Origin of the sequence: Arthrobacter antibioticus (assembly GCF_030063205.1) — a bacterium.
Classification (GTDB): domain Bacteria; phylum Actinomycetota; class Actinomycetes; order Actinomycetales; family Micrococcaceae; genus Specibacter.
Window position 1 is genome coordinate 1 of the sequence record NZ_JASISQ010000007.1, and the last position, 57,671, is coordinate 57,671.

General features: G+C 57.3%; 49 protein-coding genes and 1 riboswitch (1 of these 50 running past the window's edge). Of the genes, 28 read left to right on the forward strand and 21 right to left on the reverse strand.

What is annotated here, in order from left to right; translation table 11 throughout:
- Nucleotides 1-252: 252 nt before the first annotated feature.
- The gene (locus QMG40_RS13820; RefSeq protein WP_283531680.1) at nucleotides 253-1,704 is read right to left on the reverse strand and encodes an MFS transporter; all 1,452 of its coding nucleotides are present in this window, start codon (nucleotides 1,702-1,704) and stop codon (nucleotides 253-255) included.
- 137 nt (nucleotides 1,705-1,841) lie between these two features.
- Here QMG40_RS13820 and QMG40_RS13825 point away from each other — a divergent pair, with 137 nt between their 5' ends.
- The 3 genes from QMG40_RS13825 to QMG40_RS13835 all read left to right on the forward strand — a co-directional run bounded on the left by QMG40_RS13825 (nucleotide 1,842) and on the right by QMG40_RS13835 (nucleotide 3,882).
- Nucleotides 1,842-2,303, forward strand: coding sequence for a MarR family winged helix-turn-helix transcriptional regulator (locus QMG40_RS13825; RefSeq protein ID WP_283531681.1), 462 nt, complete (start codon nucleotides 1,842-1,844; stop codon nucleotides 2,301-2,303).
- Nucleotides 2,304-2,364: 61 nt separating this feature from the next.
- Nucleotides 2,365-2,868, forward strand: a complete 504-nt coding sequence (locus QMG40_RS13830; RefSeq protein ID WP_283531682.1) for a MarR family winged helix-turn-helix transcriptional regulator — start codon at nucleotides 2,365-2,367, stop codon at nucleotides 2,866-2,868.
- A gap of 36 nt (nucleotides 2,869-2,904) precedes the next feature.
- Nucleotides 2,905-3,882 (forward strand): zinc-binding dehydrogenase, encoded by a 978-nt coding sequence (locus QMG40_RS13835; RefSeq protein ID WP_283531683.1) that lies wholly within the window; start codon nucleotides 2,905-2,907, stop codon nucleotides 3,880-3,882.
- Between the two features lie 85 nt (nucleotides 3,883-3,967).
- Here QMG40_RS13835 and QMG40_RS13840 read toward each other — a convergent pair whose 3' ends face one another.
- Complete coding sequence (locus QMG40_RS13840; RefSeq protein ID WP_283531684.1) at nucleotides 3,968-5,302, reverse strand: LLM class flavin-dependent oxidoreductase; 1,335 nt, start codon at nucleotides 5,300-5,302, stop codon at nucleotides 3,968-3,970.
- 16 nt (nucleotides 5,303-5,318) lie between these two features.
- Complete coding sequence (locus QMG40_RS13845) at nucleotides 5,319-6,083, reverse strand: 3-oxoacyl-ACP reductase (RefSeq protein ID WP_283531685.1); 765 nt, start codon at nucleotides 6,081-6,083, stop codon at nucleotides 5,319-5,321.
- A gap of 71 nt (nucleotides 6,084-6,154) precedes the next feature.
- Nucleotides 6,155-6,248, reverse strand: a riboswitch (TPP riboswitch).
- 224 nt (nucleotides 6,249-6,472) lie between these two features.
- Here QMG40_RS13845 and nrdI point away from each other — a divergent pair.
- From nrdI to QMG40_RS13880, 7 genes are all read left to right on the forward strand, one after another.
- On the forward strand, nucleotides 6,473-6,955 hold the full coding sequence (nrdI, locus tag QMG40_RS13850) for a class Ib ribonucleoside-diphosphate reductase assembly flavoprotein NrdI (RefSeq protein WP_283531686.1): 483 nt from the start codon (nucleotides 6,473-6,475) through the stop codon (nucleotides 6,953-6,955).
- On the forward strand, nucleotides 6,952-9,114 hold the full coding sequence (nrdE, locus tag QMG40_RS13855; RefSeq protein ID WP_283531687.1) for a class 1b ribonucleoside-diphosphate reductase subunit alpha: 2,163 nt from the start codon (nucleotides 6,952-6,954) through the stop codon (nucleotides 9,112-9,114). Before nrdI ends, nrdE begins: the two co-directional genes overlap by 4 nt.
- Before the next feature lie 26 nt (nucleotides 9,115-9,140).
- The gene (nrdF, locus tag QMG40_RS13860; protein ID WP_283531688.1) at nucleotides 9,141-10,166 is read left to right on the forward strand and encodes a class 1b ribonucleoside-diphosphate reductase subunit beta; all 1,026 of its coding nucleotides are present in this window, start codon (nucleotides 9,141-9,143) and stop codon (nucleotides 10,164-10,166) included.
- Nucleotides 10,167-10,312: 146 nt separating this feature from the next.
- Complete coding sequence (locus QMG40_RS13865) at nucleotides 10,313-11,155, forward strand: pyruvate, water dikinase regulatory protein (protein WP_283531689.1); 843 nt, start codon at nucleotides 10,313-10,315, stop codon at nucleotides 11,153-11,155.
- Between the two features lie 60 nt (nucleotides 11,156-11,215).
- Nucleotides 11,216-13,630 (forward strand): phosphoenolpyruvate synthase, encoded by a 2,415-nt coding sequence (ppsA, locus tag QMG40_RS13870; protein WP_283531690.1) that lies wholly within the window; start codon nucleotides 11,216-11,218, stop codon nucleotides 13,628-13,630.
- Nucleotides 13,631-13,877: 247 nt separating this feature from the next.
- Entirely contained in the window at nucleotides 13,878-15,275 is a 1,398-nt protein-coding gene (locus tag QMG40_RS13875; protein WP_283531691.1) for an MBL fold metallo-hydrolase, read from the forward strand.
- A gap of 80 nt (nucleotides 15,276-15,355) precedes the next feature.
- On the forward strand, nucleotides 15,356-16,291 hold the full coding sequence (locus QMG40_RS13880) for a sulfite exporter TauE/SafE family protein (protein WP_283531692.1): 936 nt from the start codon (nucleotides 15,356-15,358) through the stop codon (nucleotides 16,289-16,291).
- Nucleotides 16,292-16,508: 217 nt separating this feature from the next.
- On the opposite strand, the gene QMG40_RS13885 is transcribed toward QMG40_RS13880, so the two are convergent.
- Together QMG40_RS13885 and QMG40_RS13890 are read right to left on the reverse strand one after the other, a co-directional pair.
- A complete protein-coding gene (locus QMG40_RS13885) occupies nucleotides 16,509-19,484 on the reverse strand; it encodes a glycoside hydrolase family 2 TIM barrel-domain containing protein (protein WP_283531693.1) in 2,976 nt (991 codons plus the stop codon).
- Between the two features lie 19 nt (nucleotides 19,485-19,503).
- A complete protein-coding gene (locus QMG40_RS13890) occupies nucleotides 19,504-19,866 on the reverse strand; it encodes a hypothetical protein (protein WP_283531694.1) in 363 nt (120 codons plus the stop codon).
- A 163-nt stretch (nucleotides 19,867-20,029) separates the two neighbouring features.
- Here QMG40_RS13890 and QMG40_RS13895 point away from each other — a divergent pair, with 163 nt between their 5' ends.
- A complete protein-coding gene (locus tag QMG40_RS13895) occupies nucleotides 20,030-20,413 on the forward strand; it encodes a hypothetical protein (protein WP_283531696.1) in 384 nt (127 codons plus the stop codon).
- 546 nt (nucleotides 20,414-20,959) lie between these two features.
- Here the strand turns inward: QMG40_RS13895 and QMG40_RS13900 are convergent.
- Nucleotides 20,960-22,114, reverse strand: coding sequence for an ROK family protein (locus tag QMG40_RS13900; RefSeq protein ID WP_283531697.1), 1,155 nt, complete (start codon nucleotides 22,112-22,114; stop codon nucleotides 20,960-20,962).
- 235 nt (nucleotides 22,115-22,349) lie between these two features.
- Here QMG40_RS13900 and QMG40_RS13905 point away from each other — a divergent pair, with 235 nt between their 5' ends.
- The 5 genes from QMG40_RS13905 (at nucleotide 22,350) to ppgK (ending at nucleotide 28,116) form a co-directional block, all read left to right on the forward strand.
- Complete coding sequence (locus QMG40_RS13905; RefSeq protein WP_283531698.1) at nucleotides 22,350-23,615, forward strand: ABC transporter substrate-binding protein; 1,266 nt, start codon at nucleotides 22,350-22,352, stop codon at nucleotides 23,613-23,615.
- 16 nt (nucleotides 23,616-23,631) lie between these two features.
- Nucleotides 23,632-24,573, forward strand: a complete 942-nt coding sequence (locus QMG40_RS13910; protein ID WP_283531699.1) for a carbohydrate ABC transporter permease — start codon at nucleotides 23,632-23,634, stop codon at nucleotides 24,571-24,573.
- Nucleotides 24,573-25,487, forward strand: a complete 915-nt coding sequence (locus QMG40_RS13915) for a carbohydrate ABC transporter permease (RefSeq protein ID WP_283531700.1) — start codon at nucleotides 24,573-24,575, stop codon at nucleotides 25,485-25,487. The genes QMG40_RS13910 and QMG40_RS13915 overlap by 1 nt, the downstream gene beginning before the upstream one ends.
- A 52-nt stretch (nucleotides 25,488-25,539) precedes the next feature.
- Nucleotides 25,540-27,213, forward strand: coding sequence for a glycoside hydrolase family 13 protein (locus QMG40_RS13920; protein ID WP_283531701.1), 1,674 nt, complete (start codon nucleotides 25,540-25,542; stop codon nucleotides 27,211-27,213).
- 102 nt (nucleotides 27,214-27,315) lie between these two features.
- Complete coding sequence (gene ppgK / locus QMG40_RS13925; protein ID WP_283531702.1) at nucleotides 27,316-28,116, forward strand: polyphosphate--glucose phosphotransferase; 801 nt, start codon at nucleotides 27,316-27,318, stop codon at nucleotides 28,114-28,116.
- 33 nt (nucleotides 28,117-28,149) lie between these two features.
- Here ppgK and QMG40_RS13930 read toward each other — a convergent pair whose 3' ends face one another.
- Both QMG40_RS13930 and QMG40_RS13935 read right to left on the reverse strand, forming a co-directional pair.
- The gene (locus QMG40_RS13930; RefSeq protein WP_283531703.1) at nucleotides 28,150-29,022 is read right to left on the reverse strand and encodes a sugar phosphate isomerase/epimerase family protein; all 873 of its coding nucleotides are present in this window, start codon (nucleotides 29,020-29,022) and stop codon (nucleotides 28,150-28,152) included.
- Nucleotides 29,023-29,040: 18 nt separating this feature from the next.
- Nucleotides 29,041-30,063, reverse strand: a complete 1,023-nt coding sequence (locus QMG40_RS13935) for a Gfo/Idh/MocA family protein (protein WP_283531704.1) — start codon at nucleotides 30,061-30,063, stop codon at nucleotides 29,041-29,043.
- Between the two features lie 150 nt (nucleotides 30,064-30,213).
- On the opposite strand from QMG40_RS13935, the gene QMG40_RS13940 reads away from it, so the two are divergent.
- The gene (locus QMG40_RS13940; RefSeq protein ID WP_283531705.1) at nucleotides 30,214-31,260 is read left to right on the forward strand and encodes a LacI family DNA-binding transcriptional regulator; all 1,047 of its coding nucleotides are present in this window, start codon (nucleotides 30,214-30,216) and stop codon (nucleotides 31,258-31,260) included.
- On the opposite strand, the gene QMG40_RS13945 is transcribed toward QMG40_RS13940, so the two are convergent.
- From QMG40_RS13945 to QMG40_RS13955, 3 genes are read right to left on the reverse strand one after another with little or no spacing between them, the layout of a single operon-like run.
- Nucleotides 31,257-32,156: an ATP-binding cassette domain-containing protein gene (locus QMG40_RS13945; RefSeq protein WP_283531706.1), complete on the reverse strand. Its 900-nt coding sequence runs from the start codon at nucleotides 32,154-32,156 to the stop codon at nucleotides 31,257-31,259. The genes QMG40_RS13940 and QMG40_RS13945 overlap by 4 nt on opposite strands.
- A gap of 13 nt (nucleotides 32,157-32,169) precedes the next feature.
- Complete coding sequence (locus QMG40_RS13950; RefSeq protein WP_283531707.1) at nucleotides 32,170-33,213, reverse strand: ABC transporter permease; 1,044 nt, start codon at nucleotides 33,211-33,213, stop codon at nucleotides 32,170-32,172.
- Nucleotides 33,214-33,271: 58 nt separating this feature from the next.
- A complete protein-coding gene (locus QMG40_RS13955; protein ID WP_283531708.1) occupies nucleotides 33,272-34,267 on the reverse strand; it encodes a substrate-binding domain-containing protein in 996 nt (331 codons plus the stop codon).
- A gap of 272 nt (nucleotides 34,268-34,539) precedes the next feature.
- Here QMG40_RS13955 and QMG40_RS13960 point away from each other — a divergent pair, with 272 nt between their 5' ends.
- The 3 genes from QMG40_RS13960 to QMG40_RS13970 are packed head-to-tail and all read left to right on the forward strand — an operon-like array spanning nucleotide 34,540 to nucleotide 37,283.
- Nucleotides 34,540-35,280, forward strand: a complete 741-nt coding sequence (locus QMG40_RS13960) for a GntR family transcriptional regulator (protein WP_283531845.1) — start codon at nucleotides 34,540-34,542, stop codon at nucleotides 35,278-35,280.
- A gap of 17 nt (nucleotides 35,281-35,297) precedes the next feature.
- Nucleotides 35,298-36,191 carry a 5-deoxy-glucuronate isomerase gene (gene iolB / locus QMG40_RS13965; protein ID WP_283531709.1) on the forward strand — a complete coding sequence of 298 codons (894 nt, stop codon included), beginning with the start codon at nucleotides 35,298-35,300 and terminating at the stop codon, nucleotides 36,189-36,191.
- Nucleotides 36,192-36,230: 39 nt separating this feature from the next.
- Nucleotides 36,231-37,283 (forward strand): ROK family glucokinase, encoded by a 1,053-nt coding sequence (locus tag QMG40_RS13970; RefSeq protein WP_283531710.1) that lies wholly within the window; start codon nucleotides 36,231-36,233, stop codon nucleotides 37,281-37,283.
- Nucleotides 37,284-37,316: 33 nt separating this feature from the next.
- Here the strand turns inward: QMG40_RS13970 and QMG40_RS13975 are convergent, their stop codons facing one another.
- From QMG40_RS13975 to QMG40_RS14005, 7 genes are all read right to left on the reverse strand, one after another.
- Complete coding sequence (locus tag QMG40_RS13975) at nucleotides 37,317-38,744, reverse strand: sugar porter family MFS transporter (RefSeq protein ID WP_283531711.1); 1,428 nt, start codon at nucleotides 38,742-38,744, stop codon at nucleotides 37,317-37,319.
- 145 nt (nucleotides 38,745-38,889) lie between these two features.
- Nucleotides 38,890-39,903 carry a Gfo/Idh/MocA family protein gene (locus QMG40_RS13980; protein ID WP_283531713.1) on the reverse strand — a complete coding sequence of 338 codons (1,014 nt, stop codon included), beginning with the start codon at nucleotides 39,901-39,903 and terminating at the stop codon, nucleotides 38,890-38,892.
- Between the two features lie 79 nt (nucleotides 39,904-39,982).
- On the reverse strand, nucleotides 39,983-41,479 hold the full coding sequence (locus tag QMG40_RS13985) for a CoA-acylating methylmalonate-semialdehyde dehydrogenase (RefSeq protein WP_283531714.1): 1,497 nt from the start codon (nucleotides 41,477-41,479) through the stop codon (nucleotides 39,983-39,985).
- Nucleotides 41,480-41,497: 18 nt separating this feature from the next.
- Complete coding sequence (gene iolD, locus QMG40_RS13990) at nucleotides 41,498-43,414, reverse strand: 3D-(3,5/4)-trihydroxycyclohexane-1,2-dione acylhydrolase (decyclizing) (RefSeq protein ID WP_283531846.1); 1,917 nt, start codon at nucleotides 43,412-43,414, stop codon at nucleotides 41,498-41,500.
- Between the two features lie 18 nt (nucleotides 43,415-43,432).
- Entirely contained in the window at nucleotides 43,433-44,341 is a 909-nt protein-coding gene (locus QMG40_RS13995; RefSeq protein WP_283531715.1) for a Cgl0159 family (beta/alpha)8-fold protein, read from the reverse strand.
- On the reverse strand, nucleotides 44,341-45,327 hold the full coding sequence (iolC, locus tag QMG40_RS14000; protein ID WP_283531716.1) for a 5-dehydro-2-deoxygluconokinase: 987 nt from the start codon (nucleotides 45,325-45,327) through the stop codon (nucleotides 44,341-44,343). The genes QMG40_RS13995 and iolC overlap by 1 nt, the downstream gene beginning before the upstream one ends.
- Nucleotides 45,328-45,576: 249 nt before the next feature.
- Nucleotides 45,577-45,981 (reverse strand): tautomerase family protein, encoded by a 405-nt coding sequence (locus QMG40_RS14005; protein WP_283531717.1) that lies wholly within the window; start codon nucleotides 45,979-45,981, stop codon nucleotides 45,577-45,579.
- 180 nt (nucleotides 45,982-46,161) lie between these two features.
- Between QMG40_RS14005 and QMG40_RS14010 the strand changes: the two genes are divergently transcribed.
- The 8 genes from QMG40_RS14010 (at nucleotide 46,162) to QMG40_RS14045 (ending at nucleotide 55,946) form a co-directional block, all read left to right on the forward strand.
- On the forward strand, nucleotides 46,162-47,316 hold the full coding sequence (locus tag QMG40_RS14010) for an ROK family transcriptional regulator (RefSeq protein WP_283531718.1): 1,155 nt from the start codon (nucleotides 46,162-46,164) through the stop codon (nucleotides 47,314-47,316).
- A gap of 63 nt (nucleotides 47,317-47,379) precedes the next feature.
- A complete protein-coding gene (locus QMG40_RS14015) occupies nucleotides 47,380-48,450 on the forward strand; it encodes an extracellular solute-binding protein (RefSeq protein ID WP_283531719.1) in 1,071 nt (356 codons plus the stop codon).
- A gap of 75 nt (nucleotides 48,451-48,525) precedes the next feature.
- Nucleotides 48,526-49,611, forward strand: coding sequence for an ABC transporter ATP-binding protein (locus QMG40_RS14020; RefSeq protein ID WP_283531721.1), 1,086 nt, complete (start codon nucleotides 48,526-48,528; stop codon nucleotides 49,609-49,611).
- Entirely contained in the window at nucleotides 49,608-51,431 is a 1,824-nt protein-coding gene (locus tag QMG40_RS14025; protein WP_283531722.1) for an ABC transporter permease, read from the forward strand. The genes QMG40_RS14020 and QMG40_RS14025 overlap by 4 nt, the downstream gene beginning before the upstream one ends.
- Complete coding sequence (locus QMG40_RS14030; RefSeq protein ID WP_283531723.1) at nucleotides 51,412-52,905, forward strand: lyase family protein; 1,494 nt, start codon at nucleotides 51,412-51,414, stop codon at nucleotides 52,903-52,905. Before QMG40_RS14025 ends, QMG40_RS14030 begins: the two co-directional genes overlap by 20 nt.
- Complete coding sequence (locus QMG40_RS14035; RefSeq protein ID WP_283531725.1) at nucleotides 52,902-53,840, forward strand: carbohydrate kinase family protein; 939 nt, start codon at nucleotides 52,902-52,904, stop codon at nucleotides 53,838-53,840. The genes QMG40_RS14030 and QMG40_RS14035 overlap by 4 nt, the downstream gene beginning before the upstream one ends.
- Before the next feature lies 1 nt (nucleotide 53,841).
- A complete protein-coding gene (locus QMG40_RS14040; RefSeq protein ID WP_283531726.1) occupies nucleotides 53,842-54,888 on the forward strand; it encodes an amidohydrolase family protein in 1,047 nt (348 codons plus the stop codon).
- A 50-nt stretch (nucleotides 54,889-54,938) separates the two neighbouring features.
- Nucleotides 54,939-55,946, forward strand: a complete 1,008-nt coding sequence (locus QMG40_RS14045) for an MDR family NADP-dependent oxidoreductase (protein WP_283531727.1) — start codon at nucleotides 54,939-54,941, stop codon at nucleotides 55,944-55,946.
- A 21-nt stretch (nucleotides 55,947-55,967) separates the two neighbouring features.
- Here QMG40_RS14045 and QMG40_RS14050 read toward each other — a convergent pair whose 3' ends face one another.
- The 3 genes in view from QMG40_RS14050 to QMG40_RS14060 are tightly spaced (at most 20 nt apart) and all read right to left on the reverse strand, a layout consistent with a single transcriptional unit that may run on beyond the window.
- Nucleotides 55,968-56,504, reverse strand: a complete 537-nt coding sequence (locus QMG40_RS14050) for a histidine phosphatase family protein (protein ID WP_283531728.1) — start codon at nucleotides 56,502-56,504, stop codon at nucleotides 55,968-55,970.
- Nucleotides 56,501-57,628, reverse strand: a complete 1,128-nt coding sequence (locus QMG40_RS14055; protein WP_283531729.1) for an ABC transporter ATP-binding protein — start codon at nucleotides 57,626-57,628, stop codon at nucleotides 56,501-56,503. The genes QMG40_RS14050 and QMG40_RS14055 overlap by 4 nt, the downstream gene beginning before the upstream one ends.
- Before the next feature lie 20 nt (nucleotides 57,629-57,648).
- A protein-coding gene (locus QMG40_RS14060) for an ABC transporter permease (protein WP_283531731.1) crosses the window boundary here: on the reverse strand, nucleotides 57,649-57,671 show its end. 1,708 nt of this gene lie beyond the right edge of the window; the window shows 23 of its 1,731 coding nt (coding positions 1,709-1,731); its start codon lies beyond the right edge, outside the window; the stop codon is at nucleotides 57,649-57,651.

Sequence of the window (57,671 nt, forward strand, 5' to 3'; positions counted from 1 at the left end):
CCCTCCGTCTTCGCCGCCGGAACAGACCGACTCATCCCCGCCGAAATAGCCCACTGCCTCCAACACGGAGACCACTGGGACAACGGCAAACTCCTCGACGCCAACAACCAAGAAATACCCATCACCGGGGAACAACCACTCACACCCCAACAGACCTAAGTAAAAGAACTAAACACAAGGCGCCGCCGTCGGGCACTAAAAAAGCAGGCTTCAGGGATCTCACCCTGAAGCCTGCTTTGTGTTCAGATTAATTTAAACCCTGGCAGGCTCACTACTGGCGTGAACATCGACCGGTACAGCCTTCCGGTGGCGCGGGATCAGCGATGCCAAAACGATGGCTGCCGCTGCGGCACCGGCCGCAGCAACGAATGTCAGCTGGAACCCTTCCATGGTGGGCACCGCGAGATCTCCCACAGTCATTGTCATGTTCGCCAGAATGACTCCCATAACAGCGGCTGAGGTGGAGGTGCCTACGGCACGCATCAGGGAGTTGAGCCCGTTGGCCGCACCAGTTTCCGTCTGTGGCACAGCACTCATGATCAGCGCAGGCATAGCCGCGTATGAGAGTCCGATTCCGGCGCCGATCACCATCGACGCAGTTACTACCTGCCAAACATTTGTGGTGAGAAAGAACGCCAGAACGTAACCTGCCCCAATGACCACTCCACCTATCAGCAGGGTTGTTTTTGGGCCTCGCCAGGTTGTTATGCGAGCGGATACCGGCGAGAGCGCCATCATGACAATGCCGCCGGGGGCCAGTGCCAAGCCGGCCTGCACCATGGACAGGCCGAGCCCGTATCCGGTTGAGGAAGGCGCCATGAGCAACTGCGGGAAGGACAACGTCATGGCGTACATGGCGAAACCCACTGCAATTGAGGCGAGGTTTGTGAACAGCACGCGGGGACGCGCCGAGACGCGCAGGTCCACCAGTGGTTCCTTTACACGGAGCTCAAAAACTCCCCATAGGACCAGAATAACAACGGAAGCTCCAAAGAAGCCCAGCGTCAGCAGGCTGCTCCAGCCCCAGTCCGCACCCTTGGTAATGGGAAGAAGCAGGGCCATCAAACCCGCAGCGAGGCCGGCTGCTCCGACCCCGTCAAAGCGTGCAGGTGTGCGCATTGTGGACTCGGGCAACACTACGAAGACCATGACTATAGCGATGATGCCAAGTCCGGCGGAGGCCCAGAACAGGGCATGCCAATCTGCGCTTTGGGCTATGACCGCAGCAACGGGAAGCCCAATTGCTCCGCCCACCCCCATGGTGGCGCTCATCGTCGCAACTGCGCCACCAATCTTTTCCCGCGGCAGTTCATCACGAAGGATGCTGATACCCAACGGAATGGCACCCATCGCCAGCCCCTGCAGTACTCGTCCCACGAGCATCAAACCCATGGAATCTGTCAACGCGCAAAGCACGGAGCCCACTACTAAGGAGATCAGGGAGAACATCAGCATGCGTCGTTTGCCGAAAATATCTCCCAGCCGGCCAGCAATCGGGGTGATGACTGCCCCGGCCAGAAGGGTGGCTGTGATAATCCAGGAAGCATCTGCCGATGTGGTGTTCAACAACAAAGGTAGTTGTGGAATGAGTGGGACTACCAGGGTCTGCATCAGCGAAACCACAATTCCCACGAAGGCCAGTACAACGATGGCCAAGCGTGGAGAAGGTGATTTGGGAACTTTTACCGGGGGGCTTTGCGTCATGGGGCTCCTGTACGAACGGAAAGATTGAATTAACTAACTCTATTGTAGAGTACACAAGCTTTGCATCATACATGAAATATGTCTCATTCAAGGCTTCGCTAGAATGGGTCATGGAAACGGAGCAAACAGGGAGCGCCATGACAGTATCCAGCGATTTGCTGAAGTCGATGCAGTACGAGCTCATGCTCTTTTCTCGCTATCAACTGCGCCCGTTTTACCATGACGATCCAGCGTTGGAGCGGTCCGCTTATGTGCTCCTTAATCGTCTGGAGCCCGTGGGGCCCATGACACTGAAGGAGCTCTCCAGGGCCCTTCGCCTCGACACCTCAACCATCCACCGTCAGGTTGGCATGCTGCTGCGCCATGACCATGTTTGCTATGTAGCGGGCACCCCGGGCGAGGTTGCCCGCCGCATTGCCCCCACTACTGCCGGCATTGACGCGCTCATTGCCACTCGCAAAGTCTATGAAGAAGGGCTCAATCGCGTGGTTGGCAATTGGCCCGAAACCAAGCAGGCGCAGTTCATGGAACTGCTTCGGGACTTCAATCAAGATGTTGAGGGTCTCGAAGAGACCTCCTGGCCCAGGGTGCAAGAGTAAAAGTCCTGGCACGAAATGAAATTAACTTGTGCACAAGTATCTTGTGTGCAAAGCTTTCTGGATGGAAGACCAGCCGCACTCGCCACCAATCGATTCAGACCCTCTTGAGCCGATGCTCTGCTTTGCGCTATATGCTGCGGCCAGGGCAACGAACCGCCGCTATAACGCCCTGCTTGAACCGTGGAGTTTGACCTACCCCCAATATCTAGCCTTGGTTCTTTTATGGTCTCGCCGGTCCCTGACCGTGAAGGAGGTTGCAGAGAATATGATGCTGGACTCGGGCACAACGTCACCCTTGATCAAACGGCTTGAGACACGGGGTTTCATTAGACGGGAGCGATCAACAGCTGACGAACGGACAGTGATTGTTTCCGTGACCGACGCCGGACTGGCCTTACGTACTGAGCTCGCCCACATTCCTCTGCGCATCGCGGCGGCAACCCAGCTGGATCAAAGTGACGGCAAGAATGCACTGTCGATTTTGCACAAAGTTATTCGCAACCTTTCTGCCACGCCAATGCTGGATAACGATTCTTCAAAAACCACTCCCCCCACCCACGCTTGAAGAAAAGCGTCCGGGTCAAACACGATTGAGAGCAATATGCGCGCCCTAATGCACACCACGTTCGGAGACCCCAGCAAGGTCCTTGCAGTTGAAAATATCCCGGTCCCAGACCCCGGCGCCGGCGAGGTCCGCGTCCGCATGGTTTTGGCAACGATTCACAACCACGATCTACTCACCATCCGTGGCAGCTACGGCTTCAAACCCGAGCTGCCTGCCCGTGCCGGAACCGAGGCCATGGGGGTCATTGACGCTCTCGGCACAGGTGTCACCGGGTTTACTCCGGGCCAACGTGTGAGCACCGGCGGCACTTTTGGCGTGTGGGCTGAGTACTTCATTGCAAAAGCTGCAGCTGTATTCCCTGTCGATGACAGCATTAGTGATGAGGCAGCGGCCCAACTGGTGTCGATGCCGTTCAGCGCCATCAGTCTCCTTGAATCACTGAAACTCAACAAGGGTGATTGGCTGGTACAAAATGCTGCCAACGGCACTGTTGGCCGACTTCTAGCCCAGCTAGCAACTGCCCGCGGCATCAACGTTATTGGGTTAGTGCGCCGAAGCGCAGGCGTCAGGGAACTCGCTGATCAGGGAATCGGCAACGTCGTTGCCACGGATACTGACGATTGGGCTGAGCGCGTTCGTGCCATCGCCGATGGTGCCCCGATTACTTCTGGCGTTGACTCCGTTGGTGGACGGGCCAGCGGGGACGTCCTTTCACTGCTGGCGGAGAATGGCACGCTTGTGGTGTTTGGCGCCATGAACTCCCCGCTCATGGAGATCAGTTCCTCAGATGTCATCTTCAAACAGGTCACCATCCGTGGTTTTTGGGGTAGCAAAGTCAGCACATCCATGCCGGCCCAAGAACGCGGTGCCCTCATGAAGGAACTCCTTGAGCGGCTCGCCTCCGGAGCACTAACCCTTCCCGTTGAGGCAAGTTATTCACTTGAGGATGCCCAGGATGCGGCCCGGGCAAACTTTGTTCCTGGCCGCACCGGCAAGATCATGCTGCACCCCTAACCAGCACCAATAGTTAGCCACGTGGCGCCTGAGATTCACTCGGCTAGTCGGGTTGAGCCGGCTAGCCGAGTCAATCTAAACCGCCCTAGGTAGTGTGCCCGGCAAAAGATTTCAATTCAGGCCGGGACAGCCCCAAATTTTCTCGCAGAGTGCTGCCCGGGTATGCGGTTCGGAAGATCCCACGGTCCTGCAAAATCGGCACTACCAAGTCAACAAAATCCTTCAGGGAGTCCGGGTAGGCCGGACACATCAGGTTGAACCCGTCACAAGCACCAGATTCAAACCACTCCTGAATTTCATCGGCAACTTCGGTGGGCGTGCCAATCATGGTGGCATGACCACCTCCGGCTGCCAGGAAGCCCAGTAGTTCCCGCAATGTGGGCTCCTTGGTTTCAATAATTCGTTGCACTGTCAAGTACCGCCCCTGCGGTCCGGTGAACGTCGCCGCTGGTGGCAGCGGAGCCACCGCATCATCAAGCCCATGGGTTCGGTAATCCTGGCCGGTAAACACGTTCAGTTGGGCGATTGCCGCTGGAATGTCCAGATAAGCGTCAAGTGCGCGTTTCTTCTCCAGCGCCCCTTCCCTGGTTGGCGCCACATAGGTGACTAGTCCAGGCAGGATTGGAACCACGGTTTGAGCACGATCGGCAACAGCTAGGCGCTCTCGCATATCGGCGGCGAACTCTAGCGCCGAGTCCTTATCCCAAGAAACAGAATAGATAGCCTCGGCAAATCGAGCCGCGAATGCTCGCCCTACTTCCGAGGACCCGGCCTGGAAAAGCACCGGCCTGCCCTGCGGAGGACGTGGAACGTTGAGCGGGCCCTTCACGGAAAAGTATTTGCCCTCATGGTTGATCGGTTGAATCTGCTCCGCATCAATAAAGGTCCCACTCTCCCTGTCAGCGGGAAGCGCCTCATCCGACCACGAATCCCACAACGCCTGGATTACTTGGACAAACTCATCAGCCCTTTCATAGCGGTCAGCATGGTTTGGCAGTGCCGCGAACCCATGATTTTGGGCTTCAGCATCAAACATGGAGGTGACAATGTTTGCCCCCACTCGCCCACCGCTGATGTGATCCAATGAGGCAAGCATGCGTGCAGCATGGAAGGGTGTATAAAAGCTTGAGGAAACGGTGGTAACCAAGCCAATGTTTTTGGTGGCTCTGGCTATGGCGCTCAGAGCCGTAATGGGCTCCAGAAGCCACGGCACTCCCGCGGTGTAGGTCCGGTTGATGGCGTGCCCGTCCGCGAAGAAAATAGCGTCAAAGCAGCCACTTTCGGCCAGTTGCGCCAGTTCCTCGAAATAGGAAATCTCACCTACCCGCTCAGCACTGGAATTCGGGTGCCGCCAACCCATTGTGTGATGCCCTGCCCCGAAAAGAAAGGCATTAATATGTAATTCTCGTGTGCTGTTCATGAGAACTCCCCCGTCCTTAGTTCATGACCAGTCCGCCGTCGACCACAAGATTTTGCCCCGTCACGGCTCGGGACCACGGTGAGGCGAAGAAGAGTGCGGCATCGGCAAATTCGGCCGGAGTGGTGACTTTACGCAGCGGCGTTCCGCCGGCGATCAAGTCGAAAACCTGCTCTGGCGTGGCTGCGGAGGCGTCAGTGGTGCGCAGCAGCCCACCTGAAACCATATTGACGCGGATATTTGATGGTCCTAGATCGGCCGCGAACGTCCGGGTCAACGCCAGCAGGGCAGCCTTCGCTGCGGTGTAGTCGTGGTATGGAACCACAGGGTTTTGGAACAGGTTCGTGCCAACGTTAACGATGGCGCCAAACCCAGCTTCCTTCATTCCCGGCACTACTGCCTGGATGGTATTTAGGGCACCTCCCACAACTCCGGCAAATTGTGCCCGAAATTCCTCATAGCAAATCTCTTCGGCCTTCGAACGGCCGTCGCCGTTGAAAGAAAAGTCTGGTAAAGCGTTGTTGATCACCGTGGTGATGGGTGTAGCAAAATGTTCGGTTGCCGCAGCGACCATGGCATTCACCTCGCCAGCATTGGTGACATCTGCGCGTAACGCAATCGCTTTTTCTGAACCGAACTCACGGGCGAGTTCCTGCGCCGCGACTTCACTGTTGCGGTAGTTCAGCACCAGGCGGGCGCCTTCACGGGCAAAGGAACGGGCCACGTCGGTACCGAGTCCACGCCCAGCGCCGGTAATGAGTACAACTTGGTCTTTGATCAGCATGTGTGCACCTTTCATATGAGTAAAAGGATGCCCAAAAGCACGATTCCCACGCTGCTGCGAGCGCTATGGCCTTTGTTCTGGACCGGCATCCCTTCGCTCGGATTATCGAAATCAGGTTCAACGGGTCTAGCTCTCAGCCGCAATGCGGCACCCCGTGTCGTGTCCAGAACCCAAGCTACCACGGTTGCCAGGGCCCTAACGCACGCCTCACTCGGCCTAATTCTCACACACCTCAAAACGCCACTGGGGCAGACGGAGAGAACAATAATTTCGGTGCGCCTAACTTTTAAGTTCAGATTAATGATACTACTAGATGCAGCGTCTTTTAGAGTTACAGCCACTAGATGTAGTGGTCTTGAGGCGGATCGTTAAAACAGATAGGAACCCTAGTGAGCCAGGACAGAGCCAAGTCGGCGGCTTTTAATCCCCCCAGTCGCAGAGCATCTTCGGATCTTGTGGTGTTCTCAAGCGTCTCTGAAAATACGCTGCGCTTTGTGAAGCGTTTGGACCGTCATTCCGTACGAATACCGCTGCGTCCCAAGCTGGAAGGCCAGATCCAACTCACCCGCCCTTTTGTCATGGTGGTCCCCACCTATGGCGGTGGTGCACGCGAGGGAGCGGTACCCAAACAAGTCATCAATTTCCTCAATGACCCGGTCAATCGGGGTTTCCTGCGAGGGGTTATCACCGCTGGGAACACAAACTTTGGCGAGGACTACTGCTTGGCAGGGTCCGTGATCGCCGGGAAATGCAAGATCCCTGAGCTGTATCGGTTCGAACTGCTGGGCACCGACTATGACGTTGAACGAGTCAATGAGGGCCTCACCCGGTTCTGGGCAGAGGCCGCCACCAAGGAAAAGGATCAACTATGAATTCCACCGTTGTAATAGCCGAAAAGCCCTTGCACAAAGGCATTGGAACCCGGAAGGAGCACCACGCACTTAATGCGCAGTTGAACCTTTTCGCACCGGATGGCTCAATCCAACTTGAGAAGGATCAACAGGCCCTGCGCGAATACTTCCGCCAGGACGTCATCCCAAACACTGCACACTTTGAGAGCCTCGAGGAAAAAATTGCTTTCCTGTTTAAGCATGACTACTACGAGGAAGCGTTCATCAACGCTTATGACTGGTCCTTCGTCAAGGGGGTCTATGCCCAGGCTCAGCAGGCTGATCACCGCTTCGCTTCCTTCTTGGGCGCTTTCAAGTTCTACTCCTCTTACACACTAAAAACCTTCGATGGCAAGAGCTACTTGGAAAACTTTGCCGATCGCGTGGTCGCCACCGCACTCTACTTAGGCGCGGGGGATGAGAAGCTTGCTACAAAATTAGTTGAGGAGATCATCTCCGGCCGATTCCAGCCCGCAACCCCCACGTTCCTGAATGCCGGAAAGAAGCAGCGTGGTGAAATGGTCTCGTGTTTTCTCTTGCGTATGGAGGACAACCTTGAATCCATCGGTCGCAGCGTAAACTCCGCGCTGCAGCTCTCCAAACGCGGTGGCGGCGTTGCCTTGCTGATGACGAACCTGCGCGAGTCAGGCGCGCCTATCAAGCAGGTTCAGAATCAGGCCTCAGGGGTGGTTCCGGTTATGAAGATCTTGGAGGATTCATTCTCCTACGCCAACCAGCTTGGAGCCCGGCAGGGAGCAGGAGCTGTCTATCTCCATGCCCACCACCCCGATATTATGGCCTTCCTTGACACCAAGCGGGAAAATGCTGATGAGAAGATCCGCATCAAAACCCTCTCACTTGGGGTGGTCATTCCTGACATCACTTTTGAGCTGGCTCGCGACAATCGCGACATGCACCTATTCAGTCCCTACGATGTTCAGCGCGAATATGGCACGCCCTTATCTGACATCTCCGTTGGTTCCCGCTATGAAGAACTGGTAGCCAACCCCCGCATCCGAAAAACCACCATCAGTGCCCGCGGTTTCTTCAAAACGCTGGCGGAATTGCAGTTTGAATCCGGCTACCCTTACGTACTTTTTGAAGATACTGTCAACCGTGCCAATCCCATCTCCGGATGGATCAACATGTCCAACCTGTGTAGCGAAATTCTGCAAGTCAACACCCCCTCTAGCTACGACGCCGCGATTGGCTACACAGAGGTGGGGCGAGATATCTCCTGCAACCTGGGCTCCTTGAACATAGCTCAAGCAATGGCCTCACCAAACTTCGGCGCAACGATCGAAACGGCAGTGCGCGGACTAACCAGCGTCTCTGACCAATCGGTTCTGGATGCTGTCCCCTCTGCCGCAGCAGGCAACGATGCCAGCCACGCAATTGGTTTGGGGCAGATGAACCTGCACGGCTACCTCGGCTCCCAGCGCATCCACTACGGCAGCGCCGAGGGAGTGGATTTCACCAACATGTATTTCTATACTGTTGCCTATCACGCTCTGCGTGCCTCACATCAGATCGCCGCCCAACGCGGCGTCACATTTGAGGGCTTCGCCACCTCCACGTATGCAGATGGCAGCTACTTCAACAAGTACACCGATCAGGCCTGGGCACCCTCCACTCACCGTGTGCGTCAGCTTTTCGCAGAGGCCCGGATAGAGATTCCTACTCAGGAGCACTGGCGTGCGCTGAAGGCCGCCATCCAGAGGGATGGCATTTACAACGCCTACCTGCAGGCGGTGCCACCCACCGGCTCCATCTCCTACATCAACAACGCCACGGCATCGATCCACCCAATCGCCGCGAAAATTGAAATCCGCAAGGAAGGCAAACTGGGCCGTGTCTACTTCCCCGCGCCGCACATGGATAATTCAAACCTTGAATTCTTTGAAGACTCCTACGAAATTGGCTACGAGAAGATCATAGACACCTATGCGGCGGCCACCCAGCACGTAGACCAGGGCCTGAGCTGCACCTTGTTCTTCCAGGACACGGCAACAACAAGGGACATCAACAAGGCACAGATCCATGCGTGGCGAAAAGGTCTCAAAACCCTGTATTACATCCGTTTGCGCCAACTGGCTTTGGCCGGGACGGAAATTGAAAACTGCGTCTCCTGCGCCCTCTGACTCCAACCCTCTAAGGAAGCACTCTCATGACACCCTCTGAAAAAACCCAGGCGACTGCCCAGCTCTCGGTGACACCTCCTGGCTACCAGCATGATCCTCAAGCCCGTCTGCGTCCCATCAACTGGAACCGGATTGTTGATGAAAAGGACCCCGAAGTGTGGAACAGGCTCACCACAAATTTCTGGCTCCCTGAGAAAGTCCCGCTCTCCAATGACATCCCGGCGTGGCAGTCAATGACCAATGAGGAGCGCACCTTAACCATGCGCGTCTTCACCGGGTTGACAATGTTGGACACCGTGCAGGCAACTGTTGGGGAGATCTGCCAGATTCAGGACGCCCAGACCGAACATGAAGAAGCGGTTTATACAAACATCGCGTTCATGCAATCGGTGCACGCCCGCTCCTACTCCAGCGTCTTTTCCACTCTCGCCAGCACGCCCGAGATTGATGATTCATACCGCTGGGCCGTGGCAAACGATCTTCTGCAAACACGTTCCAAGAAGGTTTTGGAACATTACTACGGAAATGATCCGCTTAAACGCAAGGTCTCTTCAACCCTGCTGTCTTCACTGCTGCTTTATGCGGGCTTTTACTTGCCACTGCACTTCTCCGTGCACGCCACGCTGACTAATACAGCGGATATGGTCCGCCTCATCCTTCGAGATAAAGCAGTGCACGGCTACTACTCCGGTTATAAGTACCAGCGTGGGCTTGAAAAGCGCAGTCGGAGCGAGCAGGAGGAAATGCGCAAATTCACCTACGAGCTGCTGGAAGAGCTGTATGAGCTGGAGCTTCAGTACTCCGGTGAGCTCTATGAACCGTTGGATCTCATGGAGGATGTGGCCGTTTTTGTTCGTTACAACGCCAACAAGGCCCTGATGAATCTGGGTTATCCGGCCCGTTTCACGGCTGAGCAGACTCAGGTTAACCCGGAGATTTTGGCGGCACTGTCCCCTGGTTCCAATGAAAACCATGACTTTTTCTCCGGGTCTGGTTCCTCGTATGTCATTGGTATATCGCAGGACACGGACGACGGCGACTGGGACTTCTAAAGTCCGGCCCTTTGCGCTCCTCCCGGCAGTTTTGGCCAAAACCGCCGCCGGGAGGGGCACACGGCACTCGATTGTGGCGTCAGAAAAAATCGGGGGTGATAGCTTGTTTCCTGTGAGCACGACCCACGAGTCAAGGAAGACCCACGATGGATCAGAGCCAAAACGTACAGAACATCATTGAGGTACCCCACCCGGTTTTCTTCCTCTCGGACAGCACCGGCATCACGGCGGAGACGCTAGGGAACACCTTGTTAACACAGTTCCCGGCAAGCATCTTTGAGCGCAACACTATTCCTTTTATCACCAGCGTCAATCAGGCGAAAACAGTGGTGGCAACTATCAATCGGCTCACCGCCGAGGGTAGTGCCCCGCTGGTGTTCTCCACGGTTGTGGGTGCTGATATCCGCGAGGCACTCTCGGCGTGTCAAGCCACCATGGTGGATTTGATTGGCACTCACGTGGGCCAATTAGAGCAGGCTCTGGGTGTGGTGGCCAGTGGCGAACCCGGACGTGCACATGGTCAGGGAAACGCCGCCCGCTATCAGTCACGGATGAGCGCTGTGGAATACGCCATGGAGCACGACGACGGGCAAAGTTTGCGAGCGCTGGAGAAGGCTCAAGTGATTTTGGTGGCCCCTTCCCGGTGCGGGAAAACACCCACCACCATGTATTTGGCGCTTCAGCACGGGATCTTTGCGGCGAACTTTCCGCTGGTTGATGAGGATTTCGAGAGGGAGGGGCTGCCCGCACCGCTGCGCCCCTTTGTACAGAAGTGCTTTGGGCTCACCTCCAACCCTCTTCGGCTCAGTCAGGTGCGCACTGAACGCCGCCGCGGCTCCCCTTATGCTTCACTGGGACAGTGTGGTTTTGAGCTGCGCAGTGCCGAGCGGCTGTATTCGGCGCATGGGATTCCGTATTTGAACTCGGCGAGTGTGTCGGTGGAGGAGATGGCTGCGACCATCTTGGCCCAAATGAGACTTAAGCGTTAGAAAAACATACTTCGCGTGGCACTCGCCCCGCGCGCCATTCATTGCAAAGGAGCAATAATCATGACGACGGACATTCTGTGGTTCTCAGAGCTGGGGCTCGCTGATCTGGACCGGGTGGGCGGAAAAAATGCTTCGCTCGGGGAAATGGTGCAAAACCTGACGTCGGCTGGCGTTCAAGTACCTGACGGTTTTGCCACGACGGCGGATTCTTACCGCCGTTTTCTGGCCGATTCGGGCTTGGATGCACGAATTGTTGAACGGCTCCACGGCTTGGATACCGATGATGTCAGTGCACTGGCTGCTGCTGGCCAGGAAATCCGGGGATGGATGCGCCAAACATCCTTCCACCCCGACTTTGAAGCGCAGATCCGCTCCTCGTACCAAGAGTTGGTGGATAAGCACGGTGGTTCAGCAGAGCTTTCCTGGGCTGTGCGCTCCAGCGCAACGGCGGAAGATCTTCCCGAGGCTTCCTTTGCCGGGCAACAAGAAACGTTCTTGAATGTTCGCGGGATTGAGAATATTTTGTTGGCTGTAAGGGACGTCTTTGCTTCTCTCTACAATGACCGTGCCATCGCCTACAGGGTGCACCACCAGTTCGAGCATGCCGAGGTGGCCCTCTCGGCCGGTATTCAGCGCATGGTTCGTTCCGACGTTGGAGCTTCGGGGGTCATGTTCACCATGGACACCGAGTCAGGGTTCCAGGACGCCGTATTCGTGACCTCCTCCTATGGACTGGGCGAGGCCGTGGTTCAGGGTGCCGTTAATCCGGATGAGTTCTACGTTTACAAACCGGCATTACAGGCCGGCCGTCCCGCCATTCTCAAGCGCGGGCTTGGCGAGAAGGCCCTGCAGATGACGTACACGGAGAATCAAGAGGTTGGCCGCACCATTGATTTTGTTCCGGTGGCGGCGCAGCTGCGAAACCGTTTTAGCATTACGGACGACGACGTGGAGCAGCTCGCCCGCCATGCCGTCGCCATCGAGGCCCACTACGGCCGTCCCATGGATATCGAATGGGGCAAGGATGGCATTGATGGCAGCCTGTACATCCTGCAGGCACGTCCGGAAACTGTCCAGTCCCGCCGGGCAGCAGGACGGCTGAGCCGCTTCCGTTTGAATGAGACCGGCGCCGTGCTGGCAGAAGGCCGCGCAATTGGTCAGCGGATAGGTTCCGGCCGGGTCCAGATCCTTAGCTCCATTGACCAGATGGCCAGCTTCAAAACCGGTGACGTCCTCGTTGCAGACATGACGGACCCGGATTGGGAACCGATTATGAAGCGGGCTTCGGCCATCGTCACCAACCGTGGTGGACGCACTTGCCACGCCGCAATCATCGCCCGCGAACTGGGGATACCCGCCGTCGTTGGTACAGCGGATGCAACAGATATTCTCTCCGACGGGATAGAAGTGACAGTCAGTTGCGCGGAAGGGGAAACCGGGTTTATCTACCAGGGGCTGCTTGATTTCAGCTTGGAGGAGACCGAGATTGGCGAACTCCCCGAAGCGCCGGTGAAAATGATGATGAACGTTGGCACACCGGAGCAGGCGTTCACGTTTGCGCAATTGCCCAATGATGGTGTGGGCTTGGCCCGGCTCGAGTTCATCATCAACCGCCAGATCGGAATCCACCCCAAGGCGCTGCTGAATATGGACGATCAGCCGGTGGAGGTGGCTGCCGAAATTAGGGAGCGGATCGCGGCCTACCACGGCCCTCGGGATTACTACATCAAGCGTCTAGCCGAGGGGGTGGCAACTATCGCCGCCGCCTTCGCACCGCATCCGGTCATTGTGCGCATGTCAGATTTCAAGTCCAACGAGTACGCGAACTTACTGGGTGGTTCCGCGTACGAGCCGCATGAGGAGAACCCCATGCTGGGCTTCCGTGGCGCCGCGCGGTATTTGGAACCCTCCTTTAGGGATTGTTTTGACCTTGAATGCGAAGCACTGTCCTTTGTCCGCAATGAGATGGGTCTAAGCAACGTCAAGCTCATGATTCCTTTTGTCCGCACACTCGAGGAGGGTCGCGGTGTGATCGAGCTGCTTGCCGAGAATGGACTGCGCCGAGGTGAGAACGGCCTGGAAGTGATCATGATGTGTGAACTGCCAGCCAATGCACTTTTGGCCGATGAGTTCTTAGATCTCTTCGACGGCTTCTCCATCGGTTCCAATGACATGACCCAGCTGACGCTTGGGCTGGACAGGGATTCCGCCATTGTGGCGGGCAGCTTCGATGAGCGCAATCCGGCGGTCAAGAAGCTTCTCAGCATGGCCATTGCGGCGTGCAAAGCCAGAGGAAAATATGTGGGAATTTGCGGGCAAGGTCCCAGCGACCACGCCGACTTTGCCCAGTGGCTTGTCAGTGAAGGCATCGATTCGGTGTCCTTGAACCCTGACACAGTGGTGGATACATGGCTGCGTCTGGCGGGCGCTGCGGCCGGCACTGCGGCCGGCACTGCGGCTGACACCGCCAGTTGACGGAGCCAGCTAACGGAGCCAGTTAATGGCGAGCACTTTTAGCTGAGGTCGCACACACGCATAATTGACCGGCACGGGCTCTGAGGAGCCCGTGCCGGTCAATTTTCTTTCTCTACGCACACGGGGGCAATCTAACGCTCAAACCTGCCACCAACCCTCTTTGCACAATACCCTAGGGCGTATTATGATGAGAACTAGCCACATACCCCATGGGGTATTGGGATCATTCATTTTACCTAGGAGAGATATGCTTCTCGAACGTATCTATGATGAAGACCTTGCGCAGGCAAGTTACCTCATTGGCTGTCAGGTCAAAGGTGAGGCACTGGTGGTTGACGCCCGGCGCGACATTGCAATTTACCAGCAACTCGCAGCCAGCAACGGTATGAAGATCGTGGCCGTCACGGAAACCCACATCCACGCCGATTACCTCTCCGGAACCCGCGAACTCGCGGCAGCAACCGGTGCCACCACCTACCTCTCAGGAGAAGGCGGAGAAGACTGGCAGTACGGCTTCGACGGAGTTCGACTTTATGATCAGGACACCATCACACTGGGAAACATCGCCATCCAGGCTCTGCACACACCCGGTCACACTCCGGAGCATCTCTCTTTCCTGATCACCGATGGTGCGTTCAGTGACCAGCCGGGTTTCTTGCTTTCCGGAGACTTTGTCTTCGCAGGAGATCTAGGCCGCCCGGATCTTCTGGATGAGACCGCCGGAGGTGCTGATACCCGCTTTTTGGGAGCACACCAGCTGTTTGCCTCACTGAAGGAAAAGTTCCTAACACTCCCTGACTATATTCAGGTATATCCAGGCCACGGATCTGGTAGCGCTTGTGGCAAAGCACTGGGCGCCATCCCCTCCTCCACTGTTGGCTACGAACGCAACTTTGCTTGGTGGGGTCCGTACTTGGCCGCCAATGACGAGGCAGGATTTATTGCAACTCTCCTTACTGGCCAGCCCGATGCACCTGCGTATTTTGGCCGGATGAAACGGCAAAACCGACAGGGCCCGGCCATTCTGGGCAGTAGGGACGCGCTGACTGAAATTTCAACGGAAGAGCTTGGCACCCGCTTGGCCGCCGATGAAATTGGGCTTGTGGATACCCGGCACCACACGCTAGTTCATGAAGGCACTGTAGCAGGGGCGCTGAACATTCCTGCGGGTTCCAAATCTGCCAGCTACGGCGCTTGGGCGTTGGATCCGGAAACCGATAAGCGCCCAGTTGTGCTGCTGGCATCTGACCAAGATTCAGCCATGGAGATGTGGGATCACCTTATCCGTGTCGGTATTGATGCGGTTGCTGGCTTCATCACCTCTTTGACGGGCCTGCCGGTATCTGCTGCGCGCACTATTTCCCCCGCTGAGCTGGCCGCATTCGATTCCGCACTGTTGCTTGATGTTCGCAACAAAAATGAACACGAGGATGGTCATGTGCCCGGCTCCAAACAGCTCAGTGCTGGGCGGGTGCTCTGGAATACAGATCAGTTACCGGAGACCGGCACCATTGTCAGCTACTGCCAATCCGGCGTCCGCAACTCCGTGGCCGCCTCCGCTTTGCGCCGTGCAGGGTTCGACGTCGTTGAACTCGAAGGTAGTTATGCCGGCTGGGCTGACTGGCACCAAAGGCAGAACGGCTAATACCGTTCTGCTTAGCTCTCCTGCCGGCACCACTTTTATAGATAAAAACGCGCTAGACAAGCACAGACGGGGCCTATCCAATGACAGTTACTCTCGTTGCCGTCCTCCTGCTTTCGGTGCTGATCGGGCTTTCCTTGGGTCTGCTCGGCGGTGGTGGTTCTATTCTTACCGTGCCGATCCTGACTTACGTGGCCGGGATGAACCCGAAGGAAGCGATTGCTGCCTCGTTGTTCGTGGTCGGCGCAACCTCAGCTGTCAGCGCAGTTAATCATGCGCGCAAAAAGAGGGTGCGGTGGCGCACCGGACTGATTTTCGGTGCCGCAGGCATGGTCGGGGCGTTTGCAGGAGGACTCCTTGGTGGCCACATTCCCGGCACCATCCTTATGCTTGCCTTCGCACTGATGATGGTGGCAACATCCCTGGCCATGATTCGTGGGCGCAAAGAGCCCACCTCTGCAACCGGTGAGGGGAGTAACCGGGGTGGTGAGCTGCCGGTCACTAAGGTCATCCTCGAGGGCCTCATTGTTGGGCTGGTGACAGGCCTTGTTGGCGCCGGCGGTGGATTCCTCGTTGTGCCGGCACTGGCGTTACTTGGCGGGCTGTCCATGCCTGTGGCCGTCGGCACCTCATTGGTGGTGATTGCCATGAAATCCTTCGCAGGCCTTGGCGGCTACCTCACTATTGTCAGCCTAGACTGGGCCCTGGTAGGAGGGGTAACAGTAGCGGCCATTCTCGGCTCATTTATTGGTGCGCGTCTAGTCGGACGCATCCCCGAGGCCCGTCTGCGCACAGGGTTTGGTTACTTTGTGCTCCTAATGGGCGTGTTTGTCTTGGTACAGGAGCTGGCCACGCCGGCTAACTTCATTATTGGCATTCTGGGCATTGTGGCCGCTGCTATTGGCTTGGCTGTTATGGCCTACCGGTTCTTGAATGCCACAAAGAGGACAGCTGAGAGCGTTAAACCCGCGGATACTGTACCCACAGCAGAAGCTGTCCACACCGCGACGGAAGGCTGAAGGTGTGGGTGGCGTGTGTGAGAACGCCGCCAACAGTCCAGCAAAATCCGTAGCAGTAGGACTACGCGCGGCATCATTATAAGCAACCACCACGCACCTTGAGCCTGCCCAACCGCCGCTGCTCAGCAGAATCACAAAAACACATGTCGTGACTGCTGTTTTGAAACCTGGCTGGCTACGGGAAACTATAAAGCCTGCATTTTCCAAGCGCTGCGGTTTAGCTCAGAACCACCGTGAATGTGCCAGATCCCGGAGCAAGCTGGTATTGGGGCAGCGCCCCCGGCCCGCAAGAGGCTGTTCCAATCCCATGCACCGCAGCGTCAAGTGTGAGGTGAGAGATGCCATCGGCCACCAGGTCCGGGGTGTGCCTGGCGGCGGTTAATACTTGCTGCGAGTAGGGCCGGAGCGTGAAGGAGAAGTCCTCGCCGTGGAAGGAGATGCTCTCGCCTCCTGTTTGTGCAGTGGCTAGCTCCAACCAGGTAACTCCCGCCCGTGCCCCATTTTCCTGCGGCCTGACGTACGGCACCGCCAGCTCCGCAATGGAGGCACTGAACCAACCACGCTGCGCAGCCATGCCCGTGTCAGGGTACTTTTGTCCGGGCCCAAACCCTGCCCAGCTGACACACGAAAACTCACCCGGGAACTCGAAGTCGAAGCCCACCCGCGGCCAGCTGACTCCCCAACCTGCGCTCGGTTCAACGTGTGCGGTCAGTTCCAACAATGTCCCGTTGGTTCGCCACACATAATCAACATCTACATGGTGGCGAGCTACCGGCACGCCGTAACGCACCCGCACAGCCAGCGTTCCGGCGTCGTGAGTCATTGACCGCAAACGCCCTTGTAGAAGGGGCAGCCCGGCACTCTGCCAGATGTCGGCAGCGCGCGGAGACCCGGGCTGGGAATGGTCCTTGCCCTTGTCGTTATCGGTGGGCGAACGCCACAGCGTCAGCCTCGGCCCATTGACGGGCACGGACTTGAAAGCACACAATTCACCAGTTCCCACGCTGAACGTTGCCGGACCAAAACGCAGATTTCCGTCCTGCGCCACTGCCTCAGCGCCGCCCTGAATTTGCAGTTCCACAATTGGCACGAGTGGAAGGCCACGCTGCGCCCAAGCGATCTCGTGGCCAGCTGGCGCCCATGGCTCATCCGCGGCCAAGGTGGCGCTGATGGTCAAGACCCGCTCCGGTGCCAACTCTGCCGCGATCTCAGGGGGAAGTTCGGCAGTGGTGCTGGCTCCCGCCGCTGTCACCGGGATGTTCAGTGTGCCCGCAGACATCATGCCTTTAGGCCCAGCCACCACCCAGGTGTAGTTCAGATGCGAGGTATCCACGAAGTCATATTTGTTCCGGATAGAGACCTCGCGCCAGTCGGTGGAGATCCCAAGAGCCAAAGGCTCCACTACTTTCTTATAGTCGAGCAGGCCCGGGCGGGGTTCTAAATCCGCGCTGACAAGGCCGTCAATGACGAAGTTTCCATCATGGACGCTCTCGCCAAAGTCTCCACCATAGGCAAAATACGCCTCCCCGTCCGGGGTATGTTGGCGGATGCCGTGCTCCATCCACTCCCACACGAACCCTCCTTGCAGGCGCGGATATCTATCAAAAAGGTCCTGGTATTCCTGCAGCCCACCGGGGCCGTTACCCATGGCATGGGCGTACTCGCAGAGGATAAACGGCAGGTTCCTCCGGTGCCGGTCCTGGTCCTGATCAGGCAGCGGCGCTTCTTCCTGGCGACCAATCAGCTCAACCTCGGCTGGAGAAACGTACATGCGTGAATAAACATCCACGTATGGGCAGGCCCAGTCACCTTCATAATGCACCAGTCTTTCGGGGTCCCGCGCCTTGGTCCACTGCGCCATTGCTTGAAGGTTCGGACCCGTGCCTGCTTCATTGCCCAAGGAGAACATGATCACTGACGGATGGTTTTTATCGCGTTCAACGGTCCGCCTCATCCGATCAAGCAGCGCTTCTAAATATCTGGGTTCCGCGCTGGGGTTTCCTGCCCAATCACCGTCCTCAAAGCCATGGGTTTCATAATCGCATTCGTCAATAATGTAAAAGCCCAGTTCATCGGCCAGCTCCAGGAGCATAGGGTGCGGCGGGTAGTGGGCTGTGCGGATCGCGTTAATATTGTGGGCCTTCATTAAGCACAATTCATTGACCATCTGCTCGCGTGAAAGGACCCGGCCGCGATCAGGATTGTGCTCGTGCCTGTTCACCCCGCGAAACAGTAACGGCGCTCCGTTGAGTTTGAACTGAGCGTCGTGAACGGTGATGCTGCGAAAACCCACTTTCAAAGGCATGCTTTGCAGCGGCGTGGCAAGGGTTAGCTCATACAAAGTGGGAGACTCGGCGCTCCAAGGCTCCACGGGCCCCAGCTCAAAAGACTTGGAGATTCCACTCCCGCCTTGCTGTTGGCTAAATTCAAGCACCTCGCTGAAACCAAGCCCGGCAATGCTCGCCACCACATCTGGAAGTGGCGGACTGATTTCTACCCGGAGCGTACCCACTCCGTCAACGGTATAACCGGCATGCACAAAGACGTCCCAAATGGATGCCTGCGGTTGGGCCAGCAATGTCACGTCACGGAAGATTCCTGGCAGCCACCACGCATCCTGATCTTCTAAATAGCTCGACGCCGAAAATTGGGCCACGCGCACCACCAGCACGTTAGCTCCGGCGCGGAGAATACCTGTGACATCGAATTCGTGCACCAGCTTTGAACCCCGGGTGGTGCCCAACAAGTGGCCGTTGAGCCAAATAGTTCCTGCGTTATCGAGCCCATCAAAGCGCAGCACGGCCCCGTGGAGGAACTCTGTGCCAACATCGAAAGTGAGTCTGTGGTCTCCCACAGGATTCGCATCGGGAACAAAAGGTGGATCCAGTGGGAATGGGAATTGCACGTTTGTATAAGAAGGGGCCCCGTATCCATGGAAATTCCAGCTCGAGGGGACAGGCAGCGTGTCCCATGCGCCGTCGTTAAACACTTCTTTCTCCATACCGGTGGGAGCGCTAGCCACCGACTCCGAATAGTGGAACCGCCAGTCACCATTGAGTGAGCGGGTAGGCAGGCCGGTTTCCAGGTGCGCACGCGGAGGCAGGCTGCCGGTGCCAGGTCCAGGATTGGTGAGTTCCATCATTGGATCGTAGGGGCCGGCGGCGAGGTTGGCGCGCGAAGGGAGCGGGTTCACAGTGTGGATCCTTTGCATGTCAGGGCGTGGCGGTTTTTACGCGCTCGTACCGTTCCTCGTCAGTTAGTGGCGTCCTTACCGGCGAGTTTTGTCCCAATCCGGTGACTGGGCGGCTAAAGCCGTCATAGGCCGCATGACTGGGGTCTTGAAACCACCGCACAAGGCGTTGATGGAGTTGGGAAAGCACTCCCGCATGGAGTTCATCGCCAATCAAGCAGTGGCATTCTTGCGGGTCTGCTTTTAGCTCGGAGAGCTCATCAGGACCAGCATGGCGGTAAACGTATTTATAATATCCGGTACAGATCATGCGCGTTCCACCGTACTCGTGATAGATCACCACAGCCGTATCCAAATCCTGGCTAGTCCCCTGACGAGTCCCCATCCTAGTCCTCACCCGAGTCCCCAGCCTATGACCAGGCACAGAACCAGGCACAGTCAGTGGGGACTTGGCACATGATTCCCCCCGCACCCCAAGGATCCTGCGGTTTTTGCACACCGGCTTGTTCCAACAAGGTTGCGTGCAAAGAAACCGCTGCCGTTGTGCGGTGGTCCAAAATCGGCGCAATGCTGCATGGTCTATTGCGGAAGAACGGGACACGGATCGAATCCACCCAAACATTCAAGGGTGTGGTGCCGTTGCCTTTGCCCCAGATGCCGTGGTGGCCACAACTGAAACCATTGTCGGGAAGAAAGATGATCTAGGTGTCCTGGCGTGCGCCCAATTCCTCCAAGGTGGCGACCAGCTTTTGTGCACCTTGGTCTACTCCCGTCAGCGCAGCACAAAATCCTCTGAGGGCCTCTTGGGGACAGCGCATGGCGGCGGCAAGCTCGCCGTTGTCCCACTTGTTCCACTTGTTCCACTTGGACCAATCATGGGCATCTTCGTGGACAATGCTGGGGAAGTCGTACCCCTAATACAGTGCTCTTAGTCGTTCCGGGTGGTGTTCTGGACCCTATGGCGTCACTGATGTAACCAGGTTCGGTGCGTAATTCGCCATTGTCAGAGACTGCCGCACCGTAGTAGGGGCCCCGCCGGAGAGATGGCTGAACCAGCGGTTGAAACCGGGTGCGGCTTCTCTGGCATCACCCAGCTGCCACTTTCCCGAGTGTGCACAACTGTAACCGGAGGTTGGTAGTAACTCTGGGGTGAATGAGAACGGCTTCAGGTAGCGCACGCCACGGGTTGAGCCTGCATCACTTTCGCCCCGGATCCAGTCATGGACCCCGTGTGCCGATGGCATTCTTCCGGTGGGCACCGACGCCCGAGCAGGTGAACAAACAGGTGAAGCACAAAAGAACTCAGTAGATTCCCGTCCCGCTGCACCCGGCTGGTCAAGGGCAGGGGAATACGTTCGGGTATAGTTCGCCCCCTGGTCCACGCACCTTGGTCATTGGTCATTGGTCATCGGTGATGATCGCAATAAAGTGAGGTTGCATAGCGCAGTGCCCCTATTCTTACGCTTGTTCGCAGGTATCTAGCCGACCAGCAGCAAGTCCAAGGCATGTTTTTCCACATAGTCAAGGGCTAACCGAACCGCACCTAGGCCAACTATGGCGTCGCCAAGGGTAGAGACTTCCACGCGAGGAGGGTTAGGCATGAACCGGACCAGTTCCTCTCGCAGGGGTTTGAGCAGAACCTCCGAAGATGCCGCCACTGCCCCACCAATCACCACAAGTTCAGGATCCGTAAACGTTGCCATGATCGCTACAACCCTGGCGATACGCCTGCCAATGGAATCAAGGATCTGTTGAGCTACTTGGTCCCCCTGTGCTGCCGCGGCAAAGACGGCCTCGGCGGGGATCTCCCCGCTATGTGCGTCCACTTGGGTAGTTAGGACTGTTGCCGGAGCGCCGGTTTTGCAGGCGGCTAGAGCCATGTCGCGGGCTAATGCCGCAATTCCAGCCGGAGTGCCCACTCCATCTACCAACTCTAAAAGTCCCACTTCACCGCTGCGCCCTGATACGCCATGGCGCAGTTGAGCCGAATCCATCAGTCCGAAGCCAATGCGCTCACCTGCCAACATGACGGCTAGATCGCTAACTTCCTTGCCCACGCCCATCCAATGCTCGGCCATGGCAGCCAGGTTGGCATCGTTTCCCAGCAGCACGGGCCAGCCGTAGCGGTCACGCAGATTCTCTTGGATGCCAATGTCAAAGCTTTCCCAGAAGAGTTGGCTGTGGGAGATGTTTCCGCTGCGGTCCACCGGCGCGGCAATACCTACCCCAGCAACCAGCACATCAGTAGGGGCAACCCCTGCCTCACCCAGTACCTTCTTGATGGCTTTGTCAATAGTGGCTAGGCGTTGGGCATCAGGAGCAGTGAAACCGCCCAGGTTCTCTGTGGCCTTTGCCAGAATGTTTCCGCGCAAGTCTGCCACCAGTGCAGTGGTCTTGGCCGCCCCGAAGTCCAGACCCACAACCACTCCGGCCAGAGCATCAAATTCGAAGATTCGTGCCGGGCGCCCTTTTTGCACTGTTAGTTTCTGTGGCGGTAATTCCCGCACCCAGCCGGCTTCAATCAAGTCATCGCATACCGCTATGACTGTTGCACGCGCCAACCCAGTTGCCTCGATAAGGTCAGTGCCGGTAACAGCTTCACACCGCCGCATGTGCGCCAAAATGACACTCATATTCCTCTGCCGGAGCTGCTGGGGCGTACTTGCCGTGAGTTCCAAGAAATCATCCCTTGACGTCTTACCGTGTGATGTACATAATACTAACAGGGCATAAATTTAGAATCTAAATATATGAGTCAAATTTTCTATAACTGTTCGCTTCCGGGTCGCAACACAGCTCCACTGCTGCCAGAAAGAACAAAGGAGTTTTTATGCAGGCCATTCTGTCATCCACTGCGGGAACTATGCAGTGAGCCCATCCGCCTTCACCCGTCGGAAGCTTTTGTCTCTAGCCACTGTTGCCGGAGCGGCACTGGCACTACCTGCCTGCTCAGGCACTGACGGCATCACCACAATACGTCTGCAGCAAAACAAACCCGAAGTGGTGGAATATTTCAACACTTTGATCAAGGATTTTGAGTCAAAGAATACTGATATCCGCGTCATCCAGGACTTCAATGCCGGCAATTGGGTACCCGGGCTGATCCGCAATAACCCCGCGGATGTTGTCACTAACTCATACTCGGTAACAGTGGCAGATTTCACCAGCAAGGGCATTTTCGCTGACCTCTCCGACCTCCCGGCAGCAACTATGGCCGATCCCAAAGCGCTGGAACTCATCAAATCCTTTGGGCAGTATCAAGGATCAGAGCTCAGCGCGTTGCCCTTTTCATTGGCAGCCGCAGGCGTTATTTACAATAAGACGCTCTTTGCCGAACACGGGGTGGAGGTTCCCGCCACGTGGAGCGAGTTTCTCACAGTATGCAAGAAGTTCAAGACTGCCGGGATCACGCCAATCTACGGGACTTTCAGGGACTCCTGGACGCTGGGACAGCCCTACGGTTACACCGCTGGAGGAACAGTGGATCTTGCAGATTTCTTCTCCCACATGCCGCGCACTGCTGAGGAACTGAAAACCAGCACCAAGCTTTCCTTCAGCACCGGTTTCAAGTCTGCCACCGAGAAGTTTCTTGAGATTCTAGAATTCACCCAAAAAGATGCTGGCAGTAAGTCCTACACCGATGGCAACGCTGCCTTCGCCAAGGGCGGTGCCGCCATGTATATGCAGGGGCCTTGGGCGTTGTCCGAGCTAACAACCATCAATCCGGACCTCAAAGTGGGCACCTTTGCACTGCCCACAAGCGAAGATCCCGCCGATACGCACGCCCAAGTTACCCTGGACATGACATTTTCAATTGTCCGCTCTTCTCCACGACTTGCAGCGGCAAAACGGTTCGTCAATTACTTGATGGACCCTGCAGTTGTTAGCGCCTACAACAGCAAATTCTCCGCGTTCTCTCCTCTGAAGCAGGGTTCACAAGACATCAACCCTCAGATCGCCGGGCTGCAGCCGTTGATCAGCTCCGGTAAGTACTACCTCAACGTTACCAACTACTTTCCGCCGGCCATCACCTTGAATAATTACTTCCAAACCTTGGCTTTGAACGGAAATGACGATGCTTTCCTGACCACGCTCGACGACGCTTGGCACCGCGTTGCCACTCGCAACGCCTAGATTTTAAAGGACAATCATGACTGCCCCAGCCGACGTCAGCACACCCACGCCGTCCAGCCCTAGTACCCAACCGACCAAACAGGCCCAAACACACCGGGGGCGCAAGGTTGATCCCACGTATTACTGGATGATCATTCCGGTGCTTATTTTGTTCGCCCTGTTCAGCACAGTCCCAGCGATCATTGGCGGATTCTTTAGCTTTACCAATTACGCCGGCTACGGCGATTGGAAAATGATTGGCTTCCAAAATTTCCGGAACATCTTCAGCGATCCGGAAATACTTGCCTCTTACCTTTTCACTTTCTTCTTCGCCATCGTGGCAACCCTCACTGTGAACGTGGTGGCGTTGCTACTGGCCCTGGGTTTGAACGCCAAAATTAAGTTCAAGACAGGTATTCGCGGCATCTACTTCATCCCTATGGTGCTCTCCGGGCTGATTGTTGCATACGTCTTCAACTACTTGTTCTCCACCACCGTGCCCACCCTTGCCGAGACTTTTGGATTCTCCCCGCTGGCCACCAGCATCTTGGCCAATGAGCATTGGGCGTGGGTAGCGATCGTCTTCGTCACCGTCTGGCAGGGCGCCCCTGGGGCAACCATCATCTACTTGGCTGGTCTGCAGAGCATCCCTGCGGATGTGACTGAGGCGGCGGCCCTTGATGGGGCAGGGGCCTGGCGCCAAATACGCAGCATCAGCATTCCGCTGATCGCCGGGTATGTAGTCATTAATATCATTCTCGGTTTCAAGGGCTACCTGGGCACCTACGAGATTATTGTGGCCTTGACAGGAGGTGGCCCCGGCACGGCAACCCAGTCCGTGGCCATGCGCATTTTTTCCGGTTTTGCTGGCGGGGACTACTCCTACCAAATGGCAAATGCCATCATCTTCTTCATCATTACGCTCATCATTTCGCTGCTGCAGCTTCAAGTTCTGCGCCGCCGGGAGGTTTCACTTTAATGTCAACAGCATTGACAGACCTACGTCCTGAACTCCACGGTCCACAGCAACTAGACGGAACCGTGCATGGAAAAATTCGGCGCGCCAACCGCGAAGGATTCAAGATCAACTGGTGGATGAGCGCATTGCTGCTTGTTGCATCCCTCACCATCCTAATTCCCTTATATTTCACCATCAGTATGGCGCTGAAATCACCGGAGCAAGCAGCTTCGGGAACAGGTTTCGCGTGGCCAGCGGATCCGCAATGGGAAAATTTCTCCCAAGCATTTGTTTTGACCAACTACCCCGCCGCATTCATGTCCACAGCCTTCATCACCGTTATTTCGGTGCTGGGCGCCCTGGCTGCCAGTTCCATGGTTGCTTACGCGATTGTGCGTAACTGGGACAAGAAATTCTTCCGCTTTTCATACATCTACCTACTCTCAGCCATGTTTGTGCCGTTCCCTGTAGTGATCCTTCCTTTGATCAAGCAAACAGCCATGTTTGGGCTAGATAATCCGCTCGGCGTTGCATTCATCCACATTGTGGGTGGCATATCTTTCAACTCCCTACTGTTCATTGCCTTCTTACGCTCCATTCCCATTGAACTAGAAGAAGCGGCACGTCTTGACGGAGCCAGCACGTGGCAAACATTCCGAAAAGTGATCTTCCCGCTTTTAGCACCCATGAGCGCCACTGTAGGCATTTTCGCTTTTCTTGGCTCTTGGAATGACTTTCTACTCCCCCAGATGCTCATAGCCGATCCCGCAATGCAAACCCTGCCGGTAGTCCAGCAGTTGTTTCAAGGACAGTTCAATACCAACTACTCCCTAGCGTTCGCCTCCTATCTCATGGCACTGGCGCCGACCCTTGTGGTCTACCTGTTCGCGCAGCGTTGGATTATGTCCGGCGTTATGCGCGGTGCAGTTAAATAGGCTTCTGCACCCCCAACCTCACACCAAACGCACTAAAACAAAGGAACACTCCATGTCTACTTCCACACCTTCGGCACTGAAACCGCACCTGCTCTCAGATGACCCGAATTGGTGGCGCCAAGCCGCTGTCTACCAGATCTATCCTCGAAGTTTTTATGATGCAAACGCTGATGGGCTCGGCGACATCAAGGGCATCACCGCCAAGGTCCCTTACCTGAAAGATCTAAATATAGATGCTGTCTGGTTAAGTCCGTTCTACCCGTCAGAGCTGGCTGATGGCGGCTACGACGTTGCCGACTACCGCAACGTTGACCCCCGGTTGGGCACGTTGGAGCACTTCGATCAGATGACAGCAGCTCTCCATGGCGCCGGCATAAAACTGATAGTGGACATTGTCCCCAACCACTCTTCAGACCAGCATGAATGGTTCCAAGAAGCACTGGCAGCGAAGAAAGGTTCCGCAGCCCGTGCCCGCTACATCTTCCGCGACGGCAAGGGGACCAACGGGGAACTACCACCCTCAGATTGGGTATCCGTCTTTGGGGGGCCCGCCTGGACCCAGGTTGCTGATGGCCAATGGTACTTACACTTGTTCGCCTCCGAGCAACCCGATTTCAACTGGGATAACCAGGAGATCCGTGCGGATTTCCTAACAACCCTTCGCTTTTGGTCAGACAGAGGTGTTGATGGTTTCCGCATTGATGTGGCACACGCCCTGATCAAGGACCTCTCCGAGCCGTTGCCGTCCCAAGCTCAGCTTTTGGAACTACAAGAGCTCCACAACGGGACTAATCCGCTGTGGGATCGGGACGGCGTCCACCAGATATATGCACAATGGCGTACTTTATTCAACGAGTACAACCCTCCCCGCACAGCCGTCGCTGAGGCGTGGGTGGATCACTCACGCCGAGCTCGCTATGCCTCCACTGAGGGCCTGGGCCAAGCTTTCAACTTCGACCTACTCTTGGCTAATTTTGATGCTGCTTCTTTTGCCTCGATTGTGACAACTAACTTGGCTGAGTCCGCCGCTACCGGCGCCTCTTCGACCTGGGTTTTTTCCAACCATGATGTTGTTCGTCATGCAACCCGTTACGGGCTGCCGCAACTCACCGGTACTGAAACAACTCAGGATGGCAAGGCTTGGGTCTTGGCTGGCGGAGCCGAGGATGAGCTGGACCGTGAACTTGGGCTGCGCCGGGCCAACGCCGCCACTCTCTTTATGTTGGCACTGCCAGGTTCCTCCTACCTATATCAGGGTGAGGAATTGGGCTTGCATGAAGTAGCTGACATCCCCGACGCCGATCGTCAAGACCCAGCTTTCTTCCGCAACACCGGTACCGAAAAGGGTCGCGACGGTTGCCGCGTTCCCCTGCCGTGGACCAGTTCAGGGGTGTCATTTGGCTTTGGTGAGGCACCAGCGCACCTGCCTCAGCCGGACTGGTTTGCTCAACACGCCGTAACCGCGCAAGACTCTGCGGCAGGTTCAACCTTGTCCTTGTACCGCGAGGCTTTGGCGCTGCGGCGGTCACTGCAAACAACCGAAGATCTAACCTGGATTACCAATGAGAACCCGGACGTGCTGCACTTTGCCCGTCCCAACGGTTGGAGCGTGGTGACCAACTTTGGCACTGCCGCCGTTGAACTTCCCACAGGAACTGTTGCCCTGAGCAGCGCTGCTCTTGACGATGGCAAGCTGCCAGCCAACGCCACCGTGTGGCTGGTCTAGTCCTTACTAGCTAATAACCCTGCGCTGCCGCCTGCCAAGAACTGGTGGGCGGCAGCGCACTTTCTCCGCCCAGAACTGCACCCCACAACGAACGGAACTTCCATGGATACAACTACGCGCAAGGACCTGCGGCTGGGCATTGATGTGGGCGGCACCGCCATCAAATATGGTGTGGTGGATACACACACGGGTAGTTTACTTGGCGATCTTGCACAGCTCCCCACCCCTTACCCGGCTACCCCGGACGCTGTTTGCGATGCCGTGCGAACGGTGGCCTCCACTGTTCAAAAGTGGGAGTTCGCCCCAACTCCACAGGCGGCCGTGGGAGTTGCTTTCCCTGCCATCATTCGTGCGGGAGTGGCATGTTCTGCTGCCAACATCAGCGATGAATGGATCGGCCAGGAAGTTGATGCTCTCTTGGGTCAGGCATTGAAGAGGCCAGTCAGCGTCCTTAACGACGCCGATGCAGCAGGCCTGGCAGAGAGTAGGCAAGGCGCAGGAGAGGGCCTAGGTGGAGTGGTTCTCATCTTGACATTGGGCACAGGCATTGGCTCGGCGCTGGTAGTCGATGGGGTACTTGTGCCGAACTTTGAGCTGGGTCACCTAGAGATCGACGGTAGTAAAGCAGAAGCAACCACCTCGGCAGTAGCACGCCAAAATGAAGGTCTGAGCTGGGAGCAATACTCGCGCAGGTTGCAACGTTATCTCTCACATGTAGAGTTCTTGTTCTCCCCAGATTTGATCATTATGGGTGGTGGAATTTCAGTGCGGCACGCTGAATTTCTCCCACAGCTACGTTTGACGACCCCCGTTCTGCCAGCAAAATTGCACAATACAGCTGGGGTTATTGGTGCCGCACTCAGCGTTGGGAGCGCGGCCTTAGACTACCGCGCTCACAACTAATGCTTCCCGCCGGAACTACCGCCCCCGAACCAACTACTGCGCCAGCAAGAAGTCCACGCTGCGTCGAACATCGGCCATTGGGCCTTCGCCTTCCGGGGCTTGGCTTAGAATCGCATCCTGTTCCAGGACGTACCAACCCTGATATTTGACGGCGACCAGCGCCGCCACGATCTCGGCAATGCGGCAATCACCTTGGCCCAGGGGAACAAACATACCCGCCGTCACACCTGCGGTGAATCCCAGTTCGCCGCGGCCCACCTGGCCGGCCAGTTCGGCGTTGACGTCCTTTAGATGGGCATGCCCCACCCGTGAGGCGTAATTGCGCACAAGTTCCAGCGGGTCAGTTCCGCCAATGAGCAAATGCCCGGTGTCTAAACAAATGTTGGCACCGGTATCATTGAGCAGCCGTTCTACGGCAGTGGCTGACTCGATCATGGTGCCCACGTGTGGGTGCAGTACGGCAGTAATTCCACGTTCGCCGGCCCGCCGAACAGCCTCATCTAAGTTGGCGCCAAGGGTTTTCCACTGGGCTGGCGTCAGTTCCTGCTTTGCATCATAAGAAACCGCGCCGCTATCGGCAGAAAGCACCAGAACCGTGGCACCACTTGCCTCGAACGCGTCAAGCTCGCGTTCAATAGCGGGCAGCGGATCGTTGCCTTCTTGGTGGAGTACGGAGGGAAAAAATCCACCAATGGCCCCAAGTCCGTAGCTTTGGAGCATCGCGGCTCGCGGGGCGGGTGCCACGGGCAAAAAGCCCAGGGGGCCAAACTCTGTGGCTTTTATCCCCAAATTTTGCATATCCGCTAGAACACGCTCGGGTGGGAGCTGGTAGCCCCAGTCTGCGGCCTCGCAGACACCCCAGGAAATGGGGGCTGCTGCGAGTTGGTTGGCAAGTGAAGAAGTCATGGTGTATTCCATTCCGGTTTAAAGTTTGACCCGGACAGGTACGCCGGTCTCTAGCGATTCTTGTGCCGCGTCCGCCACCTTGGAGGCGGCAACAGCATCTTCGGGCGTGCAGGGGTTTTGGCGCTGCCCAAGGATCAGTTCAACAAAGGCCACCAGCTCAGAACGGTAGGCTGGCTCGAATCTTTCGGCAAAAGTCAGGTGCGAGCCACCGGAGGGGAAATTCACACCTTGTTCAGCCGATCTCAAGGCTACTTTCTCATCCAAGCCCACCATGAGTGAGCCCTTGGAGCCTTGAATTTCAAGCCGAACATCGTGCCCCGCACCGTTGTAGCGCGTAGCGCAGACGGTTCCCACCGTTCCATCCTCGAAGGTTACAAGAGCCAACGCGGTGTCAACATCACCCACCTCGCCAATGGCCGGATCCCCGTTATTGGAGCCTCTGGCGTAGACCTCCACAATCTCCCGTCCGGTCAGCCAGCGCAGAATGTCGAAGTCATGGACGGAACAGTCGCGGAAGAGCCCTCCGGAAGTGGCCAAGAATTCAACCGGCGGCGGGGTCATATCACCGGTGACGGCTCGCAGGGAGTGGATCCAGCCCAGTTCCCCGGCATTGTAGGCACGTTTGGCTTCCAAGTACCCGGCATCAAAACGCCGTTGGTGACCAATCTGTACGGTGCCGTTGTGGGCTTTGATGTATTCAAGTACTGGGAGAGATTCGCTAACATTCACACCCACAGGTTTCTCGCAAAAAACCGGAATCCCCGCGTCAACACCGGCCTTGATCAGCTCGGGGTGAGTGGCTGTGCCGGTGGCGATGACAAGACCGTCAATGCCGGAGGCGATTAGCTCGGTCACAGTCAGGAAAAAGGTGGCCCCCAGACCCTGGGCTATACCGCGGGCATGCTCCACCGCAACGTCTGCCAAAGCGAGTTTGACGGTGACTCCCTGTGGGTTCAAGGCATGGTTCAGGGCAGCAATGTTATTGGCATGCATGACACCAATACGCCCTACACCAACCAAGCCGAGGGTTATCTCTTTCATGGGGCTCCTTTACCTCAGGGTGCTGACCAGCGGCCCTATAAGTCACTATGTTGGAACGCTCCAACATCTGCTTGCTAGACTAGAGGTTCACCGACACTGCGTCAATAGTTTGTACTAACAAACTGACAAACAACTTATAAAAGGGGTTCCATGAGCGGCACGCAGCGTGTTCGCGCGGCAACCATCATGGATGTTGCAGCACAGGCGGGTGTTTCCAAATCCGTTGTGTCATTGGTGCTGCGCGGCACTGGCTACGTCAGCGCGGCCAAGCGCACCGCCGTCGAACAGGCTGTTCTGGCACTGGGCTATAGGCCAAACGCCGCCGCCCGCGCGCTCAGTGAATCCCGTAGCCGCACGGTGGGCGTGGTGCTCAATGACATGCGAAACCCCTGGTTTGTCAGTGCGGTTGAGGGATTAAACGCCAAGCTCACGGAGCATGGCCTGCAGATGCTGATGGGCGATTTTAGTCTCGACAGCCGAAGCGGTGAATCCCTGCTGCGCAAGCTGCTGGAAATGAATATTGAAGCACTAGTGCTTGTTGGAACCATGCCTCCCAGCGCCTTGTTGGCAGCCGCTGCCTCTCAGGTTCCCACCGTGGTGCTGGGCGCACCCTCCGGGCCCGGCCCCAACGCCACTATTGTCACCAATGACGATCAGGCCGGCGCGCGGCTGGCCGTGGAGCACCTGATCTCCTTGGGGCACAAGAGTATTGCCCACGTTTCCGCACCCGGGACAGCTGTGGGGGCACAACGCAGAAGCGGCTATGTACAAGCCATGGAAACGGCCGGCCTGGGCGCCTTGGTCCAGCTTGCTGACGGCGGGCTTACGGAGGAGGAAGGTTACCGCGCAGGGGTGGAACTGCTGAACGGATCGCAGCGCCCCAGCGCTATCTTCGCGGTCAATGACATGGCCGCACTGGGGGTGCTCTCCGCCGCTGAGGAACGTGGCCTTGCCGTGCCGCAGGATCTGTCAGTGGCCGGCTATGACAATACGCCGCTAGCGGCATTACGTCGGATCAGTCTGACCTCAGTGGATAATTCCAGCCGCGAGGCTGGCCAGCGTGCCGCCGAACTGCTCTTGGCAAGACTGGTTCCGGGCGCCACCGCGCCGCCGAATGAGATGCTGCCCCCAGCCTTGGCGATCAGGGGCAGCACAGCCGCACCGTCCACAAGATATGGACACGACCAACCCTCTTAGCGGGCGCCTGCCCTGCCCGCCTCTGCCTGAACTTCTTCTACAACATCGCCATGGCCACCGAGCTGCTCAAGCTCGTGGGCCAACTCAGCCAGCTCGGCGCCGCCAGCCATTTGCGCCGTGAGTTCCTCGAGCGTGACATCCTGCTTTTCGTAGTAACCAATCGACTTTCCGCGCTTCAAGAGCAGGAAGCGGTCACCTACGGGATAAGCGTGGTGCGGATTGTGGGTGATGAAGATGACGCCAAGGCCGCGGTCGCGGGCCTGCAGGATGTAACGCAGCACCACCCCGGACTGCTTTACTCCCAGGGCCGCAGTGGGCTCATCAAGAATGAGGACCTTGGCTCCGAAATATACGGCGCGGGCAATCGCCACGCATTGGCGTTCACCACCTGAAAGCTGGCCGATCGGCTGCTCCACATCACGGAGTTCAATCCCCATCTGCGCCAGTTCCTTGAGCGTGATGTCCTTCATGCGCTGAACGTCCAGGCGCTTAAACGGGCCCTTCCCCGTAGTCAGCTCTGAACCAAGGAAGAAGTTGCGCCAGATCGGCATGAGTGAAACCACGGCAAGATCCTGATAAACCGCGGCAATTCCCGAGTTCAGGGCCTCGCGTGGGCTGGCGAGCTTCCGCTCCTGCCCCATGATCTTAAACGTACCCTCATCATGCTGGTGGAGGCCGGCAATAATCTTGATCAGCGTCGATTTTCCGGCACCGTTGTCGCCCAAAACGCACGTCACCCGGCCGTTATCCACGGCCATTGTGACATCCCGCAGCGCAATGATGTTCCCGTACCGCTTGCCCACTGATTCAAGGGAGAGCAGGTGGATCGGTGTGTGGGTCAGTGGATCGGGCTCACCCTGGAGCAGCGTTTGCTGGTCGATTTGTTTTGAGTTCATAATCTTCAGGCCCTTACTTGAGTTCTGCTCGGCGCTTGACGACCAGGTTGACGATGGTGGCGAGCAGCAACATCAGGCCCAAGAAGAACTTGAACCAGTCAGGGTTCCACTGCGCATAGATGATGCCCTTGTTTGCCATCCCGAAGATCAGGGCACCAATGGCCCCACCAACGGCGGAACCATAGCCGCCCGTGAGCAAACATCCGCCAATTACAGCGGCGATGATGTACAGGAATTCATTGCCAATGCCTTCACCGGACTGAACTGTGTCAAAGGCAAACAGGTTGTGCATGCCCAGGATCCAGCCGCAGAAGCCAACAGCCATGAACAGGCCAATCTTGGTTTTGGTCACTGGGACACCCACAGCACGGGCGGCCGCAGCATCTCCACCAACAGCAAAGATCCAGTTTCCCACCTTGGTGCGCAGCAAAACCCATGACGCGACAGCAACCAAGGCGATCCAAATGAAAATAGTATTTTTGATTTCTACCCCACCAATATGAATGGAGGAGGCGAAGATGGCTCGGGCGGAGGCGAAGCCGTCCATAGTGGCGATGGATGGCGATGACACCGAGCCACCGATCAGGCGCGTCAGGCCAAGGTTGAGCCCGGTGAGCATTAGAAACGTAGCCAGGGTGACAACAAAGCTGGGGAGCTTTGTCTTGATCAGGATCCAGCCGTTGATGAAGCCGATGGCCAAGGACACTACAAGAGCCAGCCCCACCCCAACCCAGACGTTGCTGCTGAAATACCAGCTAAAAAGCGAGGCAGTCAACGCCGAGCTGATAACAGCCACACCGGTTGAGAGATCAAATTCACCTCCTATCATCAACAGTGAGACACCCACCGCCATGATGCCGATGGTTGAGCTGCCGTACAGGACAGTCGAGATGGCGTTGGGCTGCAGGAAAGTTTCAGATACCAGGGAGAAGAAAATAAAGAGCACAATTGCTCCCACCAGCGCTCCCACCTCGGGGCGTCCAAGGAGTTTTCGTAGCGAATTGCGTGTCCCGACTCGTTCATCAACAAGTGGTGGTTTGAGAAGTGTTTGCGTCATGGTTGATCTCCTGTTGCGCTCGCTCCCGGGGCCTACCCGGGAGTGAGCTGGAAGCTGCTTAGCGAATACCCTGTTGGGCGAACTTAAGGACTTCGCTGGCGGCGTCCTTATCCACGATGCTTGGGCCTGTCAGAACGGGCTTTCCGCCGCCAATCCGGAATCCGCCACGCTTGGCGAGCCAGAGCGCATCAACTGCCCCGTAGCCCTGCAGCCACGGCTGCTGGTCAACAGTGAAGAGGATCTTAGAGTCAATGATTTGCTGGGCGAGCTCCTTGTTCATATCGAAAGAGGCTACTTTAACCTTGCTGTTGGCTGATTCCACAGCCTTGAGGATCGTCAAGGTGAAGGGTGCGCCAAGGCCGATCATGGCATCGGCGTCCGCGGTGGCCTGGAGCTTTGCTGTGACTGTGGAGGAAACCTGCGTCATGTCCGTTCCGGTGACGTACAAGTTTTCAGTTCCTGCAATCTTCTCCTTCACGCCCGCACAGCGAGCCTCCAGGCCTACGTTCCCCTGCTCGTGTATGACACAGATGGGGTGCGTCATCCCCAGTGATTTGAGTTTCTCGCCCACGGCCTCGCCGGCGATCTTCTCATTGGATCCGAAGTGCGTGAAGGCACCCAACTGTGCAGAGACGTCTTCGCCTGAGTTCAGGCTGACGATCGGAATACCCGCCTCCGTTGCCTTCTTCAGCGCGTCCTTAAGCGCGTCAGCTTTGGCGAGCGTAACGGCGATCCCGTCAACCTTCTGGTCCACAGCCTGCCCTATCAGCTGTGCCTGGCGGCCACCCTCGGGGTCTGAGGTGTAGAGCAGCTCAACGTTGTCTTTAGCCGCTGCCTCCTCGGCGCCTTTGCGCACAATGTCCCAGAAAGTATCGCCGGGACCGGCATGGGTAATGAGTGCAATCTTCAGGCGAGGCGTAGTAACGCCCTGCCCTTCACCGCCAGCCGCCTGCGTTTCTGCGGGCTTGCCGCCAGTACTCGAACAGCCACTCAATGCCAGCATCGGCGCCACGGCCGCCGCCAACAACGCCATCCGCCAAGAAACCTTCTTCACGATGAATCTCCTTTGATTATTAGCTGCACCCGGGGCACCGGTCTGCATGCCTTCCACACAGAGTATGGTGACTTGCCTCACCATCTGTCAATAGTTTGTCCTGACATGAAGACGTTTTAACTTAAATTTATTTTGCAGCAGACCATGGTGACCCGCCACACCCTGCTATAGTCGGGGCAATAGAGCTTCATGTCCTATCAAGCGAACATGAAACTAATATGCTCCGGATGGCCAACATTATTTGGCTCATCCCAGTGCCCAGGGAGATAACCGTGGCCAACCACTTGAACTTCACTATCGACCGATCCTCCCCCGTGCCCCTCTACTACCAGGTAGCTCAGGGCATCGAGGCTGCCATCTCCAGTGGCCTGCTTGTTCAGGGCAGCAAACTGGATAATGAAATTGATCTTGCCGCACGTCTCAATCTATCGCGGCCAACAATGCGTAAAGCGATGGATGAGCTTGTGCGTGCCGGACTACTTGTTCGCAAGCGTGGAGTAGGGACCCAGGTGGTGTCCAAGCAGGTACGCAGGCCGCTTGAGCTATCAAGCCTTTATGATGATCTAACCCTGCGGGGCTCCAAGCCCACCACGGATGTTCTCAGCTTTGCTCATGTTGAGGCGGATGCGGCCACCCTGCAGGCTTTGCAGCTTGCCCCTGGCGCACAGGTCTACCATTTCAGGCGCCTTCGCAAGGTTGATGGCAAGCCGTTGGCTCTCATGGAGAACTGGGTGCGCGATGACATCACGAGCATGGATGAGGCTTCTTTGAGCGCGGAGGGGCTCTATGCCATTCTGCGCAATGGCGGCGTGAATTTCCGCTTGGCCTCACAACGGATTGGTGCCATGATCGCCAATGATTACCAGGGACCGTTACTGGAGGCCGACGTCGGATCCGCCTTGGTGACCATGGAAAGAACCGCTGTGGATGACACCGGGCGCATGGTTGAGACCGGCCACCACGTGTACAGGGCGGATTCTTATAGTTTTGAAATGACATTGGTGCAACGCTGAAGTAAGGATGAAAACGTATGGTGAACTGGGTATACCCACGAGGCACAGCAGCACAAACCAACTGGGATGTTTCACTGGGAACAAGTGATTCCACTTTGCAGGTGGAGGACTGGAAACACACAGGGCTGAAGGTGGCAACGCTGGCTCCGAACGGCGCCGTGGTCCTCCCGCCCCACGCCGAAGAACGCATAGTCATACCGTTGAACGGATCCTTCAGTGTTGACGTTGGGGGAACCGTCCATGAACTTACTGGGCGCGCTAACGTTTTTAGTGGCCCCACTGATGTCCTCTACTCCGGCATCAACACCGCGCTCACCATCTCCTCCACAGACGGCGGACGAGTCGCTATTGCCACTGCCCCCGCCAAAACCAGCTACCCCACCCGTCTGGTCACGGCCGCAGAAATACCCGTTGAGCTGCGCGGGGCAGGCAACTGCTCACGCCAAGTCCACAACTTTGGGACGCCGGCCGCCTTGGAAGCAGATAGATTCATTGTGTGCGAGGTCATCACCCCTGCCGGCAACTGGTCCTCCTATCCGCCGCACAAACACGATGAAGAGAAAGATGGCGAAACCAGCCTCGAGGAGATTTACTACTTTGAGACTCAGGTAGCCGCTGGCTCGTCCGCCCCCGGCGGCACCGACGCGATCGGCTATCAGCGCGTCTATGCCTCAGATGAACGGCCCATCGACGTTGCCGCAGAAGTGCGCACAGGCGATGTTGTTCTGGTCCCGTACGGCTGGCACGGCCCCGCAATGGCCGCTCCCGGTTATGACATGTACTACCTCAATGTGATGGCCGGCCCAGGACCGCTGCGTGAGTGGCTTATCAGCGATGACCCACACCACGGATGGGTTCGCCAGAGCTGGGATGGACTGGACGTGGACCCGCGTTTGCCCTTCTCTCGCTGAAAGTTCCTGGCCCTTTCCACTAGTCGATAGAATTTCATGATGCTCCGCTCACTTCCCGTCCTCAGACCCGCCTTTCGATTCCCGGGCCGTACTGGCGCCAATGCACCACTGGCACTGGGTATTGACATTGGCGGCACCAAAGTTGCTGCCGGGGTAGTGGAGGTGAACGGGGTCATTCGCGAAGAGTTACGCAGTGAAACTCCCAGCAGGGATCCACGCGCTGTGGAACACGTGATTGCTGATCTTGTGCGCGAGCTTGGCTCCCGCCATGATGTGCAAAGTATTGGTATTGGTGCGGCAGGCTGGATGGACCTGGATGGTGGCACCGTCATGTTTAGTCCCCATCTGGCCTGGCGCAATGAACCTCTTCGGGAGAATTTACAGAGTCTGCTAAAACGCCCGGTGACTGTGATTAACGACGCCGATGCGGCTGGCTGGGCGGAATGGCGCTTTGGAGCTGGGCGCGGTCACAACCGGCTCGTGACTCTCACCTTGGGCACGGGCATTGGTGGCGCAATCCTCACTAACGGACGCGTGGAGCGTGGCAGTTATGGGATGGCAGGAGAATTTGGGCATCAGATCATCATGCCCGGCGGTCATCGCTGTGAATGTGGCAACCGCGGCTGCTGGGAACAGTACGCCTCCGGAAACGCCCTGGGCCGGGAAGCACGTGAACTCGCCAGCGCAGGGTCACCTGTGGCCAAGGAACTCTTGGCTGCCGTCAACGGCAAATCCAAGGACATCACTGGAGCACTTGTCACCGAGCTGGCGCTGGCAGGTGAGGCCACCTCCCGCGAACTCGTCCAAGAGGTGGGCGAATGGCTTGGACTAGGCATCGCCAATCTCTGCGCGGCCCTTGATCCGGAACTGTTTGTCATTGGCGGTGGGCTCGGTGCTGCCGGTGAACTGTTGCTGGGGCCAACTCGCCGTGCCTACTCCAAGAACCTCACCGGCAGGGGCTTTCGCCCTGAAGCGAAGATCCTTAGCGCCGTGCTCGGCTCACGCGCCGGATTGATTGGGGCAGCTGACCTGTCCAGGGTCCCCCGCACCAAGCCGCTGGCACGTCGCTTGGGGACCAAAGTCTGCGCCTAAGCCCGCAAACGGAAACTCACAGGCGCAGTCCCGCTACTTCCCGGCCACCACGGCGGACTTGAAAAGCGCCTCCAGCTCCTCTAGGGATTTGCCTCGTGTCTCGGGGACAACTCTTTTGACCCAGACGATCGCGCAGAGCTGCAACGCCACGAAGATGAAGAACGTGGCGGAGATACCAATCCCGGCAACCAGCTGTGGGAAGAAGAAGCCCACCAGGAAGTTGACCATCCACAGCACAAACACGCAGATGCCCATGGCTACCCCGCGCACGTGCAGCGGGAAGATCTCTGACATGGTCAGCCATGTGACGCAACCGATGAATGCCTGCATGAACGCCAGGAACGTGACCATGAAGAACAGCACCAGGAAGCCGCGGAACAGGCTTTCCGGGACCAGCAGGGACACCATGGCGATGGCGAACAGGGACGACGCCGTTCCGCTGAGTCCCAGCACAAGCATGAACTTGCGCGGCAGTCGGGTCATCAAATACATGCCGGCGATGACGGCCACAACCGAGGTGACGCCGTTGAGGACATTGGCGATCAGTGCACCTTGGTCGCCAAATCCGGATGAGGAAAGAATGGTGGTGCCGTAGTACATGATGGCGTTGATGCCGCTGATCTGGTTGATCACTGCCATGCCAAGGCCCACCACAAAGATCCGCCGAATCCAGGGCACGGAGAGGTCCTTGAAGGTTCCCAGCTTGGATTTATAGTCCTCGCGGGCTGCTTGCCGCACTTCCTCAAATTCGGCGTTGACCTCCGCCGGTTCACGAACCTTGCGCAGCACGTCCAGAACGGCGTTGAAGTTGCCACCAGCAGCCAGCCAGCGCGGACTCTCAGGCAGCACCAACATGCCAAACCATAGGATGACAGCTGGCAGGGTGGCAATGACAAGCATGTAACGCCAAATGTGGTCTGCGTCGGGGAACATATTGCCTAGCAGCGCGTTGAAGGTGAAGGCCAGGAACTGCCCGGTCACAATCATCAACTCGTTTTGTGTCACGATCCGCCCGCGCTGGGCCGCTGGCGACATTTCCGCCAGATACACCGGAACTATCACCGAGGCCCCGCCCACGGCCAGGCCCAAGACCGTGCGTGCCAGCACCAACAGCTCGGTGGAGGGTGCAATGGAACAACCGACCGTGGCAATCGTGAAGATGATGGCCAGGCCCATGATGGTTTTGCGTCTGCCAAAGTGGTCCGAGAGCCTGCCGGCGGTGATGGCACCAAAGGCGGCACCAAGCAGCAGCGTGGAAGTGACAAGCCCCTCCGTGAGAGGTGTTAGGCCCAGATCGCGCTGCATAAACGGCAGTGCCCCGTTGATGACGCCCGTGTCGTAGCCGAAGAGCAGCCCGCCAAAGGTGGAGAACAAGGCCACCTTGCTCATAAACTTTTTGGGGTTCGCGGGCTTGGTGGCCCTTGCGCTTGCGCCGGATTTTTCTGCCAGCAGTGACTTCATAGTGTGCCCGTTTCGTCGGTACGCACCACAAGGCCGGTGATAGGTGCGGGGGCCAAAACAATCTTCACGAAACTTCACTCCAATACATAAAAAATCTCTGGTCAAGCGCGCTTAGTTGTACAGTGCCTCTAGTTGTATAGGGCCCCTAGTTATACAGGGCGGGTTTTGCCGCCAGGACCACGGCGGTCTTCGCACCTGTCTTTTGGGCCGCAACCCCCGCTTCACAACAGGCAGCAGTGGCGTAGCCGTCCCAAGCTGACGGGCCACCGATCTCCCCCCGCAATGCAGCATCCACCCATGCCTGGATTTCGACGTCGTAAGCGGCACCGAAGCGCTCCTCAAATCCGGGAGTTACCGCACCGCCCCAGCGGCCCTGTGTCCGAATGTAGGGGCCGGCGTCGGAGCCAATGTTCACTATGCCTTCTTCGAAAGTGGCCTGGGTAGCTACCTCGTAACCAAACTTGGCGTTGACATAGATTTCCACATCGGCCAGCACACCGGACTCTGTTTCAAGGAGCACATGTTGGGGATCGTGCTGCCCGTTTGGTGCAGTCCGGGTGGCTTTGCCCATGCGCACCTGAACGGAGATGATTTCCTCGCCGGTGAAGTAGCGCACGGCGTCGAACTCATGGACAACGGAATCGTTGATCAACATTTCGTTGGTGAATCCAGGCGGGGTGTTGGGGTTGCGGTGCTGGTGGTGGAGCATGAGCAGCTCGCCCAGCTCACCGCCGCTGATGATCGAGCCCAGTGCAGCGTACTCAGCGTCGAAGCGGCGCATGAATCCCACCTGGATTCGTTGGTGACCATGAGCCACCTCGGCTTGCACAATGCGCCATGCACTCTCCGCATCGGGGGTCATTGGTTTTTCACAGAGGATGGGAAAATCCTTCGCCAACCCCTGGTAGAGGATGTCCTCATGCAGGAAACCGGGGGTGGCAATCAGGACCGCATTGACGTCGCCGTTGGCAAGGGCCTCCTCGGCGCTGGCCAACGCCACCGCTCCGGAGATGCCCGCAATGGCGGCCTCCGCTCGGGCCAAGTCAACGTCTACCACGGCAGCAACCTCTGCTCCGTGAATGCGGCTGTTCAGACGTTTGATGTGGTCCGCGCCCATGCGCCCGGCTCCAATGACAGCTACGCGAAGACTTTTAGTCATAGTGGTTCTACTTTCTGGGGTTCTCTTGGGGTTTCTTTGGGTTCTGCGATTGGTGCTGGGCGCTAAAGCGTGGACAGAACTAGTTAGAGGGGAAGTTGTATGAAGCCCCGGATGCGTGCTTGGGCTCGGGCCAGCGCGAGGTGACAACTTTTCCGCGAGTGTAGAAGGCCACACCTTCTTCCCCGTAGATGTGCTTGTCGCCAAAGAGGGAGTTCTTCCAGCCGCCGAAGGAGTGGTAGGCCACAGGTACGGGGACGGGTACGTTGATGCCGATCATGCCCACGTGGACACCGCGCTGGAATTTACGCGCGTTAGCTCCGGATGAGGTGAAGATGGCCGTGCCGTTGCCGTACGGGTTGGAGTTGATCAAGGCGATGCCTTCCTCCACTGTCTCCACGCGAACCACTGCCAAAACCGGGCCAAAGATCTCTTCGGTGTAGGCGCTCATGTCAGTGGTGACGTTATCAAGGACAGTGGGCCCAACCCAGTAGCCGTCCTCTTTGCCCTGCACGGTGAGTTCCCGGCCGTCCACCTTCAAAGCGGCGCCGTCGGAAGCTGCTTCGGTGACGATCTTAATGACGCGAGCCTTGGCCGCGGCGGTGATCACCGGGCCCATATCGGCGTCGGCCTGCGTGCCATCGGCCACCTTGATGGCCTTGGCACGATCGGAGACCTTAGCCACCAACGCATCGGCGGCGTCGCCTACTGCAACCGCCACGGAGATGGCCATGCAGCGTTCTCCGGCGGAGCCGAAAGCAGCGGTGGAGAGGTGGTCAGCGGCATTGTCCAGATCGGCGTCGGGCAGAATAATGGCGTGGTTCTTGGCACCGCCCAGTGCTTGGACGCGCTTGCCGTGTGCTGTGGCCGTTTCATGGACGTACTTGGCAATGGGAGTGGAGCCAACAAAGGAAATTGCATCAACGTCAGGATGAGTCAACAGGCCATCCACCGTTTCCTTGTCCCCGTGCAGCACCTGGAATACGCCGTCGGGCAGGCCAGCCTCGGTCCACAATTTGGCCAGCAGCATCGCGGCGGAGGGATCGCGCTCAGAGGGCTTGAGGATGAAGGCGTTCCCGGCAGCAATGGCGATGGGGCACATCCACAACGGCACCATGACGGGGAAGTTAAACGGTGTGATCCCGGCAACTACGCCCACAGACTGGCGGAAGGAGAACACGTCGATGCCCGTGGAGGCCTGATCGGAGTAGTCACCCTTAAGGAGCTGCGGGATACCGCAAGCGAACTCAATCACTTCAATGCCACGGCCAATCTCGCCCTTGGCATCAGAAAGAACCTTGCCGTGCTCGGCGGTGACTAGGGCGGCCAACTCGTCCACGTGCCCCGCAACCAGTTCGCGGAACTTGAACAACACAGCGGTGCGCTTTGCCAACGACGTCTCGCCCCAGGAATCGGCAGCCTTGCGGGCTGCGGCAACTGCTGCGTCAAGGTCCTCTTTGTTGGCTAGGCGCAGCTGTGCTCGTTCGGCACCGGTTGCAGGGTTGTAGACGGGCTGGGTCCGGCTACCTGATCCAACGGTTTCAGCGCCGTTGATGAAATGCATAATGGTCTCAGTCATGATGGAATCTTCCTTTGTTCAGCCGAGCAGGGGACGCTGGCGAGTCTTATGGTCGGTGTAAGTGGCGAAGGCTTCTTGGGTGGAGGCCAGCTCGGATAACGCCGAGACAGGAACGTCCCACCATGATTCGGAGGCGGGAGCGTCAAGCAAGGGGTCAGTCTCCACGTGGATCACAATGGGTCCACCGTTCTCCGGGGCTGCCTTGGCAGTGGCCACAGCGGCTTCAAGATCGGCAATAACGTTTTCTCCGGGTTCTATCCGGATCACCCTGACTCCGAGGCTTTCGGCGTTGGTGGCCAAGTCAATCGGCAGTCTCTCACCGTCGTCGAAGCTGTGCTGTTCCTTGTTCAGGGTGCGGTATTTGGTTCCGAAGCGTTGCGAACCCAGGGATTCAGAGAGTGCCCCGATGGAGGCATAGCCGTGGTTCTGTACCAGCACCACTATCAACTTGATCTTTTCAGCCACGGCCGTAACAAGCTCGGTGTGCATCATGAGATAGGAACCATCGCCCACCATCACCACAACGTCGCGGTCTTCCCCGGCTGCTAGGACTGCGCGTTTTACACCCAGTCCGCCGGGGATTTCGTAGCCCATGCAGGAATAGGCGTATTCCACGTGGTAGCCGAAGGGGTCCCGGACGCGCCACATCTTATGCAGGTCTCCGGGCAGTGAGCCGGCGGCGCACACCACTACATCACGAGCATCCATGGCCCTGTTGGTGGCGCCGATGATCTCATTTTGTGATGGCAACGGGGTGAATCGAGTGTCAAAGGACTCCTCAACAATGGAGTTCCAACGCCGTTTTTGTGCAGCTATGGTGCTCTCCAAGTCACCGCCTACACGGTATCCGCCCAAGGCTTCGGTCAGCTTGAGCAGAGCCTTGCGGGCATCGGCCACGATGGGTAGCGAGGTCCCGTGCTTGTAAGCATCAAGGGGTGCCACGTTAATGTTGATGAATTGCACGTCAGGGTTCTGGAACGCCGTGCGTGAGGCAGTGGTGAAGTCCTCGTAGCGCGTCCCAATCCCAATGATCAGGTCCGCGTTGGCAGCTAAGGCGTTGGCCGCCGTCGTACCTGTAGAACCAACCGCACCCACGGAGAACGGATAATCCCACGGCAGAACGCCAACCCCGGCCTGTGTGTTGCCAACGGGGATGCCTGTGAGCTCTGCAAAGGCGGCAAGTTGCTCATGGGCAAAGGCGTAGAGAACGCCTCCCCCGGCGATGATCATGGGTGCTTTGGCGCCGCGGATTGCCGCGGCGGCGCGGCTAATGTCAGTGTCTTCAGGCTCGGGGCGGCGGATGCGCCACTCGCGTTCGGCCAGAAATTCCTCCGGGACATCGAACGCCTCGGCTTGGACATCCTGTGGCAGCGAGATGGTGACGGCACCGGTGTCGGCAGGATCAGTGAGCACGCGCAGGCCGCTGTACATGGCGGAGAAGAGCTGTTCTGGCCGGGACACCCTGTCAAAGAAGCGTGACAGCGGCCGGAACGCGTCATTGACGGTGATGTCATAGGCATCCGGACGTTCCAGCTGTTGCAGTACGGGGTCGCTAACGCGCGTTGCGAACGTGTCACTGGGCAGCAGCAGCACCGGCAGCCGGTTGGTGGTGGCCAGCGCTGCACCCGTGAGCAGGTTAGTTGAACCCGGCCCCACCGAAGTGCTGATGGCGAACGTTTGGCGGCGGCGCGTATGCCGGGCATAACCCACCGATTGGTGCGCTTGAGCCTGCTCATTACGGCCCTGGTAGTAGGGCATCAATGTTGGATCAGAGACCTGAAACTGCTTCAGCGCCTGGCCCACACCGGCCACGTTTCCGTGCCCAAAAATGCCAAACATGCCGGGAATCAGGCGTTCGCGGTACTCCTGGCCACCAATGTTATCGATGGTGTATTGCTTGCCAAGGAATTCCACCACGGCCTGGGCAACGGTCATTCTTCGTGTAGCCATGAATTACTCCGATACTTCTACAGTGGTGCGGTTCAACAATGACGCGGCCGTGGCAACTGCGCCGGCAACGTCACCGTTCTTCGGGTAGAGCAAGGTGCGGCCCACGGTGAGACCCTGCACGCCGGGCAAGGCTAGAGCTTCCTGCCAGCTGGCAAAGACTTCCTCTGGGGAACCGTGGGGATCACCGCCTAAGAGCACAGTGGGGAGGGTGGTGGCGGCGAGCACGCGCTCCATCTCCTGCACCACAGGTAGTTTCATCCAGGTGTACGCGCTGCTTGCACCCAAGCCTTGGGCGATGGCGACGGATTTTATGACGGCATCGGTGGAGAGATCATTGCGGACCATACCGTTGGCACGCACCGAGAGGAACGGTTCCACCATGGCAATCAACTGATGTGCAGCTAGCGAATCAATGGTCTTGGCGGTGGCTTCGAGTATGGAGACCGTGTCCGGATCCTCCAAGCAGATGCGGGTGAGCATTTTGCCGCCGTCGGCCCCTAGCTCAGCTAGTGCGGCCGCGGTGTGCCCGGTGAAGCGGTCATCGATCTCATTGACCAGCCCGGCTAATCCGCCACGGTTCATCGAACCAAAAACGAGTTTTCCCTCCAGTGCACCCAGCAACAGCAAGTCATCCATGACATCCGGGGATGCCAGAACACCGTCCACCGCGGGGTTTGCCAGGGCGATCTGCAACCGGTCCAAGAGGCTGCGGCGGTCTGCCATCGCTACCGGGTCCGTGCCAACGGCCAAGGCGCCGCGGGCTGGGTGATCGGCGGCAACAATAAAGTTCTGGTGGCCGTATCTCACGCCGGGATGGCGTTGGCGGGCCGTGGCCGCACGCCTAATAGCTGCCGGGTCTTCGAGCCGGATGGCCGTCAGATGTTCGTAGCGGCGCGGGTCTAAGGTATCCATCACTGCATTGCCTCTTCTGGGATGGGACGGCCACGTTCGGCCAGCAATGCTGTGACTTCGGCTGGAGTGGGCATGGCATCGGCACAGGAGAGCCTGGCGGCAACAATTGCCCCGGCTGCGTTGGCGTAGTCAAGTACTACAGTGAGCGGCCAGCCGGAAAGAAGCCCGTGGCAGAACGCACCGCCAAAGGAATCCCCGGCACCCAGACCATTGACAGTATCCACCCGAACAGGTGCCGAGACTACACGCTCGGTGCGGGTCTTTGCCATCACCCCTTCCGGCCCCAATTTCACCACAGCAATTTCAACGCCGGCGGCTAGTAACCGGTCGGCTTGTTCATCGGCAGTGCCCTCCCCCACTGCTACAGCGCACTCCTTGTCATTGCCTATTGCTACCGTGACATGGGGCAGAATCTTTGCCACTTGTGCACGGGCCGCGTCTTCGGATTCCCAGAACATGGGCCGGTAGTCCAGGTCCAAAATGGTGAACTGTCCTTCTGTCAGCTCGCTCCGGTCCCGCGCCAGGTGGGCGGCAATATGAGCGGAAGCGCTGGGCTCCTGACTCAGACCGGTGACGGTTGACCAGAAAATTCCGGCTTTGCGAATGGCGTTCAGATCCAGTTCATCGGCTTGGATCTGCAGATCCGGAGCCGTTGGAAACCGGCCGTAAAAGTAGAGCGGAAAGTCTTCCGGGGGTTTGATGGCGCAGAACGTGACAGGCGTTTGTAGGGTCTGCACGGCCGTGACGAAGCTGTCGTCAACGTTGAACTTACGCAGTTCGCGGTGCAGGTAGTTACCGAAGGAGTCATCGCCTGTTCGGGTGATGATTCCGGCCTGGCGTCCGTGCCGAGCGGCGGCTACGGCAACGTTGGATGGTGAGCCGCCCAAGTACTTGCCGAAGGATGTGACATCCTCCAGATCCGCCCCGACATCGTTGGGATAAATGTCTACGCTAATACGCCCGATGGTGAGCACTTCGTGGATCACGATGATCGTGGACCTTTCTTTTGCTTGAACTCTTACCTTGAACTCTTACCTCAGTACGGTCCATGTACCGGCGCCGGGCTGGTCTGCTCCTGTGAGCGGAACCACAACCACTATTTTGCACCAATTTTCATGTCACGTCAAAGGTTTGTACTGACATACTTACATTGAGAAGTTGATTGCCATGGTTCACCGCCCCACAGGCCCTGCAACAGCGTGGATTTTTGCGTTTGAGCACCCGCTCAATGACACTTATTTTTTTGGAACGGCGAGCTCCCCGGTCACATATTGGGCTCTACCAAAGCCGAAGGACCAGTCACTGGCGGTGTTTTCAACATAGCCCAGGAAAACATCCTCACCAGCAATGCCCAGAGCCTGAAGGCGGCTCGCAACAGCCGCGAACAGCGACTGCTTATCACCCTGACTCCGCCCACCCTGAGTGAAGATCTGAATCATGACAACATCCGGGGTGCGTTCAAAGCCGAGCCCGGCGTCTTGAGCAATGATCTGACCTTGGGGGTGCTCGGTGAGAATGTGGAAGTAGTCACGCTCAGGGATTTTGTATTCGACAACAATGGCACTGTGAATACCCTGACTCAGTGCCCGCAACTGCTCGGGCGTACGGCCTTGAATAACATCAACGCGGACGAGTGGCATCAGCTTCTCCTAAATAGTTTGTCCTGACATACTAACAAACTATGGAAGTTGTATGCAAAATTGACCCGCTCGAACATCTCGGATGCATCGTTTAGCTGACCACCGGCATCCTGTGCTCAAAGTGGGAATGCGTGGCAGACATCACTTGCATTCTTACTTTATTCAACGTATAAAGTAAGTATGTTACTTAAATCACAGCGCGCGGCTCCCACAGGACGAAATGCCCTGCGTCGGATCCGCGTCGGGGCAATCTTCAGCACCTTGCTGTCGTCCGGCCCCTTGGCTAGGACCGATTTGGCGCAATTGACCGGCTACAGCCCCTCAGCTGTGACAGGTATTGTGCAGGATCTAAGTGACGCCGGTTATCTGAGAGAACTCGGCCAGCAGGAATCCACAGGAGGGCGCCGCCGGACCCTGTTTGAGCTCAACCGCTCCTCAGTGACTGTCGCCGTAGTTGGATTCTCCGCCTCGAAGGTGTGGTGCTCACTAGTTGATCTGGATGGTTTTCGACTGGATTTCCAGGAGCATGACTTTGATCCGTCGCACCCAGTGGAAAGTATTGCCGAAACGGTCACTGCCGTGCACGGACGGGCTCAAATTCGCCCTGTTCACATCGTCATTGCTCTACCCGGTGTGGTGACCAACGACGGTTCCCTGGCATTGGCCCCCGCGTTTGGCCCTATGGCCCATCTTCGGCTAGCGGAAGAGCTTGAGGCGAATACGGGTCTGCCCACAACCGTAGAAAACGATGTCAACCTGATCGCTTTGGGGGAACGCTGCTCGGGTGCCGGAAACGGCGTAGATGACCTGGTGTTAATCCACGTGGATGACGGTATCGGCGCAACCATCATTACTGGTGGCGAGGTTCTAGAAGGGGCCAGCCGCTCAGCGGGGGAAATTGGCTTCCTGCCACAGAGCCTGCAAGCCAAGCCCCAAGGGGAACACGGCGACTATGAAACCCGCTGGAACGCACAAGGAATCCAAAAATTGGGCGCCCAGAACTCTCTCAGTTTGCGCACCGATGACGTCATTGGATCCCTGTGCCAATCTGTTGCACCACAAGCCGGTGAGCTACTAACTGAAGTCCTCCAAGCCTGGGCCTTTGCCGCCATCGTGTGCATATGCATCGTCAACCCCTCTCGTGTCATCTTTTCTGGACATGCGGTGCATCTGGACGAAAGCGCTCGGGCCGAACTGCGTGAAATGGTGCAACGATCTGCTCCTTCCTACACCGACGTGGTCTTCGCGGAACTGGGAAGCACCGGGATCCTCCACGGTGCTATCGCCAAAGTTCTGAAAGCACCCGAAAAGCTGTTTACCGAAGCTGCAAGCTAATTGGAACACCCTCATTTTTCATTTTCAAACAACTACCTGACAAAAAATCACTAGGAGATATCAATGACGAAAAATCCACTGCGATTCATGTTGCTTGCTGGCGGGCTCGCACTTAGCCTCGGTATGACAGGCTGCGGACTCGACTCGAACGCGGGTTCCGGCGAGGATGATGGGTCCAAAGAATCAGGCTCACTTACTATTTACACCGCCCGGGATAAAGGCCTGGCCACGGAAGTTGTGGCAGATTTCGAAAAAGCTAACCCAGAATACGCCGGCAAAGTACAGCTACTGACCTTGGGTGCTCAGGAAGCCCTAGAGCGTGTCAAGGCTGAGAAAGCAAACCCGCAAGGCGATATCTGGTGGGGTGGAACACAGCAGCAAATGCAGCAGGGCGCCACCGAAGGCGTCTTCTCCCCCGCACCTAAGGACGTCATCGACGCAGTGCCCGCCGCGCAGCGTGACGCCGACGGTCTCTGGGTCGGTGAAATGAAACTTGCTGAAGTTATTTTCTACAACCATGACATGATGACCGCCGAGCAGGCACCGAAGGACTGGGACGATCTGATCGCCCCAGAAATGAAGGACAAAATCGCTATCCGCGACGTTCTCGCCTCAGGTACTATGCGCAGCATTTATGCATCCATGATCGACCGAAAGTATGATTCCGCTGGAAGCGCGGAAGCTGGTTATGACTGGCTGCGCAAGCTAGACGCCAATACTAAAGTCTACGCCGCCAACCCTACCGACCTGTACTTGCGAATCACTCGTCAGGAGGCCGCGGCGACGGCTTGGAATCTTCAGGACGTCATGTTGCAGATCGAAAAGCAGAAGGCTCCCTTCACCCCAGTGGTGCCCACTTCCGGTGCTCCGATGCTGATTGACGGCGTTGCCAAGATCAAGGACGGCCCTTCTTCAGCTGGCGCGGATGCGTTCCTTTCTTTCTTGGTTGGCCAGGAGGAGCAGAGCAAGCTTGCCGAGAAGTACTTCCAAATCCCGACGATCTCTTTGGCATCTGAGCCCTCATGGTTGGCTGACCTGGACCTGAAGGAAATGGATGTGAACTGGGAGCGAGTGAACAAGAACGAGCCCGAGTGGAGCAAATACTGGGCGGAAAACATCAAGAACCAAGGCTAATACCACTAGCGCTAAGGGGCGGGCCATCACAGCCCGCCCCTGTCAGTACCCGACCAGACCCCCTGTGGAGCAACCATGACACGCGTCTACCTCAACGGAATCACCAAATCGTATTCAGGAGCCAAGCCTTCAGTCTCTGACCTAACTCTTACCATCGAAGACGGGGAGCTTTTCACGCTTCTGGGACCGTCCGGCTGCGGGAAGTCCACCACCTTGCGCATGGTTGCTGGTTTCATCCAGCCCACCAGTGGAAGTATCCACTTCGATGGCAAAGATGTCACCAATACCGCCCCCAATAAGCGGGACACGGGCATGGTGTTTCAAAATTACGCACTGTTCCCCCACATGACTGTCCGTGGCAACGTGGCCTACGGATTGAATATGCGCAAAGTGTCCAAAGTCGATAAAAATCGCCGAATCGATCAAGCACTGGCTCAGGTGGGACTTGAAGAATTTGGCGACCGTCGTATTGATCGGCTTTCCGGCGGTCAACAACAGCGGGTCGCGCTTGCTCGCGCACTCGTCATCAGCCCTAAAGCACTGCTTCTAGATGAGCCCCTGTCCAACTTGGATGCGAAACTCCGTGAAGAAACACGAGCAGAGATCAGGTCCACCCAACAAGCCGCCGGCACCACGTGTTTGTACGTAACGCACGATCAAGCCGAAGCCATGGCAATGAGTGACAGGGTGGCTGTTCTAAACGAAGGTCTGCTGCATCAGGTGGCATCTCCCCGCGAGGTCTACAGCCAGCCGGCAACTTCATTCGTGGCACGATTCATTGGCCGCTCCAATGTGCTTCCCTGTACTGTCTTGGGACACGAAAAAAACACCGTCAGTATCAAGCTTGGTGATGGCACCATCTTGAGCGCACCCCGGGTTGATGGGACTTTTTCAGCCGGGGTTGTTGCTGGCGAAGAAGCGGCAGTTTCACTGCGGCCTGAATCCATTCACCTCAGTGTCATCTCGGGCCAAGAGGAATCAGGACACTTCACCGGCAGGGTCCTCACTGCCGAATTTACCGGCGCAGTCAACGTGTACGAGATCGCGTGGCAGGACATGAAAATTGTGGTCTCAGCCCCGGATGCTTTTAATCGGGCCGAGCCTGGGGATCTGGTGTCTATGAAGCCCGCTCAAGAGCGAGTGTGGATGGTGCGACCGTGACGGGTGCGCTTCCGGTCCCTCGCCGGAGATCTTCCCTGACCTCTTCGGACCGTTTTGTTTATATCCTTGCAGCACCCTTAATTCTGGTGCTGCTGGTGTACATCGTGGTGCCCATGCTTGCAACGGCAACCACCAGCGCCGAGGGAGGCGGTAGCGCCTATGCAGGGTTCTTAGACGGTGCTTCAAAAAATGCGCTGATTCTCTCCGTCACCATTTCTCTGGTTTCAGTCCTGACCACAGGATTGCTAGGCACGGGACTGGCAGTTTTACTTTCACGCTTCGACTTCCCTGGACGGAAAGTTCTGCGGCTCTTTGCACTTCTGCCCATGGCATTACCACCCCTTATTGGCGCAATTTCCTTTTACTTTCTGTACGCCGAGAGTGGGATCGTACCGCGTTTCTTGGCCCGCTACTTTGGCGTGGACGCAGCAGATTTTTCCGTCAATGGCATTTGGGGTGTGCTCCTAGTCCACACCATGACTATGTACCCCTACTTCTATTTGGCCGTCACTTCAGCTCTGGCTGGATCCGATGCCTCAATGGAGGAGGCCGCACTGAACTTAGGCGCCAGCCGTTTCCACATGTGGCGTACTGTCTTGCTGCCCATGCTTACCCCTGCGCTGGTTTCAGGCGCGCTGCTGACCTTCATGGTTTCCATGGCTTCATTCACAGCTCCACAGTTCTACAACGTCCAGACGTTGACAATGCAAATCGTCGCCTCACGCACTAGCGGCGCCTACGATGTTGCCGCTGCCCAAGCAGTAGCCCTCTCGGTTGTCTCCATCTTGTTCTTGTTAGCTATGCGCTGGTATGAAAATCGGCGTATCCACCGCGGTTCTTCCAAGGGCACACCACAAGCTATTAAAGTCCTCCACGGTGTGTTCCCAAAGGTAGCCGCCGGTGTTGGTTCTTTGCTGCTAGTGCTGTTTCTTATGGCTCCTGCAGCAACCATAGCCTTGTTGTCATTCACGGTTGACGGATCATGGACCATTCAGATCCTCCCACCCGAATACACCCTGGAGAACTTCACCCGCCTCTTTACCGACCCTGCAACCCTGCGACCCATCATGGTCAGTGCACAGATGGCGTTTATTGCCATGCTTGGTTGTGTTGTTTTCGGTGTCCTTGCCGCTTGGGTTGTCACGCGGTGGAAAGGCCCCGGCAAAGCCATGCTCGATATTATGGTGATGCTGCCTTGGGCGCTACCTGGGACCGTCATCGGGGTAAACATTGTGACAGCCTTTGCGACCCCGACGCCGTTCAACTTTGGCCAGGTGCTCATTGGCTCGCTGTGGATCCTACCGGTGGCCTATTTCGTGAGGTTCCTGCCGCTAGTCTTCCGGTCTGCGAGCGCCTCGCTGGCGCAGATTGACCCTTCTGTAGAAGAAGCCGCACGCAGTTTGGGCGCCGGGCCTTGGCAGGCATTGCGGACAGTGACTGTTCCACTGATGTCTAGGGGCATCATGGCAGGTGCACTGATGGCCTTCATTCAGGGGTTCGGAGAATATGTGGCCTCGGTAGTGATCTATCCGGCCCGTTACGCGCCACTGTCCGTGGAGATTTACAACAGGATTTACTCGAATGAATTTGGCACGGCGGCCGCCTATGGAACCCTGCAAATGCTGCTTATTCTGATCGTCCTGATCATCTCCCAACGGCTGGAGACTCCGCGGCGGATAAAGAAAGTACGTAACTTCAAACCCAAGGGTCCCGCATTAGTGATCGCGTCGGCTCTTACCCCTGCACTCCAGCAAAACCAGAAAAACGGTGACACATATGAACACGACCCAGAACCAGCCAATGCCACGTCCAGAACTTAAGGACCGCCCCGAACTATCCATTTATTGGGACAACCACTTGAGAGTTGCTTTCGAGGAGGCGGCACCGCATATCTACCCGGCGATGGTCGAGGCCAGCCTGGCGCACGTGTACATGCTCACACACCAGGACATTTTGCCTCGCAGTCGGGGGAAACTGCTTTTGCAGGGTCTGTTGGCGCTATGGAAAAAGACCCAGGATGGTGAGCAGGAGTTTCACTTCGATGGCAGTGTTGAGGATCCTTATTACTTCCTAGAACAGCAATTGGCGCAGGAATGTGGCATTCCCACCTCGGAACTTGATGTGCAGCTGGCCCGTAGCCGCAACGATCTCGACGCCGGAGTGTTCCGGATGGTCCTGCGCCGTCAACTTCTGGAGCAAACGGCATTGGTGGTCCAATGCGCTGCGGACGCCGCCGCACAGGCAGCCGTCCACGCCGAGAGCCTCATCATTGGTTTCACCCACCGCCGTCCGGCTCAGCCCACAACAATCGGCCATGTACTGGCAGGCCTGTCTGAGGCCATGCTCAGCCAAGCAACTGAAATGCTCAGTATCTACGCCGAACTCAACATCTCTCCGCTGGGATCCGCAGCCTTCACCGGTACCGACTTACCTATCGATTCCGCGCTGGTCGGGAAACTGACAGGCTTCGATTCCAGTTTCACCTCCAGCTATGAAGCAGTAGCCGGGGCCGAGCATTTCATGCGTTTGGCTGCTGTCCAGGCTCGGATCACAGCCACCGGTGCCCGTTTTTCACGGGTACTGCTGGAATGGATGACATTCAAATGGGTCCAAACACCCACCCCTTATACACAGGGGTCATCGATCATGCCGCAGAAGAAGAATCCCGTGGTCTTGGAACACATGGTCTCCATGGCTGGCGCCACCGCCGCTGATATGGCAGCGAGTTACGCAAACATTGGTTCGGCTTGGTACGAAGACTCGAACAACGCCACCACAGACGTGCAAAAGCACCTGTGGCGTGCCGGAGACCGCGTAGTTCGTTTCATGCGTATGCTCGATGGCTTGTTGCTGGACCTAAAAGTTGAGCAGTTGCCAGACCCTGCGGAAATCGTTGCTTTGGGCGCCACCACCACTGCTGTGGCTGAGGCTTTGGCTGCCCAGAGCATCCCTTGGCGCGCAGCCCATGACATTGTGGGTCAGTTGGTACGTCAGCATGCCCCCGCCGACTGGACCGGCGAGGACGTCACCGCAGCTTTCGAGGAAGCGGGCCAGACTGCAACGGCAGAACTGGTGGAAACGACGCTCAGCGCGGGCCAGCAGCCGGCGCTGATTCTGCAGCGCCAGCAGAACGGTAGCCCCGGTATTGTTGCCGTGCGCGTGAACGCCGCAGCATCGAAAGACCGTGCAGCGGCACTAGGGCAGAAAATTCACGAGCGCCTGACGGTGTTGGAGGAGACCCGAAACGGGCTGCTTGACACTGCACACGCCGCAGTTCAGGACGGTCACTGGTGAAGGCTGGAATCACAGTAGTCGGAAACACCAACCTGGATATTATCGTCGCCGATACGAGTGAGCTTCCAGCACCTGGAACCGAAACCGTAGTCCCTACCATCAGCATCCGGTTGGGCGGTTCAGCGGGAAACCTTGCAGTGCGATGTGCCGGGCTTGAACTGACAACCCAACTAGTCTCCCGGGTAGGGGACGATTCGTCCCTGTTAATCTTGGAGGCGGAGCTTGACCGGCCGCGTTTGGAGTCGCACCTGTTGCGAACCGCTGGAACGGCGAGCGGGATGACCGTTGCAGTTGAAGCTCCCGGACGAGACAGGGCATTCCTATCCTCTTTGGGACCCATGTCTGCCATGTGCCCTTCAGACATTACCGAGCAAATGCTGGAATCCTCTTTTCTCGCTTTGGCCGGTTACTTTCTCTTGCCGGGCATGCAAGGGCAGGCGCTGACAGAGCTGTTTCGGCGTGCCAAAGCCGCAGGGGCAAAAACAGTCTTAGATACCGGCTGGCCACCACAAGGCTGGACCAAGGAAACCCGCGCAGAAGTACTCCTAACGATGGATGAAGTAGATCTTTTCCTTCCGAACGACGATGAACTCCATGGTTTAGCTGGCCATACCGATACGGAACGGGCGGCCCGCGAACTGGCAGTGTCCACAGATACCTTGGTTGTGGTGAAAATGGGAGCCCGGGGTGCTGGAGTTGCCACCGCGCTTGGTGAGTGGTTTGAACGTTCGGCGGCACCGGTACAGGTAGTCGATTCAACGGGGGCAGGTGACGGGTTCAATGCCGCGTTCTTAGTCGCCTTGGATCGGGGTGCGGATACGGCTCACGCCTTGGCCGCCGCCGTCGAATACGCCACCAAGATGGTCTCGACAGTTCCGGAAGAACGCGACCATGTGGTTCTGGGCGCGATCCCTGCAGCGATAGTAGTGAGCTGAAATGGATAATCAGATGAAAAATGGGCGTCCCACTGTTCAGGGCCTCTCGATCGTTGACTTCCACCTACACTTCCGTATGCCCACCGATCCTCTCACTCAGGTGCTGGCCGGCGGCCAATTCGGCGAAGATTCCGCTGTTGGCAGGGATGCTTGCGACGCGTTCGATGCCGGTCAGGCAGCGCGGACTAGAGCTGTTGCGCAAACATCAGCGAAGTGGCGTCGCAGCTGGGATTTTGCTGATCCCGAACCGCTCTCAACCGACGCCGGTTGGGAAGCGGAGGCGGACAGGTGGACGTCCGAGTTAGCTACGAATGGAATCGAATACGCGGCTTTTGTTACGGCAGGCGGGAATGAGCCCATGTCTGCCTTGGTAAACCGTGGCGCCGGCAAATTTTTGGGCATGGCCGCCATGGCCGATCCTTTTGTGCCGGGCGCTGCCAAGGCGTTTGAAGACGGCATCACACGAGGTGGCCTCCGTGGGTTGAAGCTCTTCGCTCCCTTGGCGTCGGCGCGTATGGATGATGCGGCGGCAAATCCCGTGTGGGAGGTGGCTGCGCGGAATCAGGTTCCCGTACTTATCCATTTCGGTCATTGCGGTTCGGCCGGCGGCATTGCCCATAACGCATTCAGTAATCCTGCCACCCTGGAACAAACTGCCAAACGTTTCCCAGAGGTTACATTTGTGATCCCGCATTTTGGTATTCAGCATGTTCAAGAGGTCCTGTTTTTGATGTGGGCCTGCCCTAATGTCATTGTTGACACTTCTGGATCGAACCAGTGGGTCAGATATATGGCGCAGCGGCTCACTTTAGATGACTTGTTTCGCCGTTTTTACGAAACTATGGGTCCGGATCGGATCGTCTTTGGATCTGATTCCTCGTGGTTCCCGCGGGGCTTTGCCCGCCGCTATCTAGTTGATCAGTTGCGGATCTGTTGGGAGATGGGCATGCCAGAGGCTGAGGTGCAACAGATCTTTGGCGGCAATGCTGCGCGCTTACTTAAAATTGCTGGCTGGCAGCCAGCAACATTGGACACACTCGATCCGTAGTGTGACGGTTTTTCTGACCGACTCACCGGTGAGAGGCATACGCTGTAGCCATGGATTCTTACGAAGTTCAGCTGGCCAGTTACCCGGACGACGCCGTCGAAGCCAAGGATTTTTTTGTCACTACAGCGGAGGTACCCCCGCTTGGCGAGGGACAGGTGTTGGTACGCCTGCGCAGGCTGGGTTTGAACGCGGGCATGGCCAACCGCATTGGCGGCCCCGATACGGCTTACGGTCCGGGCATCAGCATTGGTGATGTGCCGGCCAGTGATGGCGTGGTGGAGGTTCTTGAATCCCGTAGCGATGCTTTCAGTACGGGCGATCTCGCTGTGCGCAAGTCTCCCTGGCGCGGTGTTGACGTTGCCGATTCCAACGAACTGCGTCCCATCGCCGCTTTGGAAGAGGGCGTCGCGCTAGAGGGCCATCTGACGGTTCTGGGGCACGTTGGATTCACCGCATATACGGGAATGATGCGTTTTGGCAGTGTCGATGCGCAAGACACTGTCTATATTTCTGGTGCGGCGGGCGGGGTGGGTAGTTGTGCCGTGCAATTCGCCAAGGCCGTTGGCGCCACAGTGATTGGCAGTGCAGGCACCCCTGCGAAAGTACAGCTACTGAAGGAGTTGGGCGCGGATACCGCTTTTAATTACCACGACGGCGGTGCTTTTGACCTGCTGCGAGCTGCAGCCCCGGACGGGATCGATTTGTTCTATGACAACGTTGGCGGGGAGCAACTCGAGGCCGCCCTGGAATCCCTGCGCTTTCGTGGGCGGATCGTAATTTGCGGGGCAGCCTCTCAATACGGCAAGGCCGGCGAGCGCCGTGGCCCGGCAAACTACATGGCCATGATCCACCAACAACTGACCATGCGCGGCTTCGATGTGACAAACAATGAAGACCTGCGCCACGATTTTGAAACCGATGCCACCCGCTGGCTAAAAGCAGGGAAAGTTCGCAGTGTTCACACCATTCTGGACGGTTTTGAGAAGATTCCGGAGGCGTTCGCCGCGCTCCTATCCGGCGGCAACACCGGACGCATGATTGTTAACTGCGAGCACTGAATATGCCCCTCAGAGCCTAGTTCAGCGCCCGGCTGGTACAAGTTCCTGCTGAAGAATAAGAACTTCACCGTTGGTGATCCGCGTGTGTGCGCGGCCGGTAAGTTCCCCCATGACCAGTCGCAGGAGACTGCCGTGGCTAACAATAACAAGCCGTTGTTGCGGGTAGTCTGTGCGAAGCCGCACCAAGGCTGATATGCCGCGTTCAATCACGTCTTGTTCAGCTTCCCCCTTCTGCATCAGGGCATGTTTAGCTTCCTCGTCAAGATATTTCACACTTCTGCCCTCCATGGCCCCATAGCAGCGTTCCACCAAGTCAGGGACCTCAACAACGTTCTCAAGATCCAGACGGGAGGCAATGATCTGTGCAGTCTCCCGAGCTCTCGCCAGGGGCGAGCAAACCACCACGTCCCACACTCCGGAACTCAAATGATCAGCCGCCCGCGCAGCCTGCTCCCTTCCCCGGTTGTTCAAGGGGATGTCGCTTGAACCCTGCAGGCGGCGTTGGAGGTTCCATTCAGTTTGCCCATGCCGGACCATTGCCCACGCCACGGTGCTCACGCCGCGGACTCCGTAGCTAGGCATGGGGCTGATTCATTGCTAAAAACATGCGCGTGAAAAACCACCGGCCGCACCAGATCCCCCACGGAGGGTATCCACCCACGAACCAGCACCCGCACGCTTGTTCCTGCCCAATCCAGGCTCGTTTCATATCCATGCTGGCCATAAAGGGCCGAGGTCACCCGTGCACCCGTTGTTTCTCCGGCCGGGACGGGTTCCAGCTCAATCCCCGTTGGTGGCACCGCGGCAACAACACGCCTCGCCCGTGCCCAGGCAGTGGTGAGTGTGCCCACCATCCTGGTTCCCTTTCCAGTCATGGTTTCTGTGCGCGCAGGCAAACGTAATTCCGGATGATCGGCGTGGAATCGCCCATTGACAAGTGTGCCGGGAAACAACGCTGAATCCGAGACGAAGGAGGCAACAAATCCATTGGCTGGTTCCTCTAATAACTGCGCAGCGGTACCTATCTGCTGGATCTTCCCGTCATTGAGCACCACAATACGATCCGCCAGCCCAAGTGCTTCGGAACGATCGTGGGTCACATGGATGGCTGTCAAACCAGCGTCACGTGTCAGCGAGCGCAGCTCAAGACGAAGCCTGGCACGCAAGGGCTCATCCAAAGCCGAGAGCGCCTCATCAAGAAGCAGTGCCTGCGGTTGGGCAACAATGGCCCGTGCTAAAGCCACGCGCTGCCGTTGTCCACCGGATAACGCCGATGGTTTGCGCTTAGCAAGCTCCGCTAACCCCACCTGTTCGAGCACCGCTGTGACTTTTTTATTGATCTCGGGACGGGGCACACCCGCGCGTTTCAGCGGGTAGCCCACATTGGAAGCAACGTTTAAGTGCGGCCAGACCGCGTGGTCCTGGAACACCATTCCCAGCCCACGGCGTTCCGGCGGGATCCAACTTTTTGGTCCCGCAACACTCTTCCCGCCAATCTCCAATGTTCCGGACGTGGGACGCAGAAATCCGGCAATAGTGCGCAGCAGGGTGGTTTTACCGGAACCTGAGGGGCCCAACAAAGCCAGGAATTCGCCGTCGGCTATGTGCAGGTCAATGGAATCCAGACCCACGTGACCATTGGAATAGTGGTGGCTCAGCTGCGCCATTTCAATGCTTGCCATGGTGGCCTTTCAGAGGTTGATTATTTGTTAGCCAGGCGGCTGG

Excerpts from the sequence above, each read along its gene's own strand:
- QMG40_RS13830 (WP_283531682.1), top strand. The coding sequence starts at position 2,365 with ATGGAAGACCAGCCGCACTCGCCACCAATCGATTCAGACCCTCTTGAG.
- QMG40_RS13835 (WP_283531683.1), top strand. The coding sequence starts at position 2,905 with ATGCGCGCCCTAATGCACACCACGTTCGGAGACCCCAGCAAGGTCCTT.
- QMG40_RS13875 (WP_283531691.1), top strand. The coding sequence starts at position 13,878 with ATGCTTCTCGAACGTATCTATGATGAAGACCTTGCGCAGGCAAGTTAC.
- QMG40_RS14040 (WP_283531726.1), top strand. The coding sequence starts at position 53,842 with ATGGATAATCAGATGAAAAATGGGCGTCCCACTGTTCAGGGCCTCTCG.
- QMG40_RS13940 (WP_283531705.1), top strand. The coding sequence starts at position 30,214 with ATGAGCGGCACGCAGCGTGTTCGCGCGGCAACCATCATGGATGTTGCA.
- QMG40_RS13890 (WP_283531694.1), bottom strand. The coding sequence starts at position 19,866 with ATGGGGACTCGTCAGGGGACTAGCCAGGATTTGGATACGGCTGTGGTG.
- QMG40_RS13995 (WP_283531715.1), bottom strand. The coding sequence starts at position 44,341 with ATGGATACCTTAGACCCGCGCCGCTACGAACATCTGACGGCCATCCGG.
- QMG40_RS13820 (WP_283531680.1), bottom strand. The coding sequence starts at position 1,704 with ATGACGCAAAGCCCCCCGGTAAAAGTTCCCAAATCACCTTCTCCACGC.
- ppgK (WP_283531702.1), top strand. The coding sequence starts at position 27,316 with ATGGATACAACTACGCGCAAGGACCTGCGGCTGGGCATTGATGTGGGC.
- ppsA (WP_283531690.1), top strand. The coding sequence starts at position 11,216 with ATGACGACGGACATTCTGTGGTTCTCAGAGCTGGGGCTCGCTGATCTG.
- iolB (WP_283531709.1), top strand. The coding sequence starts at position 35,298 with ATGGTGAACTGGGTATACCCACGAGGCACAGCAGCACAAACCAACTGG.
- QMG40_RS13915 (WP_283531700.1), top strand. The coding sequence starts at position 24,573 with ATGTCAACAGCATTGACAGACCTACGTCCTGAACTCCACGGTCCACAG.
- QMG40_RS13970 (WP_283531710.1), top strand. The coding sequence starts at position 36,231 with ATGCTCCGCTCACTTCCCGTCCTCAGACCCGCCTTTCGATTCCCGGGC.
- QMG40_RS13840 (WP_283531684.1), bottom strand. The coding sequence starts at position 5,302 with ATGAACAGCACACGAGAATTACATATTAATGCCTTTCTTTTCGGGGCA.
- QMG40_RS13945 (WP_283531706.1), bottom strand. The coding sequence starts at position 32,156 with ATGAACTCAAAACAAATCGACCAGCAAACGCTGCTCCAGGGTGAGCCC.
- QMG40_RS13980 (WP_283531713.1), bottom strand. The coding sequence starts at position 39,903 with ATGACTAAAAGTCTTCGCGTAGCTGTCATTGGAGCCGGGCGCATGGGC.
- QMG40_RS13900 (WP_283531697.1), bottom strand. The coding sequence starts at position 22,114 with ATGAGTGTCATTTTGGCGCACATGCGGCGGTGTGAAGCTGTTACCGGC.
- QMG40_RS13920 (WP_283531701.1), top strand. The coding sequence starts at position 25,540 with ATGTCTACTTCCACACCTTCGGCACTGAAACCGCACCTGCTCTCAGAT.
- QMG40_RS14015 (WP_283531719.1), top strand. The coding sequence starts at position 47,380 with ATGACGAAAAATCCACTGCGATTCATGTTGCTTGCTGGCGGGCTCGCA.
- QMG40_RS13930 (WP_283531703.1), bottom strand. The coding sequence starts at position 29,022 with ATGACTTCTTCACTTGCCAACCAACTCGCAGCAGCCCCCATTTCCTGG.
- QMG40_RS14020 (WP_283531721.1), top strand. The coding sequence starts at position 48,526 with ATGACACGCGTCTACCTCAACGGAATCACCAAATCGTATTCAGGAGCC.
- QMG40_RS13910 (WP_283531699.1), top strand. The coding sequence starts at position 23,632 with ATGACTGCCCCAGCCGACGTCAGCACACCCACGCCGTCCAGCCCTAGT.
- QMG40_RS14010 (WP_283531718.1), top strand. The coding sequence starts at position 46,162 with ATGTTACTTAAATCACAGCGCGCGGCTCCCACAGGACGAAATGCCCTG.
- QMG40_RS13845 (WP_283531685.1), bottom strand. The coding sequence starts at position 6,083 with ATGCTGATCAAAGACCAAGTTGTACTCATTACCGGCGCTGGGCGTGGA.
- QMG40_RS14005 (WP_283531717.1), bottom strand. The coding sequence starts at position 45,981 with ATGCCACTCGTCCGCGTTGATGTTATTCAAGGCCGTACGCCCGAGCAG.
- QMG40_RS13880 (WP_283531692.1), top strand. The coding sequence starts at position 15,356 with ATGACAGTTACTCTCGTTGCCGTCCTCCTGCTTTCGGTGCTGATCGGG.
- nrdE (WP_283531687.1), top strand. The coding sequence starts at position 6,952 with ATGAATTCCACCGTTGTAATAGCCGAAAAGCCCTTGCACAAAGGCATT.
- QMG40_RS13825 (WP_283531681.1), top strand. The coding sequence starts at position 1,842 with ATGACAGTATCCAGCGATTTGCTGAAGTCGATGCAGTACGAGCTCATG.
- QMG40_RS14030 (WP_283531723.1), top strand. The coding sequence starts at position 51,412 with ATGCCACGTCCAGAACTTAAGGACCGCCCCGAACTATCCATTTATTGG.
- QMG40_RS13865 (WP_283531689.1), top strand. The coding sequence starts at position 10,313 with ATGGATCAGAGCCAAAACGTACAGAACATCATTGAGGTACCCCACCCG.
- QMG40_RS13935 (WP_283531704.1), bottom strand. The coding sequence starts at position 30,063 with ATGAAAGAGATAACCCTCGGCTTGGTTGGTGTAGGGCGTATTGGTGTC.
- QMG40_RS14045 (WP_283531727.1), top strand. The coding sequence starts at position 54,939 with ATGGATTCTTACGAAGTTCAGCTGGCCAGTTACCCGGACGACGCCGTC.
- QMG40_RS13985 (WP_283531714.1), bottom strand. The coding sequence starts at position 41,479 with ATGACTGAGACCATTATGCATTTCATCAACGGCGCTGAAACCGTTGGA.
- iolD (WP_283531846.1), bottom strand. The coding sequence starts at position 43,414 with ATGACCGTTGCCCAGGCCGTGGTGGAATTCCTTGGCAAGCAATACACC.
- QMG40_RS13975 (WP_283531711.1), bottom strand. The coding sequence starts at position 38,744 with ATGAAGTCACTGCTGGCAGAAAAATCCGGCGCAAGCGCAAGGGCCACC.
- QMG40_RS13950 (WP_283531707.1), bottom strand. The coding sequence starts at position 33,213 with ATGACGCAAACACTTCTCAAACCACCACTTGTTGATGAACGAGTCGGG.
- nrdF (WP_283531688.1), top strand. The coding sequence starts at position 9,141 with ATGACACCCTCTGAAAAAACCCAGGCGACTGCCCAGCTCTCGGTGACA.
- QMG40_RS14055 (WP_283531729.1), bottom strand. The coding sequence starts at position 57,628 with ATGGCAAGCATTGAAATGGCGCAGCTGAGCCACCACTATTCCAATGGT.